Source organism: Dyella sp. 01L423 (assembly GCF_056399945.1).
In genome coordinates, this window is the sequence record NZ_JBFTSI010000001.1 from 1376354 (window position 1) to 1432508 (window position 56155).

General features: G+C 64.0%; 53 protein-coding genes and 1 tRNA gene (1 of these 54 only partly in view). 38 read left to right on the plus strand and 16 right to left on the minus strand.

Annotated elements, in window-relative coordinates; genetic code table 11:
* From AC1DMY_RS06285 to AC1DMY_RS06295, 3 genes are all read right to left on the minus strand, one after another.
* A protein-coding gene (locus tag AC1DMY_RS06285) for an acetolactate synthase large subunit (protein WP_477164098.1) crosses the window boundary here: on the minus strand, window positions 1-253 show its beginning. 1391 nt of this gene lie to the left of the window's left edge; 253 of the gene's 1644 nt are visible here — the first part of the coding sequence; its start codon is at window positions 251-253; its stop codon lies off the left edge, out of view.
* A gap of 83 nt (window positions 254-336) precedes the next feature.
* The gene (gene xseA / locus AC1DMY_RS06290; protein ID WP_477164099.1) at window positions 337-1719 is read right to left on the minus strand and encodes an exodeoxyribonuclease VII large subunit; all 1383 of its coding nucleotides are present in this window, start codon (window positions 1717-1719) and stop codon (window positions 337-339) included.
* 118 nt (window positions 1720-1837) lie between these two features.
* The gene (locus tag AC1DMY_RS06295) at window positions 1838-3292 is read right to left on the minus strand and encodes a phospholipase D-like domain-containing protein (protein ID WP_477164100.1); all 1455 of its coding nucleotides are present in this window, start codon (window positions 3290-3292) and stop codon (window positions 1838-1840) included.
* A gap of 118 nt (window positions 3293-3410) precedes the next feature.
* Between AC1DMY_RS06295 and AC1DMY_RS06300 the strand changes: the two genes are divergently transcribed.
* Window positions 3411-5354 (plus strand): acetyl-CoA hydrolase/transferase C-terminal domain-containing protein, encoded by a 1944-nt coding sequence (locus tag AC1DMY_RS06300; protein WP_477164101.1) that lies wholly within the window; start codon window positions 3411-3413, stop codon window positions 5352-5354.
* 9 nt (window positions 5355-5363) lie between these two features.
* Here AC1DMY_RS06300 and AC1DMY_RS06305 read toward each other — a convergent pair whose 3' ends face one another.
* Window positions 5364-6101 (minus strand): Crp/Fnr family transcriptional regulator, encoded by a 738-nt coding sequence (locus tag AC1DMY_RS06305; RefSeq protein ID WP_477164102.1) that lies wholly within the window; start codon window positions 6099-6101, stop codon window positions 5364-5366.
* A 177-nt stretch (window positions 6102-6278) separates the two neighbouring features.
* Here AC1DMY_RS06305 and ispG point away from each other — a divergent pair, with 177 nt between their 5' ends.
* From ispG to AC1DMY_RS06340, 7 genes are all read left to right on the plus strand, one after another.
* Window positions 6279-7535, plus strand: coding sequence for a flavodoxin-dependent (E)-4-hydroxy-3-methylbut-2-enyl-diphosphate synthase (gene ispG, locus AC1DMY_RS06310; protein WP_477164103.1), 1257 nt, complete (start codon window positions 6279-6281; stop codon window positions 7533-7535).
* 7 nt (window positions 7536-7542) lie between these two features.
* The gene (locus tag AC1DMY_RS06315) at window positions 7543-8274 is read left to right on the plus strand and encodes a class I SAM-dependent methyltransferase (RefSeq protein WP_477164104.1); all 732 of its coding nucleotides are present in this window, start codon (window positions 7543-7545) and stop codon (window positions 8272-8274) included.
* Window positions 8228-8524, plus strand: a complete 297-nt coding sequence (locus AC1DMY_RS06320; protein WP_082121039.1) for a DUF1905 domain-containing protein — start codon at window positions 8228-8230, stop codon at window positions 8522-8524. Before AC1DMY_RS06315 ends, AC1DMY_RS06320 begins: the two co-directional genes overlap by 47 nt.
* 101 nt (window positions 8525-8625) lie before the next feature.
* Complete coding sequence (locus tag AC1DMY_RS06325) at window positions 8626-9444, plus strand: HD-GYP domain-containing protein (protein ID WP_477164105.1); 819 nt, start codon at window positions 8626-8628, stop codon at window positions 9442-9444.
* A gap of 73 nt (window positions 9445-9517) precedes the next feature.
* Window positions 9518-9919 (plus strand): DUF350 domain-containing protein, encoded by a 402-nt coding sequence (locus AC1DMY_RS06330; RefSeq protein WP_477164106.1) that lies wholly within the window; start codon window positions 9518-9520, stop codon window positions 9917-9919.
* 6 nt (window positions 9920-9925) lie between these two features.
* Window positions 9926-10387 carry a hypothetical protein gene (locus tag AC1DMY_RS06335; protein ID WP_477164107.1) on the plus strand — a complete coding sequence of 154 codons (462 nt, stop codon included), beginning with the start codon at window positions 9926-9928 and terminating at the stop codon, window positions 10385-10387.
* 3 nt (window positions 10388-10390) lie between these two features.
* Window positions 10391-11494, plus strand: a complete 1104-nt coding sequence (locus tag AC1DMY_RS06340) for a glutathionylspermidine synthase family protein (protein ID WP_477164108.1) — start codon at window positions 10391-10393, stop codon at window positions 11492-11494.
* 18 nt (window positions 11495-11512) lie between these two features.
* On the opposite strand, the gene AC1DMY_RS06345 is transcribed toward AC1DMY_RS06340, so the two are convergent.
* On the minus strand, window positions 11513-12472 hold the full coding sequence (locus tag AC1DMY_RS06345) for a GlxA family transcriptional regulator (protein WP_477164109.1): 960 nt from the start codon (window positions 12470-12472) through the stop codon (window positions 11513-11515).
* Window positions 12473-12582: 110 nt separating this feature from the next.
* Between AC1DMY_RS06345 and AC1DMY_RS06350 the strand changes: the two genes are divergently transcribed.
* On the plus strand, window positions 12583-13221 hold the full coding sequence (locus tag AC1DMY_RS06350) for a cysteine hydrolase family protein (protein WP_477164110.1): 639 nt from the start codon (window positions 12583-12585) through the stop codon (window positions 13219-13221).
* On the opposite strand, the gene aat is transcribed toward AC1DMY_RS06350, so the two are convergent.
* Complete coding sequence (gene aat, locus AC1DMY_RS06355; protein WP_477164111.1) at window positions 13203-13937, minus strand: leucyl/phenylalanyl-tRNA--protein transferase; 735 nt, start codon at window positions 13935-13937, stop codon at window positions 13203-13205. The two genes, AC1DMY_RS06350 and aat, sit on opposite strands and share 19 nt — an antisense overlap.
* A gap of 96 nt (window positions 13938-14033) precedes the next feature.
* Here aat and AC1DMY_RS06360 point away from each other — a divergent pair, with 96 nt between their 5' ends.
* On the plus strand, window positions 14034-15431 hold the full coding sequence (locus tag AC1DMY_RS06360; RefSeq protein ID WP_477164112.1) for a serine hydrolase domain-containing protein: 1398 nt from the start codon (window positions 14034-14036) through the stop codon (window positions 15429-15431).
* Between the two features lie 4 nt (window positions 15432-15435).
* On the opposite strand, the gene AC1DMY_RS06365 is transcribed toward AC1DMY_RS06360, so the two are convergent.
* Both AC1DMY_RS06365 and trxB read right to left on the minus strand, forming a co-directional pair.
* Window positions 15436-16578 carry a GNAT family N-acetyltransferase gene (locus tag AC1DMY_RS06365; protein WP_477164113.1) on the minus strand — a complete coding sequence of 381 codons (1143 nt, stop codon included), beginning with the start codon at window positions 16576-16578 and terminating at the stop codon, window positions 15436-15438.
* 169 nt (window positions 16579-16747) lie between these two features.
* The gene (gene trxB / locus AC1DMY_RS06370) at window positions 16748-17713 is read right to left on the minus strand and encodes a thioredoxin-disulfide reductase (protein ID WP_121879748.1); all 966 of its coding nucleotides are present in this window, start codon (window positions 17711-17713) and stop codon (window positions 16748-16750) included.
* A gap of 442 nt (window positions 17714-18155) precedes the next feature.
* Between trxB and ald the strand changes: the two genes are divergently transcribed.
* The 4 genes from ald to AC1DMY_RS06390 all read left to right on the plus strand — a co-directional run bounded on the left by ald (window position 18156) and on the right by AC1DMY_RS06390 (window position 23184).
* Window positions 18156-19220, plus strand: a complete 1065-nt coding sequence (gene ald / locus AC1DMY_RS06375; protein WP_477164114.1) for an alanine dehydrogenase — start codon at window positions 18156-18158, stop codon at window positions 19218-19220.
* Window positions 19221-19303: 83 nt separating this feature from the next.
* Entirely contained in the window at window positions 19304-21637 is a 2334-nt protein-coding gene (locus AC1DMY_RS06380) for a DNA translocase FtsK (RefSeq protein ID WP_477164115.1), read from the plus strand.
* 217 nt (window positions 21638-21854) lie between these two features.
* A complete protein-coding gene (gene lolA, locus AC1DMY_RS06385; protein ID WP_477164116.1) occupies window positions 21855-22514 on the plus strand; it encodes an outer membrane lipoprotein periplasmic chaperone LolA in 660 nt (219 codons plus the stop codon).
* A gap of 7 nt (window positions 22515-22521) precedes the next feature.
* Window positions 22522-23184, plus strand: coding sequence for a YoaK family protein (locus AC1DMY_RS06390; protein ID WP_477164117.1), 663 nt, complete (start codon window positions 22522-22524; stop codon window positions 23182-23184).
* Between the two features lie 21 nt (window positions 23185-23205).
* On the opposite strand, the gene AC1DMY_RS06395 is transcribed toward AC1DMY_RS06390, so the two are convergent.
* Entirely contained in the window at window positions 23206-26301 is a 3096-nt protein-coding gene (locus AC1DMY_RS06395) for a diguanylate cyclase (RefSeq protein WP_477164118.1), read from the minus strand.
* A gap of 167 nt (window positions 26302-26468) precedes the next feature.
* Here AC1DMY_RS06395 and AC1DMY_RS06400 point away from each other — a divergent pair, with 167 nt between their 5' ends.
* The 12 genes from AC1DMY_RS06400 to AC1DMY_RS06455 all read left to right on the plus strand — a co-directional run bounded on the left by AC1DMY_RS06400 (window position 26469) and on the right by AC1DMY_RS06455 (window position 41376).
* Window positions 26469-26852: a hypothetical protein gene (locus AC1DMY_RS06400; RefSeq protein WP_477164119.1), complete on the plus strand. Its 384-nt coding sequence runs from the start codon at window positions 26469-26471 to the stop codon at window positions 26850-26852.
* Window positions 26853-26917: 65 nt separating this feature from the next.
* A complete protein-coding gene (locus tag AC1DMY_RS06405; RefSeq protein WP_477164120.1) occupies window positions 26918-28186 on the plus strand; it encodes a TolC family protein in 1269 nt (422 codons plus the stop codon).
* Window positions 28183-29265: an efflux RND transporter periplasmic adaptor subunit gene (locus AC1DMY_RS06410; protein WP_477164121.1), complete on the plus strand. Its 1083-nt coding sequence runs from the start codon at window positions 28183-28185 to the stop codon at window positions 29263-29265. Before AC1DMY_RS06405 ends, AC1DMY_RS06410 begins: the two co-directional genes overlap by 4 nt.
* Window positions 29265-32375 (plus strand): efflux RND transporter permease subunit, encoded by a 3111-nt coding sequence (locus AC1DMY_RS06415; protein WP_477164122.1) that lies wholly within the window; start codon window positions 29265-29267, stop codon window positions 32373-32375. The genes AC1DMY_RS06410 and AC1DMY_RS06415 overlap by 1 nt, the downstream gene beginning before the upstream one ends.
* Before the next feature lie 428 nt (window positions 32376-32803).
* Window positions 32804-35170, plus strand: a complete 2367-nt coding sequence (locus AC1DMY_RS06420; RefSeq protein WP_477164123.1) for a DUF2339 domain-containing protein — start codon at window positions 32804-32806, stop codon at window positions 35168-35170.
* Window positions 35160-36521 (plus strand): DUF3999 family protein, encoded by a 1362-nt coding sequence (locus AC1DMY_RS06425; RefSeq protein ID WP_477164124.1) that lies wholly within the window; start codon window positions 35160-35162, stop codon window positions 36519-36521. Before AC1DMY_RS06420 ends, AC1DMY_RS06425 begins: the two co-directional genes overlap by 11 nt.
* A gap of 42 nt (window positions 36522-36563) precedes the next feature.
* Window positions 36564-37910 (plus strand): replication-associated recombination protein A, encoded by a 1347-nt coding sequence (locus AC1DMY_RS06430; RefSeq protein ID WP_477164125.1) that lies wholly within the window; start codon window positions 36564-36566, stop codon window positions 37908-37910.
* 26 nt (window positions 37911-37936) lie between these two features.
* Entirely contained in the window at window positions 37937-38569 is a 633-nt protein-coding gene (locus AC1DMY_RS06435) for a DsbA family protein (protein ID WP_477164201.1), read from the plus strand.
* Between the two features lie 92 nt (window positions 38570-38661).
* Window positions 38662-39237: a hypothetical protein gene (locus AC1DMY_RS06440; protein ID WP_477164126.1), complete on the plus strand. Its 576-nt coding sequence runs from the start codon at window positions 38662-38664 to the stop codon at window positions 39235-39237.
* A gap of 284 nt (window positions 39238-39521) precedes the next feature.
* Window positions 39522-40802 carry a serine--tRNA ligase gene (gene serS, locus AC1DMY_RS06445; protein WP_477164127.1) on the plus strand — a complete coding sequence of 427 codons (1281 nt, stop codon included), beginning with the start codon at window positions 39522-39524 and terminating at the stop codon, window positions 40800-40802.
* Between the two features lie 10 nt (window positions 40803-40812).
* Window positions 40813-41175: an LrgA gene (locus AC1DMY_RS06450; RefSeq protein ID WP_477164128.1), complete on the plus strand. Its 363-nt coding sequence runs from the start codon at window positions 40813-40815 to the stop codon at window positions 41173-41175.
* A 111-nt stretch (window positions 41176-41286) separates the two neighbouring features.
* Window positions 41287-41376 (plus strand) — tRNA-Ser (locus AC1DMY_RS06455).
* Between the two features lie 1044 nt (window positions 41377-42420).
* Here AC1DMY_RS06455 and AC1DMY_RS06460 read toward each other — a convergent pair.
* Together AC1DMY_RS06460 and AC1DMY_RS06465 are read right to left on the minus strand one after the other, a co-directional pair.
* A complete protein-coding gene (locus tag AC1DMY_RS06460; RefSeq protein ID WP_477164129.1) occupies window positions 42421-42909 on the minus strand; it encodes a hypothetical protein in 489 nt (162 codons plus the stop codon).
* 317 nt (window positions 42910-43226) lie between these two features.
* A complete protein-coding gene (locus AC1DMY_RS06465; protein ID WP_477164130.1) occupies window positions 43227-43733 on the minus strand; it encodes a hypothetical protein in 507 nt (168 codons plus the stop codon).
* A gap of 440 nt (window positions 43734-44173) precedes the next feature.
* Here AC1DMY_RS06465 and AC1DMY_RS06470 point away from each other — a divergent pair, with 440 nt between their 5' ends.
* Entirely contained in the window at window positions 44174-44710 is a 537-nt protein-coding gene (locus tag AC1DMY_RS06470) for a hypothetical protein (protein WP_477164131.1), read from the plus strand.
* 72 nt (window positions 44711-44782) lie between these two features.
* On the opposite strand, the gene AC1DMY_RS06475 is transcribed toward AC1DMY_RS06470, so the two are convergent.
* The gene (locus tag AC1DMY_RS06475) at window positions 44783-45199 is read right to left on the minus strand and encodes a DUF6691 family protein (RefSeq protein WP_477164132.1); all 417 of its coding nucleotides are present in this window, start codon (window positions 45197-45199) and stop codon (window positions 44783-44785) included.
* Window positions 45196-45648 (minus strand): YeeE/YedE family protein, encoded by a 453-nt coding sequence (locus tag AC1DMY_RS06480; protein WP_477164202.1) that lies wholly within the window; start codon window positions 45646-45648, stop codon window positions 45196-45198. The genes AC1DMY_RS06475 and AC1DMY_RS06480 overlap by 4 nt, the downstream gene beginning before the upstream one ends.
* Window positions 45649-45840: 192 nt before the next feature.
* Between AC1DMY_RS06480 and AC1DMY_RS06485 the strand changes: the two genes are divergently transcribed.
* From AC1DMY_RS06485 to AC1DMY_RS06520, 8 genes are all read left to right on the plus strand, one after another.
* Window positions 45841-46200, plus strand: a complete 360-nt coding sequence (locus tag AC1DMY_RS06485) for a hypothetical protein (protein WP_477164133.1) — start codon at window positions 45841-45843, stop codon at window positions 46198-46200.
* Between the two features lie 251 nt (window positions 46201-46451).
* Window positions 46452-46910 carry a hypothetical protein gene (locus tag AC1DMY_RS06490; RefSeq protein WP_477164134.1) on the plus strand — a complete coding sequence of 153 codons (459 nt, stop codon included), beginning with the start codon at window positions 46452-46454 and terminating at the stop codon, window positions 46908-46910.
* 31 nt (window positions 46911-46941) lie between these two features.
* On the plus strand, window positions 46942-47313 hold the full coding sequence (locus AC1DMY_RS06495) for a hypothetical protein (protein ID WP_477164135.1): 372 nt from the start codon (window positions 46942-46944) through the stop codon (window positions 47311-47313).
* A gap of 353 nt (window positions 47314-47666) precedes the next feature.
* Window positions 47667-48560 (plus strand): CPBP family intramembrane glutamic endopeptidase, encoded by an 894-nt coding sequence (locus AC1DMY_RS06500; protein ID WP_477164136.1) that lies wholly within the window; start codon window positions 47667-47669, stop codon window positions 48558-48560.
* 172 nt (window positions 48561-48732) lie between these two features.
* Window positions 48733-49485, plus strand: a complete 753-nt coding sequence (locus tag AC1DMY_RS06505; RefSeq protein WP_477164137.1) for a DNA/RNA non-specific endonuclease — start codon at window positions 48733-48735, stop codon at window positions 49483-49485.
* A gap of 192 nt (window positions 49486-49677) precedes the next feature.
* Window positions 49678-50118, plus strand: a complete 441-nt coding sequence (locus AC1DMY_RS06510) for a helix-turn-helix transcriptional regulator (protein ID WP_477164138.1) — start codon at window positions 49678-49680, stop codon at window positions 50116-50118.
* Between the two features lie 34 nt (window positions 50119-50152).
* Window positions 50153-50563 carry a VOC family protein gene (locus tag AC1DMY_RS06515; RefSeq protein ID WP_477164139.1) on the plus strand — a complete coding sequence of 137 codons (411 nt, stop codon included), beginning with the start codon at window positions 50153-50155 and terminating at the stop codon, window positions 50561-50563.
* A gap of 35 nt (window positions 50564-50598) precedes the next feature.
* On the plus strand, window positions 50599-51093 hold the full coding sequence (locus tag AC1DMY_RS06520; protein ID WP_477164140.1) for a DUF1801 domain-containing protein: 495 nt from the start codon (window positions 50599-50601) through the stop codon (window positions 51091-51093).
* A gap of 3 nt (window positions 51094-51096) precedes the next feature.
* Here the strand turns inward: AC1DMY_RS06520 and AC1DMY_RS06525 are convergent, their stop codons facing one another.
* Together AC1DMY_RS06525 and AC1DMY_RS06530 are read right to left on the minus strand one after the other, a co-directional pair.
* Entirely contained in the window at window positions 51097-51423 is a 327-nt protein-coding gene (locus AC1DMY_RS06525; RefSeq protein WP_477164141.1) for a HigA family addiction module antitoxin, read from the minus strand.
* Window positions 51424-51581: 158 nt separating this feature from the next.
* The gene (locus AC1DMY_RS06530; protein WP_477164142.1) at window positions 51582-51905 is read right to left on the minus strand and encodes a hypothetical protein; all 324 of its coding nucleotides are present in this window, start codon (window positions 51903-51905) and stop codon (window positions 51582-51584) included.
* Between the two features lie 413 nt (window positions 51906-52318).
* Here AC1DMY_RS06530 and AC1DMY_RS06535 point away from each other — a divergent pair, with 413 nt between their 5' ends.
* The 3 genes from AC1DMY_RS06535 to AC1DMY_RS06545 all read left to right on the plus strand — a co-directional run bounded on the left by AC1DMY_RS06535 (window position 52319) and on the right by AC1DMY_RS06545 (window position 55851).
* Complete coding sequence (locus tag AC1DMY_RS06535; protein ID WP_477164143.1) at window positions 52319-52813, plus strand: DUF2946 family protein; 495 nt, start codon at window positions 52319-52321, stop codon at window positions 52811-52813.
* A gap of 166 nt (window positions 52814-52979) precedes the next feature.
* Window positions 52980-55274, plus strand: a complete 2295-nt coding sequence (locus AC1DMY_RS06540; protein ID WP_477164144.1) for a TonB-dependent receptor — start codon at window positions 52980-52982, stop codon at window positions 55272-55274.
* A 142-nt stretch (window positions 55275-55416) separates the two neighbouring features.
* Window positions 55417-55851 carry a universal stress protein gene (locus tag AC1DMY_RS06545; protein WP_477164145.1) on the plus strand — a complete coding sequence of 145 codons (435 nt, stop codon included), beginning with the start codon at window positions 55417-55419 and terminating at the stop codon, window positions 55849-55851.
* Between the two features lie 13 nt (window positions 55852-55864).
* Here the strand turns inward: AC1DMY_RS06545 and AC1DMY_RS06550 are convergent, their stop codons facing one another.
* Window positions 55865-56050: a hypothetical protein gene (locus tag AC1DMY_RS06550; protein ID WP_477164146.1), complete on the minus strand. Its 186-nt coding sequence runs from the start codon at window positions 56048-56050 to the stop codon at window positions 55865-55867.
* Window positions 56051-56155 lie beyond the last annotated feature (105 nt).

Below are 56155 nucleotides of genomic sequence, written 5' to 3' on the forward strand. Positions count from 1 at the left end.
CGTAGGCAGCGGCAGTCACCAGATTGGTGGCGCCGGGCCCCAGGGTGGAAAGGGCGACGCCGGCTTCTCCGGTGAGTCGTCCCCAGGTGGCGGCCATGAATCCGGCGGCCTGCTCATGGCGGGTCACGATCAGGCGAATGGAGGAGTCGCGCAGTGCTTCGACGAAGTCGAGATTCTCTTCGCCCGGCACACCGAAGATGCTGTGCACGCCCTCGGCTTCCAGTGCTTTCACGAACAGTTGCGCCGCCTTCATGCCTCGCTCCTCGTGCTGAAGGCGCTGAGCATGCGGCAGGGATCGTTCACGTCGCGTGAGGCGGCGACGCGCCCGGGACGCGGCTAGCGCTTGCTGGTGGAATCGTCCTTGCGCACGACCACGGGCAACTCGCCATCAGCCAATCGTGCGCGCAGCGGCGTGCCTTCGCCGATACCTTTGGATGATCGCACCACCACGCCGTTTGCATCGAAAATAATCGAATACCCACGCTCCAGCGTGGCGAGCGGGCTGATCGTGTGCAGGGCGCGACCGGCCTGTCGCAAGTTGAGGCGGTCGCGCTCGATCCTGCGTTCGATCGTGCTGAGCAAGCGCTGCCGCAGTTCGCCGAGCCGACGCTCGATCAGCATCAGGCGCAGCCGCGGATGTTGTGCGATCAACCGCGCATGGGTGCGCTCCAGCGCAGTGCGCTGTCGCTGCGATTGTTCACGCTGTACGCCGAGCAGGCGCCGATGCAGATGCAGCAATCGTTCGCGGTCGCGCGCAAGCCGTGCCTGCGGACGCTGGGCCTGCAGGCGGGCGAGCAGATGGTCCACGCGCTGGATGCGTGCCTGCAGGCGACGCTGTTCGAGTGTGGTCAGGCGCTGCTGCAGTTGTTGCAGATGACGACGCTGGGCGATCGCATCGGGCACCAGCAGTTCGGCTGCCGCCGAGGGCGTGGGTGCACGCAGATCGGCCACGAAATCCGCGATGCTGAAGTCGATTTCGTGACCCACCGCCGACACCACCGGCACGGCGCTGGCGTAGATCGCCCGCGCCACCTGTTCGTCGTTGAAGGCCCAGAGATCTTCCAGCGATCCGCCGCCGCGCGTCAGCAGCAGCACGTCGTAACGCCCGCTGCCCGATGCCTTGCGCAACATCTGCACGATGGCGGGCGGCGCTTCGCGACCTTGCACGGGCACGGGCAGCACGTCGACCTCGGCCAGCGGCCAGCGCCGCGACATCACGCTCAACACGTCGCGGATGGCCGCACCGGTGGCCGAGGTGATGACGCCGATGCGTCGCGAGTAACGGGGCAGGGCACGCTTGCGCGCCTGGTCGAACAGGCCCTCGGCATCCAGTCGCGCCTTGAGCTGTTCGAATTCGCGCTGCAAGGCGCCTTCACCGGCGGGCTCCATGTGTTCGGCCACCAGCTGGAATTCGCCGCGTGGCTCGTACAGGCCCACCCGCGCCCGCACCAGCACATGCATGCCGTCGGCGGGACGGAATTTCAGCCAGGTGCTCTTGGGCCGGAACATGGCGCAGCGCACCTGGGCGCCGGCGTCCTTCAGCGTGAAATAGATATGTCCGGACGCCGGTCGGGCGACGTTGGACAGCTCACCCTCAATCCAGATCAGCGGCAGCGCATCTTCCAGCAGATCCCGCACCAGCCGGTTGAGCGTGCTGGGCGTGAGGATGTGGCGCGGCGGACCGGCCTGGTCGTTGCTGGTGTCGTCTGGCGAGCGCATGAAGGGGTGAGCCTAACATGAGTTTCCGGCTGGCGAATGCAGGGATTACATCTGCTTGGGCCACTAAGTGCAGCCTGGGACTCAGGCATGCCGCCTATCTATATGGTTACGCTTAAGTTCATGCTTGATCATCGGGCTCGCCGGCTAGCTGCTTATGCCGGCGCCGCGTGCGCCAGGCCCGGATGCCGAAGTTGAGCGCGAACCACGCGGCCACGACGCCCAGCGGCCAGGCAATGACAGCGGGCCACAGGATAGCCACCACGGCGATGACCGCAAGCACCAGGGTGCCGATGATCAGCGGCCCGGACGCGGTGTCGCCCAGCACCCGCCGATCGGTCAGCGCGGCGCCCACGGTGTTGGCGATGCGCAGCGCGCCGGCCGCTGCGCGTCCTGAGCTGCCCCCGACATGGCGCGGGCGCTGCGCGGGGCGGGTATGGCTTTGCACATGCTCCGCCTGGCGCCGCCAGCGGCTGGGCGCCAGCACGATCTCGGTCGCGTTCTCCAGATCGCGCTCGTACTGCGCCGCCAGTTGTTCGGCAAAGCCGGTGTCTTCGAAGGCCACGTCGATCTCGCGGTTGCTCAACCAACTGGCCACGTTGAGGTTGGATGAGCCCACGCGCGACCACAGCCCATCGGCCACGGCGGTCTTGGCGTGCAGCATCGAGCCATTCCACTCGAACACGCGAACGCCGGCCTTCAGCAAGGGCCGGTAGCCCGAGCGCGACATGCCCGCCACCACGGGGATATCGCTGCTGCCCGGCACCAGCAGCCGCACGTCCACGCCATCGCGAGCGGCCGCGGCCAACGCCTGCACATAAGGGGCGATGCCGACGAAATAGGCGTCCGTCAGCCATAGCCGCTCGCGCGCCATCGCGGCAATCAGCTGGTCGAGGCGGTACATGCCGGCGGTTTGCGGTTGGGTGGCGATCAAGCGCAGGGCCACCGAGCCGGCCTCGCCAGCGGCTGGCGCAACCGTGAAAGGTCCCAACGGCGTGCCGATGCTGGCCCAGCTTTCGACGAAGGCGTTCTCTAGTTCGGCCACGACCGGGCCGCGCAAGGCAACGCCGGTATCGCGCCAGGGCGCCACCTGTTGCGACGGATCGCCCAGCCATTTTTCGCTGATGCATACGCCGGATAGAAAACCGTGCTGCCCATCGACCACGAGCAGCTTGCGATGATCGCGGCTCACCCAGCCGAACGGCCTGCCCAGCTGCGGCGGGTTGAATGCGCGCACTTGTCCGCCGGCCGCGCGCAAAGGCGCCCAAAAGCGATCACGCGACTGGCCCTTGCAGCCCAGCCAGTCATAGACCACGGCAACGAACACGCCGCGCTGCGCACACGCCACCAGCGCCTCGAGAAACTCGCGACCGACGGCGTCATCGCGAATGATGTAGTTCTCAAGCAGCACGCGCTGCTTGGCGCCGCGAATGGCAGCCAGCCAGGCTTCGTAGTGCGCGGCGGCATCGATCAGCAACCGGGCATGGTTGCCGCCCATCAGGGGGGCGCCAGCGGCTCGGCTCAAGGCCTGTTCGGCCAGCAGACGAGCGTGGGTGGATGCGGTGGGCCGGTTCATGGCGTCAGTAGGGCATGTCGGCGTGGCTTCTTCAAGCCGCATTCACTTGGGCCATGCGACCAATACGTTTCATCATCCGGTCATGTCGCTCCCATGAACTCTCTGTCATGTTCGCTCCATGTCGCCTGAGCAATGCCATACCGACACCGAGGCGTGTGCGCAGCAGATCGCTGAGCGGATCGGTCCGGATCTGCGTGTCGCCGCGCCGCTGGGGCTGGGCAAGCCGCATGAGCTTCTGAACGCGCTTTACCGCTTGACCAAGGCGGATACGTCGCGTTCGCTGGCCCTCTATACGGCTTTGTCGCTGACGCGTCCGCGCCCGGCGCCCGGGCTGGAGGCGCGATTTGTGGGACCGTTCGCGGAGCGCCATTTCGGCGCCGACGCCGTGGACCCCGAATACGCGGTCGACCAGGCACGCAACCAGTTGCCGTCCAACGTTGCCGTGCACGAGTTCTACATGCAGTCGGGTGCGCTGCTGCATGCAGGTGGCGCGCAGCGTAATTACATCAGTCAGAACTACACGCACGTGGCGCGCGATCTGGCCGTGCAGGACATCAATCTGCTCGTGCAGCTGGTAGCTCGGCGCGAAACGCCCGAGGGCGTGCGCTACAGCCTTTCCTGCAATCCGGATCTGACCTTCGACTTCATCGATCGCGTGGTGCAGTCGGGCAAGCCGCGACCCTTGTGCGTGGCCGTGGTGCATCCGGATCTGCCGTATATCACCGGCCATGCGGAAGTGCAGCGCGATTACTTCGATGTCGAACTGCACACTGCGACGGCGCCGCCCTTGTTTGCCGTGCCGCGTCAACCGATCGATCTGGTCGAATACGCGCTGGGCATCCACGCCAGTGCGCTCGTGCGCGACGGCGGCTGCCTGCAGATCGGCATTGGCGCCTTGTCCGATGCACTGGTCTATGGCCTGCGCTGGCGGCAGGAAGACAACACGCAGTGGCGACGGGCTTTGGTGGCGCTCGATCCGCGCGGCGGCACGCACGCCCTGGCGGCACGCATGGGTGGCCTCGCGCCCCTGCGCGCCGGCTTGTACGGCGCCAGTGAAATGGTGATGGATGGCTTCATGCACCTGCAGCGCGCCGGCATCCTCAAGCGTCGCGCCTGGGACAATATGGCGATGGAGCGTGCCGCCGCCTGCGGCCGGCTTTCACCGGAAACGCCGGGTGGCCATTATCTGCGTGGCGCCTTTTTCCTCGGCACGCGTGAGCTCTATCGCTGGCTGGCCGAACTCGATGCGACCGATCCGGATGCGCTCGACATGTGCCGCGTCTCCAACGTCAATCAACTGTACGGCGACCACCAGATGCTTGCCTCGTTGCAGCGGCGCGGCGCACGTTTCTTCAACACCTGCATGATGGCGACCTTGCTTGGCTCGGCCGTATCCGACGGCCTGGAAGACGGTGAAGTGGTCAGTGGCGTCGGTGGGCAATACAACTTCGTGGCGATGGCGCATGAACTGGCCGATGGTCGCTCCATCCTGCTGCTGCGTTCCACCCGGCAAGGGCGTGGCGGCGTCGAGACCAATATCCGCTGGAACTACGGACACACCACCATTCCGCGCCATTTGCGCGACTTGTTCGTCACCGAGTACGGCATCGCCGATCTGCGCGGCAAGACGGACAGCGAGTGCATCGAGGCCATGCTTTCCATCACCGATGCGCGCTTCATCGACGCCTTGTGTGCGGAGGCGAAATCGCACGGCAAGCTCGCGGCGGATTTCCAGGTGCCCGAGCGTTGGCGCGACAACCGGCCCGATGTCTTGAAAGATGCGCTGGCACCGTGGCAGGCGAAAAACCTGCTGCCGCTGTTTCCTTTCGGCAGCGATTTCACCGAGATCGAGCAGCGCCTGCTGCCAGCACTGCAGTGGCTGAAGCTACGCGGCAGCACCTGGCGTGGCAAGGCAGAAGTGCTTCGCGCGGCCATGGCGCCGGGAGCGCCGGTAGGTGGCGAGGACGAAGCACTGGATCGCATGGGGCTGGCTCGTCCGGGCAGTCTCGGCGATCGCTTGCAGCAGCGCTTGCTCAAGGCCGCCCTGCGCAGGACGGCCTGAGTTTTCAGCTCAATGCATCAGCAGCGACAAGCCCTGTTCGCGCAAGGCCGGCAGGTTGAGCAGGTGCAGGCCCTGGCGATCGGCACGAACGCATCCGCGCTCGCGCAAGCGGCCCAGCAGACGGCTGACCGTTTCGGTGGTCAGGCGCAGGTGGTTGCCGATATCCGCGCGCGACATCGGTAGCGGCAGATAGTCCGCCGGCAGGCCGAGCATCACGCGGCGGTCGCGCAGGTCGACCAGGAACGCGGCAAAGCGCTCCTCCGCCATGTAGTTGCCGCTGCTCAACTGCAGGCGCGAAATGCGCTGGCTCGCGGACTGCACCAGATGCCACGGCACTTCGGGCTGCAGGCTCGCCATATGGCGGACGGCGGGGTAGGGGAAGCGGCAGAACTGCGTCTTGCCCAACGCCACCACGGCGTTGTCGTGCACTTTGCGCTCCATCGCGTCGAGACCGATCATCTCACCTGGGAGGTGGAAGGCCAGTACCTGTTCGCGGCCGGCCACGTCCACTGCCACGGTTTTGGCCATGCCGGTCTGCACGGCGTAAAGCGCGCGGAACGGCGACATCGGGCGATAGAGGTATTCGCCAGTGCGCAGTGGCCCGATACGTTCAGCTATATGACGCAATCCTGACAGTTCGGGCCGGTCATAACCGCTGGCCTGGCAGACGGCGGCGTGGCCGCAGCCGGCGCAAGAAGGTGAAGGAGCCATGCGCTGGGCGCCGTCCTGACGATGAGTCTGAAGCATGGGAGGGCACTCCTTTGTCGTGCGTGGGGCAGGACTTCATGATCCTCGCTCAAGCCGTAAGAGTGGTTCCAATGTGCGGTTTTGCCGCATCGCATGCGCCTGTGTGACGCTTGCTAGGGAGCATCCGGCCGTTCGGGTATCCTTTGCGTGTTGCCGCCCCAGAACCATGACCTGCTTATGAGCGACTCGACTTCTACCCCGCGTCACGCCCAGTCCGCCTCGCGCCGCCCCAGCGTCGGCGTCAAGATCGGCAAGATCACGGTGGGCGGCGGTGCACCCATCGTGGTGCAGTCGATGACCAATACCGATACGGAAGACCCGGCCAGCACTGCCAAGCAGATCGCCGAGCTGGCGCGCGCCGGTTCGGAGCTGGTGCGCATCACGGTGAATACGCCGGCGGCTGCCGCAGCCGTGCCGCGCATCCGCGACAAGCTGGCCATGATGGGCGTGGACGTGCCGATCATCGGCGACTTCCACTACAACGGTCATCAGTTGCTTGAAGCGGAGCCGGCCTGCGCCGAGGCACTGGCCAAGTACCGCATCAATCCGGGCAACGTCGGTTTCGGCAAGAAGAAAGACAGCCAGTTCGCCTCCATCATCGAGATGGCGCTGCGCTACGAGAAGCCCGTGCGCATCGGCGCCAACTGGGGCTCGCTCGACCAGAGCATGGTGGCCATGCTGATGGACGAAAACCACCAGCGCGCCCAGCCCTGGGATGCCTCGCACGTGGCGCGCGAAGCGTTGATCCGCTCGGCGCTGGACTCGGCCAAGCGCGCCGAGGACATCGGCCTGGCGCGTGATCGCATCATCCTCTCGTGCAAAGTGTCTGGCGTACAGGAGTTGATTGCGGTCTATCGCGATATCGCCGAACGCTGCGACTACGCCTTGCACCTGGGTCTCACCGAGGCGGGCATGGGCTCCAAGGGCATCACCGCCTCGGCGGCGGCGCTGTCGGTGCTGTTGCAGGAAGGGATTGGCGACACCATCCGCATTTCGCTCACGCCCGAACCCGGCGCCTCGCGCACGGGCGAGGTCATCGTAGCCCAGGAGCTGTTGCAGACCATGGGCCTGCGCGCGTTCACGCCGCTGGTTACTGCATGCCCGGGTTGCGGCCGCACCACCAGCGAGTTCTTCCAGGTGCTTGCGCGCACGGTGCAGGATCACGTGCGCGAACAGATGCCGCTGTGGCGCGTGAAGTACGACGGCGTGGAAAACCTCACGCTGGCCGTGATGGGCTGCGTGGTGAATGGTCCGGGCGAATCCAAGCACGCCAATATCGGCATTTCGCTGCCGGGCAATGGCGAGGCGCCGTCGGCGCCGGTCTTCATCGACGGCCAGAAGGCCATGACCTTGCGCGGCGAGCATATCGCCAGCGAGTTCATCGGCATCCTCGACAACTACGTCGCCAGCAAATACGCCAGCCGCGCCGGCTGAGCCATCCATGGCGGCCGGCACGAGCGAGGCGCTGATACTCGATGCATGGCACGCCAACGCGCAGGCGTGGGAGCGTGCCGTCCGCGAGGGGCGCATTGCCAGCCGCAAGCTGGTCACCGACCAGGCCATCGTGGAAACCGTATTGTCACGTTCGCCGCGCACGGTCATCGACCTCGGCTGCGGCGAAGGCTGGCTGGCGCGGGCGCTGGCCCGCGAAGGCGTGCAGGTATTGGGCCTCGATGCGATTCCTTCGCTGGTGGCAGCGGCGCGGGAGCAGGGCGGCGGCGACTTCCGCGTGATCTCCTATGACGAGGTGGCCGCGGGTGCGCTGACCGAGCGCGCGGATGTGGTCGTCTGCAATTTTTCCCTGCTGGGCGGCGCCTCCGTCGACGCGCTGCTGGCCGCCGTGCCCGCGCTGCTGGAGCCGGGCGGCGTGCTGCTGATCCAGACCCTGCATCCGTTGATGGCCGAGGTGGGGCCTTATGCCGACGGCTGGCGCGAAGGCTCCTGGGCGGGCTGCGGCGACGGCTTCGAGCAGCCGGCGCCCTGGTATTTCCGCACCCTGGGCAGCTGGGTTTCGACCCTGGAGGCGGCCGGTTTGACCCTGCTTGGCCTCAAAGAACCGATTCACCCTCACACCGGACGGCCCGCGTCCGCTATCTTCTTGGCAGGGGCACGTCAGGGGGACGGGGATGAACAGGCATCGCGCCGTAGCGTTTCGCGCCACCGTACAGAATGATCACCAGCGGCCGTGGCTGGTGCCGCTGCCGTTTGATCCGGTCAGCCAATGGTCGACGCCAGCCAGGCCGCTATGGAAATGCGGCCACGGTCACCGCGTGCGCGGCAGCGTCAATGGACGCGATTTCCGTGGTGCCGTGGTCGAGCGCTCGGGAACCTTCTGGCTGCAGCTGGAAGAATCCTATGCGGCCCTGGTCGGCCTGGTCGCCGGCCAGTTCGTCGACGTGCTGATCGAGCCCGAGGATGCCTGAGTAGTGTGCGCCGTGCGACAACTCGGCAGACACCTGGACGGTATGCTCGGGCCGGTGGAGCGCGCGCCGGCGGTGCGGTAGCGACTCGTGCAGGAGCGGCAGTGACGGTCAAACCGCAAGTTCGCATCGTTGCCATCTATGTCTCGGTGGCCTTGTTGTGGGTGCTCTTTTCGGACCGCCTGCTGTTTTCGCTCAACTTCGACGAGCGCACCCTGAGCCTGCTGCACACCATCAAGGGGTGCCTGTATGTGCTGGTCACGGGGGCGCTGCTGTATTGGCTGATCGGACGAACTGTGCGCCGCATGGATCGCCTCAACCATCAGCTGTTCAGCGGCAACGAGCAGTCGCTGCGCGCCTTGGTGTCGGCGATGGACGTGCGTCACAAGGAGACGCGCGATCACTCCGAGCGGGTCATGCGCATGACCGTCGCGCTGGCCCGTCGCGTCGGGCTCGAAGGCGACGCGCTTCGGCATGTGCGCTTCGGCGCCTTGCTGCACGACATCGGCAAACTCGCGCTGCCCGATGCCGTGCTGATCAAGCCCGGTCCGCTGACCCCGGAAGAAATAACCTTGATGCGCACGCATACGGTGCTGGGCCGGGACCTGCTGATGCGCACCGCCTTCCTGCGGCCAGCCATCGACATCCCCTATGCGCATCACGAGCGCTGGGATGGCACCGGCTACCCGCGTGGCTTGCGCGGTGAAGACATTCCGCTGGCCGCGCGCATCTTCAGCGTGGTCGACGTGTGGGACGCCCTGAGTTTTCCGCGCGTATACAAGCCGGCGTGGCCAGAGCCGGAAGTGATCGACTACCTGCGCAACGCGGCTGGCGGGCAACTCGATCCCGGCATTGTGGGGCTATTCCTTGATCACTACGATGAGCTGAAAGCGATCGGCCTGGAGCAGTTGCAACTGGACTGAGGCAGGGCGCGACGGCCATGATGGCCACGCTACACTGACAAGGACGCCCGGGATGGGCTGGACAGGGGAAGTTATGTTGCCGGATCTTTCGACGCTGCCCGCGTTCGCAGCGTATTTTGGTTTGGGTGTGCTTTTTCTCGTGGTGTTCTGCACCGTCCATATCTGGCTGACGCCGCAGCGCGAGATCGCGCTGATCCGACACGGCAACCAGGCCGCGGCGATCAGTCTCGGCGGTGCCCTGATCGGTTTCGTGCTGCCCTTGGCCAGCGCCATGGCGCACAGCGTGAACCTGGTCGATCTCGCGCTATGGGGACTGGTGGCGCTGATCGTCCAATGGCTGGCCCATCAGGCGATCCATCTGCTTATCCGCAACCTCGCCACGCAGATCGAGGAAGACAACCGCGCCGTCGCCATCTTTGCGGCCGTCGTTGCCATCGCCGTCGGCCTGGTCAACGCCGCTGCGATGACCTGGTGACCGGCCATGAGCGACTTCGACAAGAACGATCCTTTGCGTGGACTTCGTGTGGGCGTGAAGCCGCCGCAACGTCCCGATGCGACGTTTCGTCCCCTGCCTGCGCGTAACCAGAAGCGCTCGATGGCGGTGCCGTTGATCGCGCTTGGCGGCGCGACCCTGGTCGGTTTGTCCGTGCTGGGGCATGGCCAGGATGTGCAGCGCAATCGATATGGCAGCTACGAAGACTGCGTGCACGACTATTCCACCGGACAGTGCGAGATGGATACATCGGTCAGCGGCTCGGGCGGCTTGCACTACTACGGCCCGTGGTATCGCAGCGGCGGTGCGGGTGGCTCACAGGATCCGGGACCGGGGCGGATGCGCAGTTCATCGGCCAGCGTCGCGTCCTTCAGCGCGCCCTCCAGCGTGGAGCTCGGCTCGCGCGGTGGCTTTGGCTCGTCGGGGCGCGTTTCAGCGCGGGCGAGCTGATCGATGCGACGCGAAACCGGTGCACCGCGCAGCGATTGGCAGCAGCGACTGGAGTCGCTGGGCTTCACCTTTCACACGATCGACGGGCAGCCGTACTGGCGTGAGGATGTGCATTACGCCTTCGAGGCCGACGAAGTCGACGAGATCGAGGCCGCCACCAACGAGCTGCACGCGCTATGCCTTGAGGCTGTCGACCGCGTGGTGCGAACGGGGCGCTATGCGGACCTGGGCCTGGGCGATCGCGCCGCGGCGCTGATCGAACGCAGCTGGTGGGATCGCGAGCCGGCGCTGTACGGGCGCATGGACCTGTCCTATGACGGCAGCTCGCCGCCGCGCCTGCTGGAATACAACGCCGATACCCCGACCGCACTGTTCGAGGCATCGGTGGCCCAGTGGTACTGGCTGGAGGATGTCGCCAGCGCTGCCGACCAGTTCAACTCCATCCATGAAGCGCTGGTGGCGCGTTGGGGCACGCTGCCCAAGGCTTCGCAGGTGCACTTCGCCGCGTGTTACGACAGCGCCGAAGATGCGCTGACTTGCGACTATTTGATCGATACCTGCATGCAGGCCGGTCATCGCACGACTGCCTTGGACATTGAGCAGATCGGCTGGTCTGGCAAGGATTTCATCGATCTGGACAACGCCCCGATCGAACGGCTGTTCAAGCTCTACCCATGGGAATGGATGCTGGCCGAGCCGTTCGCCGAACACTTGCCGCAGACCCGCCTGCGCTGGTTCGAGCCCGCCTGGAAGATGGTGCTGTCGAACAAGGCGATCCTGCCGTTGCTGTGGGAATACTTTCCCCGTCATCCGAATCTGCTGCCCGCCAGCCGTCGCCGTGCGGATGTCGAAGGCGCCGTGGTGCGCAAGCCGTACTGGGGCAGGGAAGGCGCCGGCGTGGTCGTGCTGGGCCGGGACGATGCCGGTGGCCCGACCAGCGAGCCCTGCATCTATCAGGCATTCGCGCCGCTGCCGGTGTTTGACGGGCGGCACGCGCTGGTGGGCTCGTGGGTGGTTGGCGATCGCGCCGTGGGCATGGGCATGCGCGAAGACGTGGACGCCATTACGCGCAACACCAGCTGCTTCGTGCCGCATCTTTTTCGGTGATCAGTTGACCAAGGCGCTTTACTCGCGCGGCGCGCTGAAGGCGCGACGATAGTTGGCCGGTGATACGCGATAGGCGCGCTGGAATTGCTGCCGCAGGGTGACGGGCGAGCCCAGGCCGATATCCGCGGCGATGCGTTCCAGCGGGCGTCGCGTGGTCTCCAGCAGGCGTTGCGCTTCCGCCAGGCGTTGCGACAACAGCCAGTCGCCGAAGCTGCCGCCGGTCATTTGGCGGAAGTGGCGGGTGAACGTGCGCCGGCTCATGGCGGCCTTGGCGGCGATGGCATCGAGATCGTGCGCCTCATGCAGATGCCGTTGAACGTGTTCCAGCAGGCGCGCCATGCGGCGGTCGGCCGGCGCCTCGGGCACCGGTTTTTCGATGAATTGCGCTTGACCGCCGCGCCGTACCGGCGGCACCACCATGCGACGCGCAATGCGATTGGCGACTTCGGCGCCCAACAACTGGCGAACCAGATGCAGGCAGCAGTCGATCCCGGCCGCCGCGCCTGCGGATGTGACGATATTGCCTTCGTCGACGTACAGGACGTCGGCGTCGACCTGGATGTCCGGAAACTGTTCCATCATCGGCTCCGCCCAGGCCCAGTGCGTGGTGGCGCGGCGGCCGGCGAGCAGACCGGCATGCGCCAGCACATAGGCGCCCATGCACAAGCCAACCACGCGATTGCCGCGCGCAACCGCCTTGCGCAGCTGTTGCAGCAGCGCGGCGGGAGGGATTTCGTCCGGATCGCGCCAGGACGGCACGATGATGATGTCCGAGCGAGCCAGCTCATCCAGGCCGTAAGGCGTGCCGATGGTGAAACCTGCAGCGCTCGAGATCTGCTCTCCTTCGGCCGAACACACGCGCAGGCGGAACGGCGACGCGCCTTCCGGCGTGGGCGACTGGAACACCGCGCATGGCACGGAAAGATGGAAGGGGAGGATCCCCTCAAAGGCGACGACGGCGACACGGATGGTGCGCATGACCTGATTAGCCTGTTGGCCCGATATCATCGATAGTTGTCCTTCGGGCCACTCGCTGGCAAGTGCCGGTCGACGCACCATCCACACATCCCAACTCTAGGAGCTGTGCCATGTCCGATCATCCGCGCCGTGCCCTCATCGTGATCGATGTGCAGAACGAATACTTCACGGGCAGCCTGCAGATCGAATATCCGCCGTCGTCCCAGTCGCTGCCGCGCATCGCACGCATCATGGATGCCGCCACCACAGCCGGTGTCCCGGTGATCGTGATCCAGCAGGATTCACCGGCCGATGCGCCGGCGTTCGCCAACGGCAGCGACGGCTGGCAATTGCATCCTGAGATCCAGCGCCGCCACCGCGATGCGCTGTTTCGCAAGCCGCTGCCGAGCGCCTTCAGCGACACCGGCCTTGGCGCATGGCTGGAGCAGCACGCCATCGACACGCTGACGGTGGTTGGTTACATGACGCACAATTGCAACGACACCACCATCAAGCATGCGTTCGACCGCGGCATGAACGTGGAATTCGTCCACGACGCGTCGGGTGCGGTGTCCTATGCCAATCGCGCCGGCCAGGCGAGCGCCGAGGAAATCCACCGCGTATTCAGCGTGGTACTGCAGTCGCGATTTGCCGCCGTGTTGAGCACGGACGAGTGGCTGCAGGTGTTGGCCACGGGCGAGCCGCCAGTGCGTGAAAACATCCTCGATTCGTACCGCGCGGCGCAGTCGCGTCAGCCCGCGGCGGCCTGATCGGTCAACTGTGCCAGGGCGGTGAATGGGGCCCAGCTGCCGGGTTGTCCCGGCAGATGCGACAACTGGGCCACGGTGCGCAGGAATTGGGCGCGGGGGTATTCCACCGCGCCCAGCTGCATCAGGTGGCTATTGGTCACCTGGGCGTCGATCCACGGGTAGTCCCAGCCCCGCAGCAGTTTTGCAAGCGCGATCAGCGCCACGCGCGAACCGCCGCTTTCGCGGCTGAACATGGATTCGCCGCAAAACAGCCGGCCCACGGCGATACCGTAGACGCCGCCCACCAGGCGGTCGTGTTCCCACACTTCCACGCTGTGTGCGTGACCCATCTCGTGCAGCCGCACATACGCGTCGATCATGGGCGTCACGATCCATGTGCCGCTCTGGCCTGGGCGCGGCGCGGCGCAGGCTTCCACCACATCGCGAAACGCGTGATCCACGGTGACCCGCCAATCCACCTGCGCCAGCCGGCGACGAAGCGTGCGGTTGGGCAATAGCGTGCTGGTATGAAACACGCAGCGTGGATCGGGCGACCACCACAGCAGCGGCTCGTCCTCGTTGAACCACGGGAAGATGCCCTGCGCGTAAGCGGCCAGCAGTCGCCGGGGCGACAGGTCGCCGCCGAAGGCCAGCAGGCCGTTCGGATCGTTCAATGCCTTGCGCGGATCAGGAAAGTGTTCAGGCCTGGTCGCGTCGAGCAGGGGCAATCGAATCATGGGGCGCGGGTCGGGGCGATGCGGGATCTGCGGTACATGCTACCGGCATGAGCTTGCGGTTAGCATGCCTCACTTTCACAACTCCAGGGATTGGGCATGCGTTGTCGATTTTTCTGGTGGATGGTCTGTCTCGCACCCGCGGCGATGGCATCGCCGGCGGTGCTCGATCACGCCGTGTCGACACAGATCGACAGCCATGTTCAGGCGGTGCTGCAACGCACGGGCACGCCAGGGGCCACCATTGCGGTCTACCGGGACGGCGTAGCCGTCTACCGCCACGCCTATGGCCTGAGTGACCGCGAGCGCAAAACGCCCGCGACCGTGTCGACCACTTACGAAATCGGCTCGATCACCAAGCAGTTCACGGCCGCGGCCATTCTCCAGCTGCAGGAAGCGGGCAAGCTCGACATCAATGCCCCGCTGGCGACCTATCTGCCGGATGCGCCGCACGCCAAGGAAGTGACGCTCAAGCAGCTGCTCTCCCATACCAGCGGCGTGCCGGAATATCTGGATGGGCCCGACGTTGAGCAGTGGGCCGTCAAGCCAGCGACGTTCGATCAGATCATGGCGCGCATCAAAGACAAGCCACTGGATTTTCCGCCGGGCAGCCGCTGGTCTTATTCCAATAGCGGTTACGCGTTGCTGGGGCGGGTGATCGAGGTCGCTTCGCAGGAATCGTACGAGCACTATGTGAAGACCCATCTGCTGGCGGCAGCTGGCATGCCCCACACGTATAACGTCGCCGACGAAGCGCAGCTGCAGGGCATGGCCAAGGGCTATCGGCACACCGGCGGAAAGCTCGAGTTGGCCCCCACCATCCATGCCACGGTCGGTTGGGCAGCAGGCAATCTGGTTTCCACGGTCGATGAGCTGGAGCGCTGGAATGTGGCGTTGCGCAGCGGAAAGGTCGTGAGTCCTGCCGATTACGCACTGATGGCGACGCCGGCGCCGGGCAGCACGGACTACGGCCTCGGCCTGTTCATAGATACGCTCGATGAGCAGCCGCGCATCGGTCATACCGGCGGTTCGTTCGGCTTCACCACGTCCAGCCAGTATTTCCCGAAGCAGGGTGTGCAGGTCATCGCCTTCACCAATAACGGCGACAATCCGGAGCCGGGCCAGATGCTGGTCACGGCTACGTTCGAGACGCTGTTTCCGGACATTGCAGCCGCAGCGCGAAAGCCTGCGCCCGGTGAAAACGCGGGAACGACAGCCGCGGTACGCACGGCGTTCAGCCAACTGCAGCAGGGCGACAAAGACACTTCGGCGTTCGGCGACAAGCTCAAGGCGAAGCTGGCCGCCGGTCTGTCAGGTCGCATGGCCAAGCAGCTGGCACCGTTCGGAGCGCCGTCGTCCTTCATCTTCAAAGGGCAGCGTCAAGACAAGGACGGTACCTGGAGCGACTACAGAATCGATTTCGGCCCCGGCAACAGGCTCCCGTTCGGTGTGAGGCTGGATGCCGACGGCAAGGTGATCGGCATCTCCATCGGCTAGTAAATCAGGCGTCCGGGAGATGTGCATAGGGGCTGTGCGTCATCAGCTCCTGCGCATAGTCGTCCATGCCTTCGGCCTCGTGTTGCAGCGCCTGGCACACCGCATCGCGAAAACTCTTGTTCACCAGATAGTGACGCGATTGCGTGCGCACCGGCAGGAAGCCGCGGGCGAGTTTGTGCTCGCCTTGCGCGCCAGGCTCGAAGCGCTGCAAGCCATGACGGATCGCGTGCTCGATGCCCTGGTAGTAGCAGAGCTCGAAATGCAGCCCCGGCACCTCGACCTCCGCGCCCCAGTAGCGGCCATACAGCGTGTCGCTGCTTTGCAGGAACAGCGCCATCGCCACGATGCGCTCGTCATGGCGCGCCAGCGCAAGTTGCACCGCATCGCCCAGCGTCTCGCGCAGGCCCAGGAACATCGATTGCGTCAGCGCGGCGTGGTTGCCCTTGGCGTCGAAGGTGGACTCGTAAAGCGCGTGGATATGCCGCCACTCCTGGACGCTTAGCGTGCCGCCGCTGCGCATCTCGATGCCCAGGCCGCTGCGGGCCACGTGCGTGCGCTCCTGTCGGATGTTCTTCCGCTTCTTGTGATTGAGCGCGGCAAGGAACTGGGCGAAGTCCGCATAGGCATGGTTGTGCCAATGGAATTGCACGTCGGAACGGACCAGCCATGGCGTGTCGAACGCAGCCAGTTCGTCATCGCGCAGAAAGTTGGCATGCACGGACGAGAGATTCATGCGTTCGGCGAATGTGCGCATGGCAGCGGTCAATGCCTGCTGGCGCTCCGCGGTACGTGCGTCGTTGCCGGCCAGCAGTCGCGGCCCGGGCACGGGCGAGTAGGGCACGGCGTTGAGCAGCTTGGGGTAGTAGTCGCCGCCCGCGCGTTCCCAGGCGCTGGCCCAGCTCCAGTCGAACACAAACTCGCCGTGTGAGTTGCCCTTCAGATACAGCGGTGCCGCGGCAACGAGGGTGCCGTCTTCGTACAAGCCGAGGTGATGCGCCTGCCAGCCCCAGTCGGGACGGATGCAGCCAGTGCGTTCCAGCAGGGCGAGAAAGGCGTGCGAGACGAACGGATTGTCGTCGGGCCGAAGCGCATCCCAGGCCTCGGCCGGGATGCGTTCGATGCTGTCGTGGAAGCGGGCTTCGATCACGGAGCTCCAAAGGCTACTGCAGAGACTGCGTCATCCTGACGTTACCTCAGTCTTCCATCTCGTCATTCCGGCGCAGGCCGGAATCCAGTTTCCGTGTGACAGGTTGTCGCGATAACCGAACACAGTCGCTACTGGATTCCGGCCTACGCCGGAATGACGGTCAAAAAAGTTAGCTCGCCGGACCCTGCTGATCCAGCCAACGCTCCGCATCAAGCGCCGCCATGCAGCCGAAGCCCGCCGACGTCACCGCCTGGCGATACACATGGTCGGCCACGTCACCCGCAGCAAACACACCCTGCACCGAGGTCATCGTGGCCATGCCGCCCAGGCCGCTGCGGATCTTGATGTAGCCATCGTGCATGTCGAGCTGGCCGTCGAAGATGCCGGTGTTGGGCTGGTGGCCGATGGCAACGAAGAAGCCGTTCACCGGGATCTCGCGAGTCTCGCCGGTGTTGATGTCCTTCACGCGCACGCCGTTGACGCCGGAGTTGTCGCCCAGCACTTCGTCGACGGTATGGTTCCAGATCAGCTCGATCTTGCCGGCCGCGGCCTTCTCGAACAGCTTGTCCTGCATGATCTTCTCGGCGCGCAGCTTGTCGCGGCGGTGCACGAGATAGACCTTGCTGCAGATGTTGGACAGGTACAGCGCCTCTTCCACGGCGGTGTTGCCGCCGCCGATCACGGCCACTTCCTGTTCGCGGAAGAAGAAGCCGTCACAGGTGGCGCAGGCGGATACGCCGCGACCCTTGTAGTGCTCTTCGCTGGCGATGCCCAGATACTTGGCGGTGGCGCCGGTGGTGATGATCAGCGCGTCGCAGGTGTACTCGCCCGAGTCGCCCTTCAGGCGGAACGGGCGCTGCTTGAGGTCCACGCTGTGGATGTGGTCGAACACCATCTGCGTCTCGAAACGCTCGGCATGCTGCGCCATGCGCTGCATCAGTTCCGGACCCTGCACGCCCTTGTCGTCGCCCGGCCAGTTGTCCACCTCGGTGGTGGTCATCAGCTGGCCGCCCTGCTGCAGGCCGGTGATCATCATCGGCTTGAGGTTGGCGCGGGCAGCGTAGACGGCGGCGGTGTAACCGGCGGGACCGCTGCCCAGGATCAGCAGGCGGCTGTGCTTGGTGGGTGCGTTCATGCGTTCCTTCTGTCCGCCTTGCTCGGCGGCGATGTTCATGGATGGTGGAGGGGAGGAACCATGCTTGAGCGCATGGTCATCCGGCGATCGGCCCTATATGGGGGCTGTTAGCTGGTTTTCAGCGGGATGGGCTGTATCTCGTTGACTTTGCTGCAACTGCGCAAAGGTGGTCTGCTTGCGCGGCGTTGCGGGAATGTGAAAACGGCCTGCCCATCTTGGTTATAATCCTTCGGGTTTGCTGGCGACTTGCATCATTCATTCGCTCCATCACCTGCGGCGGTTTCCTACCCACCGGCAAGGCACGATCGGAGGCGCGGCGTCTGAACCCGGAAGGATGGGGAAGACGCCGGGACGATTCAAGCACCGCCGGCCTTGAGGTTTGCCGGGCCGGGTGCGGCCTGGCGTCGTTGCCACCTAGCTATCCCCACAGGATCCACTCCCCATGCGTATTGGTATTCCCTCCGAAACCAAGACCCTCGAAGGTCGTGTTGCCCTCATTCCCGCCGCTGCTGCCGATCTGGTCCGCCGTGGCCACGAGGTGTTCATCCAGGCCGGCGCGGGCGAGAAGAGCGGCTTCTCCGACGAGGCCTATGCCAAGGTCGGCGTGAAGATCGCCGCCGACGCCGCTGCCCTGTACGAGGCTGGCGAGCTGATCGTGAAGGTGAAGGAGCCGGTCGCCGGCGATCTCGCCCTGCTCAAGAAGCATCACCTGCTGTTCTGCTACCTGCACCTGGCTGCCGAGCCGGCGCTGACCAAGAGCCTGCTCGACATCGGCCTGACCGGCGTGGCGTTCGAGTCGGTGGAAGAAAACGGCGGCCTGCCGCTGCTGCTGCCGATGTCGGTGATCGCCGGCCGCATCGCCACCCAGATCGGCACGACGCTGCTGCATCGTCCGCAGGGCGGCAAGGGCAAGCTGCTGGGCGGCATGGCCTCCACCCCGCGTGGCAAGGTCGTGGTGCTGGGCGCCGGCGCTGCCGGTGGCAACGCCGCTGCGCTGGCCGCCGCTGCCGGCGCCAACGTGGTGGTGTTCGACAAGCGCCAGGATCGCCTGGCCGAGATGATGGCCATGGGCCCGAACGTCACTGCGCTGTACGCCTATGAGTCGTCGGTGGCCGAAGAAGTCGCCACCGCCGACCTGGTGGTCGGCGCCGTGCTGATCCCCAGCGCCAAGGCGCCGCGCGTGGTCACCGAAGACATGGTCAAGACCATGGAGAAGGGCAGTGTGCTGGTGGACATTTCCATCGACCAGGGCGGCTGCTTCGAGACCTCGCGTCCGACCACCTGGAAGGAACCGACCTATGACGTGCACGGTGTAACCCACTTCTGCGTCACGAATATGCCGGGTGCCGTGCCGCAGACCTCGTCGGTGGCGATTTCTGCCGCTATCCTGCCGTATGTGCAGCGTCTGGCCGCCGGCAACGAATGGCGCCAGTTCGAACCGCTGCGCGGGGGCATCAACGTCGACGGCGGCGAGCTGGTTCATCCGGCGCTCAAGGGCATGATCTAAGGTCTTGCCTGCCGCTTCGGCGGATGTGACACCGTCCGGCCGCCTTGTTGGCGGCCGGACTCACAAACAGGATAAGGATCACGGTGCCGCGTACCGCGAACGTCAAGAAAGACAAGAAAGAGCGCGAAGGCCTCAGTGAAGAACTGAAGCGCCGTCTGCGCGAGGCCGGGGCGCTGCTGCTGTTGCCGCTGGCGCTGTACCTATTGGTCTGCCTGTTCAGCTACAACGACCAGGACCCCAGCTGGGGTCATGCGGGCACGGCCGAACACGCGCGCAACTTCGGTGGCGAGATCGGCGCGAATATCGCCAACGTGCTGCGCTACATCTTCGGGCTGGTCTCCTACTTCTTCCCCTTGCTGCTGCTCTTTCTGGGCGTGCAGGTGTTGCGCCATCGCGGCGAGCGCACCGTGCAGCCGTGGGAGCCGTCGCTGCGGCTGATTGGTTCGGTGTTTTTCTTCATTACCGCGCCGGCGCTGCTCTATCTCAATTTCAACGATGAGCCGATCCTGCCGCAGGGCGTGGGCGGCATCATCGGCATGTGGGTGGGTCGCGGCCTGCTGCAGGCGCTGGGCGACAAGGGTGCGCCGCTGCTGCTGCTGGCCATGTTCCTGATCGCCGTGACGCTGGCCACCGGCCTGTCGTGGTTCAAGGTGGCCGACCTCACCGGTCAGGGCGTGCTGAAGCTCGCCGGGTGGTTCGGCGGCAAGCTGCGCGAGGCGCCCGAAGTATTGGCCGCCCGCCAGGCGCGCGCCGAGCGCGAGGTGGTCAAGAAGACCGAGGCCGTGAAGCAGGCCAAGCGCGAGCCGGTGCGCATCGAAACCGCCCCCGCGCCCGTGGTGAAAAGCGAGCGCGCCAAACTGGAAACGCAGATTCCGCTGTTCACTGGCGCCTCCGCTCCGGGCGAACTGCCGCCGCTGTCGCTGCTGGACGAAGCGCCGGAGCAGGGCCCGGGTTATTCGGAAGAAACGCTTGAAGTGCTGTCGCGCCAGCTTGAGCTGAAGCTCAAGGATTTCCGCATTGAGGCCAAGGTGGTGGGCGTGTATCCCGGCCCGGTCATCACGCGCTTCGAACTGGAGCCCGCCGCCGGCGTGCGCGGTTCGCAGGTATCGAGCCTGGACAAGGACATCGCGCGCGGCCTCTCGGTGGTCAGCGTGCGCGTGGTCGACGTGATCCCGGGCAAGAACGTCATCGGCCTGGAGATTCCCAACGCGAAGAAACAGATCGTCTATCTCTCCGAGATCCTGCGTTCGGACAAATACGATGCGATGAAGTCGCCGCTGGCGCTGGCGCTGGGCAAGGACATCGGCGGCCGCCCGGTGGTGGCTGACCTGGCCAAGATGCCGCATCTGCTGGTGGCCGGTACAACGGGCTCGGGCAAGTCGGTGGCCGTGAACGCCATGGTGTTGAGCCTGCTGTACAAGGCCAGCGCCAAGGACGTGCGCATGATCATGATCGACCCGAAGATGCTGGAGCTTTCGGTCTACGAAGGCATCCCACATCTGCTGGCGCCGGTCGTGACCGACATGAAGGAAGCCGCCAACGCGCTGCGCTGGTGCGTGGCCGAGATGGAGCGCCGCTACAAGCTGATGGCAGCGGTGGGCGTGCGCAATCTCGCCGGCTTCAACAAGAAGGTGAAGGACGCCGAGAACGCCGGCCAGCCGCTGCTCGATCCGCTGTTCCGCCCGAATCCGGAGATGCCCAATCTCGCGGCCGAGCCGCTGGAGCCGCTGCCGTACATCGTGATCATCATCGACGAGTTCGCCGACATGATGATGATCGTCGGCAAGAAGGTCGAAGAGCTGATCGCGCGCCTCGCCCAGAAGGCACGTGCTGCCGGCGTGCACCTGGTGCTGGCCACGCAGCGGCCGTCGGTGGATGTGATCACCGGCCTGATCAAGGCCAATATCCCCACGCGTATCGCCTTCCAGGTGTCGAGCAAGATCGACTCGCGCACGATTCTTGATCAGTCCGGCGCTGAAGCGCTGCTCGGCCACGGCGACATGCTGCACCTGCCGCCGGGCACTGCCACGCCCGAGCGCGTGCACGGCGCCTTCGTGGACGATCATGAAGTGCATGGCGTGGTGAACTGGCTCCGTTCGCAGGGCGCGCCGCAATACATCGAAGGCGTGCTGGAAGAGGTGCAGGCCACCTCCGACGGCAAGTTCATCAACGACTCCGGCCTGCCGCAAGAGGGCGAAGAAGGCGGCGGCGATGCCGAGGCGCAGCTCTATGATCGCGCCGTGCGCATCGTCACCGAGACGCGCCGCGCGTCGATCTCCGGCGTGCAGCGTCACCTGCGCATCGGCTACAACCGCGCCGCCCGCCTGATCGAGCAGATGGAGCAGGATGGCGTGGTGAGTGCGCCCCAGCACAATGGCAACCGCGAAGTGCTGGCGCCTCCGCCGCCGAAGAACTGATCTTCAAGAGGCGGGTTTTTAAGCTCGTCATCCCTGCGAGGCGATCTTCAACAGCCGAAGGCTGGTCAAGCAGGGATCGAGTGACTTTAGGCCGTCACGCAGCAAGCAAGGCACTGGATTCCTGCTTTCGCAGGAATGACGATGAGGAGGACTTGAGCGCCTCCATTAAGCCGGTCCCGCCCACAATCCGCATTCCAGCATCACCCACAAGGCACCCATGAAACGCCTGCTTCTCGTCGCCACCGCCGCCATCGCGCTCTCCATCAGCAGCCTCGCCATGGCCGCCGGTCCCGCCCGCGCCAGGCTCGACGCCTTCGCCGGCGACCTGCACTCGCTCACCGGCAAGTTCTCGCAGACGCTGAAAGACGCCAACGGCAACAGCGGCAAGGCCAGCAATGGCACGCTCGCGCTGCAGGCGCCGCGCCAGTTCCGCTGGGAGACGCTGGCCCCGTCCAAGCAGACCATCGTCGCCGACGGCAGCCGGGTATGGCTGTACGACCCGGACCTCGAGCAGGTCACCGTGCGCGTGCAAAGCTCCGAGGAGTCGCATAGTCCGCTGACCGTGCTCACCGACGTCAAGCAGATGGACAAGGACTTCAATGCCGTCGAGCAGGGCGACCACGACGGCCTGAGCTGGCTGCGCCTCACCTCCAAAGCCAAGGATCCGCAGTTCGACTACGCCGACCTGGGTTTCGATGCGAATGGCCTGGCGCGCATGATTTTTCGCGACCAGCTGGGCGCCGTCACGGATATTCGTTTCTCGGGTTGGCAGCGCAACGTGCCGATCCCGCCGGAGACCTTCAACTTCGTGCCGCCGCCGGGCGCCGACGTGATCGGCGACCTGCCGGTGATCCAGACCCAGCCGATCAAGAACTGAGCGCGCCGTGCTGCGCCAGCTCCCGCGCTGGGCATGGGTGGGCGGCGGCCTGCTCGCGCTCGGCGCGGGTTGCATCAATGTGGTTGGCTATCTGTGTTTCCGACACCAGCCGATCACCCATCTCACCGGTACCAGCACGGAATTCGGCCTCGCACTGGCTCGCGGCGATGCGGGCGAGATAACGCATTGGGGACTGGTCATCCTGGCGTTTCTGCTGGGCGCCATGCTCAGTGGGTTCATCGTGCAACAGGGTGCACTGCGGCTTGGGCGGCGCTACGGCGTCGTGCTGATGCTGGAGTCGGCGTTGCTGTTTGCCGCCACGCCGTTGATTCATGGCGGCCACGATCTCGGGCTGTACCTGGCCTCGGCAGCGTGCGGACTGCAGAACGCCATGGTGAGCACGTATAGCGGCGCGACGGTACGTACGACGCATCTGTCGGGCATCTTCACGGACCTGGGCATCTATCTCGGCCATCGATTGCGCGGCCTCGAGGTCGACTCGCTGCGCATCAATATCTGCCTGCTGGTGGCGAGCCACTTCATCGTGGGCGCCACGCTTGGCGCGCTTGGCTTCATGGTCTGGCAGGAGCGCGTGCTGCTGGCGCCGGCCACGCTCACCGGAGTGGTGGGCCTGGGTTATGCCATCTACCGACATCGGCACTTCGACTGACGGCTGGGCGTCGAGCGCGTGCTACTGGGCGGCTACGACCCGATTGCGTCCGCTGTTCTTGGCTTCGTACAGCGCCCCATCGGCGCGGGTCAGCCACTGCGACAGCGTCTCGCCGGCATGGTAGGCGGCCACGCCGATGCTCACGGTGACTTCGATGGGCTGCCCCTCATAGGTCAACGGATGTTCCGCGACGGCGGCGCGGATGCGCTCGGCCACCAGCATGCCTTGCTCGAGAGAACTTTCCGACAGACAGGCCACCAGCTCTTCGCCACCGTAGCGGCCCACGCAATCGGAGTCGCGGCACTGCTGCTGCATGATTTGACTCACATGGCGGATCACCGCGTCGCCGGCGAGATGGCCGTGGGTGTCGTTGATGCGCTTGAAGCGGTCCAGGTCCAGCAGCGCAATGCAGGCGCTGCCATCCGTGGTTTGGCCACGCATTTCCTCGACCAGTTCCAGCAGGCGGCGACGATTGCAGACGCCGGTCAAGGCGTCCGTATTGGCCAGTTCATCGAGCCGTTTGTTGGCCACCACCAGGTCACGCGTGCGCAGCTCGATCTGGTGCTGCAGCTGCTTGGCCTGGCGTCGCAGGTACATCGTGCGCAGCTGGATCACGCCGAAGATGGCGGCCAGCGCCAGCAGTCCAGCCGCGACCATGGCCGATACCGTTTCATACCAGCGCGGCTCGGCGCTCACGTCGACGGTGGACTCGATCAGGCGCGGCTGCATGCCATGCGTCTGCGCACGCAGGCGCAGCTTGTAATCGCCATGGGGCAGGTTGGTGTAGATCGCCGTGGGCAGGCCGCCGCGCGGAATATCGATCCAGCTTTCGTCGAAGCCTTCCATGCGATAGCTGTAGCTGGTTTCGGCGGGCGCTTCGTAATCGAGCAGCGCAAAGTCCACGCGCAGGCTGCGATTGCGCGAACGGATCTTCAACGATTCGCCGGCGCGCGGCAGTCGCCCATACGACAGCGGCACGCCATTGACGGCGGCATGGGTGATGGCGAGCGGCGGGTCGGGCTGGTCGGACGGCTGCCATTGGGGGCGCACTACGGTGAGCCCACCCAGTCCGCCAAACAGCAGCTCGCCGCCCGGTGCGCGTGCCGCCGCGGCGTAGATGTAGCTGGAAATGCGCAGGCCGTCGCGTACGCCAAGGTTATGCACGGCGTGCGTGTTGCCGTCGATCATCGCCAGGCCGTTGGAAAGGCTCACCCAGGGATTGCCGAAGTCGTCCGGCTGCACCGCATTGATGTTTTCGCTGGGCAGTCCGTTGGCCGAGCCAATGGTGGTGAAGCGATAGGGTTCGCCAGCGCTGCGTGGCTGCAGCATGGCCAGGCCGCCGTAGGTGCCGATCCACAAGCCGCCTTGCGGATCCATGGCGATCGAGCTGGCCAGATTGTTGGGCAGGCTGGTGTTGTCGCCGGGGCGGTTGAGCAGGTTCTGGAAACCCTTGTTCTGCATCGTGCTGGTGGCGATGCTGATGCCGCGGCCGGTGACGTACCACAGGTCCGCGCCGATGCGCGCAATGCGTCGCACCGTGTCGCTGGCCAGGCTGGTCGGGTCGTTCGCGTCGTGACTGAAATGCGTGAGTGCGTGCGTTCGCGTGTCGTAACGATAAACGCCGTCGTAGGTGGCGATCAGCAGCCGCTGGCCGTCAGGCAGCAGGTGCAGCACGGGTTTGTCGTCCAGCTCGGGAACGGCCGAGCCGACGATCGCCAGCGTGTTGGGATCGACGCGCGCCAGGCCCTGCGTGCCGACCCAGATGGTGCCATCGGGCATTTCGGCAAACGCCTGCACATCGCGACGTGTCTGTACGCCGCTCAGTTCGAGGTGGCGAATGCTGGCGCCGGACAGATCGATCACGTCCACGCGCCCTGCGCTCATGCCCAGCCACACACGCTGCCGGCTGTCGACGAAAATGCCGCGCACATTGGTGTTCGCCAGCGAGCGGTGGTCGCTGATGGAGGGCAGCAGGGCGAAAGCCTTGCGGGCGTTGGGGTCGTAGCGCGCCACGCCCAGATCGGTCGCCACCCACACGTTGCCAGTGCTGTCCTGTAACAGACCGCGCACGGAGTCGCCAGGCAACGAGGAAGGCATCGCGGTGTCGTGGGCGACCGCGTGCAAGCTATGCGTGGCCACGTCATATGACAGCACGCCGCCGCCATCGGTGGCCATCCACATGACGTCGCCAGCCAATTCCGTGAAGGCCCGCACTGTCGGTCGGCGCGAGCGATCGTGCTGATAGCCGCTGAAGCCGGGGATCGCATGCCACTGGCTGGTTTCGTCGCGATACACCGCGCCTGATTGCGTGCTGCCGACCCATAGCCGTCCCTCGCGGTCTTCCAGCAGCGCCCAGACGCCGTCGTTCAACACCACGTCGATACCGCTGGTATCGGTCGGACGCTCGGGGCGTTTGAACGCGGTCTCTCCGGCGTGACGGACGAATAGCCCATTGGTGTTGCCGACCCACAGGTTTCCGGCGCGATCCTGCAGCACGCTGAAGCTGCGCGGGGCCATGCCGTCGCTCAGCGCGATCGGACTGATGCGGTTGCTGCGCAGGTCCAGATAATCGATGCCGCGTTCCGTCACGATCCAGATGCCACGCGTGCCATCGGGCGCCATCGCGTAGATCTTCCGGTCGCTGGTGCCGCCCTTGCCCACGGGGTAGGTATGGAAGGTGTTGTCGAGCGGGTTGAAGCGGCTCAGGCCGCCGGCATTGGTGCCCACCAGCAGGCTGCCGTCGGGCAGGGTGAGCAGGCAGCGCACATAGGCGTCCGGAATATCGGTCTTGCTGCCGCCATTGCCGGTGAACACCTGCATGCGGTAACCGTCGTAGCGCACCAGGCCGGACAGCGTGCCGATCCAGATCAGGCCGCGCTTGTCCTGTTCGATGGTGGTGGTGATCGAGTGCGGCAGGCCGTCGCTTACCCCTAAGCGATCGAACCAGGGGCTGTCGAACGGGGCCCAGGGGTCGCTGTCGCGGGCCATCACCAGCGACGGCAGGATCAGCAGGCAGAGCAGGGCAACCGCGCGCAGCAGCTTGCCGCGCCAGGCCGCGGGCGACCACGTGCTCAGCCCGACGCCCTGCTTGCTCGTCCGCCCCATCCCTTGCGCCACGTGCCGACTCCGTCCCGTCGTGTGGGGCACATCATAGCCATGGCGACAGTCGCCGTAGCGGTGGTCTCTCTGTATTTCCGACATCGTCTGCGTAAAAGCCGACATGTTTGGCGGGCGAAGGTGGGTGAAATTGTCTAACAGTCAGCCTGCCGTTTAGCATCCGTAGGATGTCCTCCCGCCCCCTGCCACTGCTCCATCGTCTGCGCCGCCATCGCGGTTTGTGGGCATTGGTGGTGGCTGTGCTGCTGATCAAGCTGGTCAGTGGCTCGGTATGCCTGGCTGATGGCGGAGAGCGCGATTTCAGCTCGGGGCGTGGTTATGCCTCCGCCGCGCTGACCATGGCGGCCGCCGTGCAAGCCCCCTCCGGCGATGGCGATTGCCTGCTGGGCGAAGGTGCTTCCTGCCATTGTGCCTGCCCACATGCCGCCAGCCTGCCGAGTTTGGCCGTGCTGGCGGTGAGCGCGCCCGAGGCGACGCCCCCCCTTTCATCCGTCGAAGCGGGTCGCATGCCTGCCGTCGCGGGCTCCCTGTTGCGACCACCTATCGCCTGACCGCGAACGCCTGTGTTGCGCCCTCCAGGGCGCATTCCTCGTGATCGTTGTCAGGAGATGGTTCCATGTCCGTTCTACGTGCGGCCCTGATCGGGGCTGCCTGTCTGTTTTATGCCGCCAATGCGGTGGCGTCGCCGAAAGAGGGTGATCCAGCGCTCTCCGCTACGGCGTCGCCCATCGGTGGCGCGGTGCAACTCGTATGGGCTGCCAACCCCGACGTCCAGGCCGCTCGCGCCGAGCTGGAGGCGGCCCAGGCGCGAGTGCGCGCGGCGGCTCAGCCCGTCTATAACCCGACGCTGTCGCTCGATGGTGAAAACGCCGACGTCAATCGGCGCACGGCGGGGATATCGCTGCCGCTGGATATGTCCGGCAAGCGCCTGGCCCGTACCTCACAGGCTGAGGCGCAGCGGCGCAGTCGCGAAGCGTCTTACGACCTGCTGCGGCGGGATATCGCCTCGCGCTGGCTGAAGGCCTGGTCTGCCGCGGCGCTGGCGGCTCGCCAGCGCGAGCTCGGCGAACATCGGGTGGCCTTGATGCGCCGCTTCGATGCGCTCGCAGCTGACCGCCTGGGCGTGGGCGACATCAGCAGTCCCGAACGCGATCTGGCCGCCCTGGCCCTGGGTGAATCGCAGATCCAGCAGGCATCGCTGGCCGGTGCGGAGGCGGCGGCATTGGCCACGCTCGAGGCGGTGGCCGGCGACGCGGTGGCGAAGCCGCCGTTGCCTGCGGGCCTGCCGCCGGCGTCAAGCAGCATCTCGGCGATTCCCATCGAGCAGCGACCGGAGCTGATCAAGTTGCGCGCCGATGAAGCGGCCGCTCAGGCGGGCATCGACGTGGCCCGGCGCGCGCGTCTGCCTGATCCCACCGTCAGCCTGACCGGTGGACGGGTGTACACGGGCGTCAGGACCGATCAGGTCATCGGCGTCAGCGTGTCCATGCCCTTGCCGGTGCTCAACAGTGGTCGAGCGGAAATCGACGCCGCGCTGGCGGAAGCGGGAGCGGCCGCCGCCTTGACCCGCTCGCAGCAACAGTCGTCCCGCGCCTCGCTGCGTGAAGCGCAATCGCGTTACGACGCCTTGCTCGCTGCTGGCCACGCCTTCCGCCAGGGGCGAGCTGCGGCTTTCGACGATCGCACCGCACTGCTCGAAAAGCTCTGGCGGGCCGGCGAGATCAGCACGTCCGATTACCTCGTCCAGCTCAAACAAAGTCTCGACACCGCGCTGTCCGCACTCGCACTCGAAAGCCAGGCCTGGCAGGCCTGGTTCGACTACCTCGCCGCCGCAGGTCGCCTGACTGACTGGCTGGATGGCCGCACACAGGATGTATCCCCATGAATCATTTCTTTCGACGCGCCTCCTGCGCGCTGCTGTTTTCGCTTGCGATCAGTGCGGTCTTCGCGCAAAAGGCGCCCAATCCACTGGCACTGGATGCCCGCGCCGTACAGGACGCCGGCATCGTCGTATCCAAACTCGCACCGCGTGAACTCACCGAAGAAATCAAGGCGCCCGGCGAAGTGAAGGTCGATGCGTACTCGACCGTGCTGGTGTCGCCCCGCATCGAATCGATGGTGCTGTCGCGACAAGTGAAGTTGGGCGATGTGGTGAAGGCCGGGCAGCCACTGGTCACGCTGTCGAGCGTGCAGGTCGCGGAAACGCAGGGTGCGCTTATCGTGGCCGAGCAGGAATGGCGTCGCGTCTCCGCGCTGGGGTCGCAGGCTGTGTCTGGTCGTCGCTACACCGAGGTGCAAGTGCAACGCGATCAGGCTCGTGCACGTTTACGGGCCTATGGTCTATCGGATGGCCAGATCCAGGGCGTACTGCGCGCCGGCTCGGCCAAGGCTGATGGGAGTTATGCCTTGCTCTCGCCCACGGATGGGCGCATCACCACCGATCAGTTCCTGGTGGGCGAGCGCGTCGATGCAGGACGTGCGCTGTTCACCGTGGTGAAAGAGGACTCGGTGTGGGTCGAAGCACAAATGCCACCGTTCGAAGCGGAGCGTGTGGCGACAGGCGCTGCGGCACGCATCCTCATTCACCAACAGAGTCTGGCCGGCAAGGTCGTGCAGCGTTCGCACCAGACGGATGAAAAGACCCGCACGGTGGCAGTGCGTATTGCCGTGGACAACAGTCGCGACCTGTTGCATCCGGGCGAGCTCGTCGATGCACGCATGGCCGTCGGTGGGCGCAGTGCATTGGCGGTGCCGAGCGAAGCGGTGGTGTTGTTGCAGAACCAGTCAACCGTCTTCGTTCTATCCAGTGGCCAGACGTTCGAGCCGGTGGCCGTGCAGACAGGCGAAAGCCGTGACGGGTGGATAGAGATACGCCAAGGCCTCAAGCCTGGTGCGTCGTACGTCAGCAAGGGCGCGTTTGCACTCAAGGCGCGGCTGTTGCGCTCGCAGCTGGGAGAAGACTGATGCTCGCGCGTCTCGTCGAACTCTCGTTGCGATACAAGCTGCTGGTGCTGATCGCCTTTGCGGTGATTGCCGCGCTGGGCTATCAGGCACTGCGCAAGCTGACCATCGATGCCTTTCCCGATGTCACGCCCGTGCAGGTCAATGTGTATACCGAGGCGCCGGGGCTTGCGGCCGAAGACGTGGAGTCATTGCTCACCACGCCCGTGGAATCCGCGCTCGCCGGCCTGCCGAAAGTGGACGAAGTGCGCTCGGTCAGCCTGTTCGGGCTGTCCTATGTCTCCGTGTATTTCAAGGACGACATGGACATCTACTTCGCCCGCCAATTGGTCAACGAGCGCTTGCAGCAGGTCGGCGACCGCTTGCCCGCGGGCTATGGCAAGCCGGAAATGGGCCCCAATACCTCCGGCCTTGGCCAGGTGTTCTGGTACACCGTGGAGCGTGCCGACGACGCCTTGAAGGGATCGCCCAGCGACAGCGACCTGCGCACGCTGCAGGACTGGAGCATTCGCCTGATGCTGCGCACCGCGCCTGGCGTTGACGACGTGACGTCGTGGGGCGGACAGCAGAAGCAATTTCAGGTGCGCATCGATCCGATGAAACTGATCGCGCACGGCCTAGGCTTCAAGCATGTGATCGAGGCCCTGCAGTCGAACAACGCGCAGGTCGGCGGCAACTTCGTCGATGTCGGTCGCGAGCAGTATCTCGTTCGCGGCCTGGGTCTGGTGCACAGCGTACGCGACATCGAACAGGTCGTACTCAAGACGGAAGACGGTACGCCGGTCTTCGTGCGCGACGTGGCCACCGTGGAAGAAGCCGGCGCACCACGCACTGGCGCCGTGACGCGCGACGGCAAGGAGGTCGTGATGGGGCAGGCGCTGTCACGCATTGGCGAGAACGCCAAGAGCGTGGTGGATGCCGTGAAGGACAAGCTCGCCACTGTGCAGCAAGCCTTGCCTGCCGGCGTGGTGGTCAAGCCGGTCTACGAGCGCACCGATCTGGTGAACAAGGCCGTGGGCACGGCGGTGCGTGCACTGGTGGAAGGATCGGTCCTCGTGGCAATCGTGCTGTTCCTCTTTCTCGGCGAATTGCGCAGCGCGCTGGTGGTGGTCGTCACCTTGCCGCTGGCCATGTTGATCGCCTTCATCTGCATGGAGCAGGCCGGTTTGTCGGCCAACCTGATGTCGCTGGCGGGGCTGGCCATCGGCATTGGCATGATGGTCGACGGTGCCGTAGTGATGGTGGAAAACGCGTTCCGCATCATGGCCGAGCGCAAGGCGCATGGATTGCCAGTGGATCGCAGCGCGGCCGTGCTTGCCGCAGCCAGGGAAGTGGCAAGTCCGATCACGTTCGCCATCGTCATCATCATCGTCGTGTTCCTGCCGCTGTTCAGTCTGCAAGGGTTGGAAGGCAAGATGTTCAAGCCGATGGCCTTCAATATCAGCTTTGCCATGGCCGGCTCGTTGGTGCTTGCTCTCACCCTGGTTCCCGTTCTCGCGGCGCTGGCACTCAAACCCAAGGACGAACGCGACACGCGCCTCGTGGCCTTCCTGAAGAAGCACTACGGCGTCGTGCTGGCATGGGCGTTGCGTCGACGTCGGTGGGTGCTGGGCATGGCCGGTGGGGCGCTATTGGGAAGCCTCGCGTTGTTTCCCTTCCTCGGCAAAGAGTTCATGCCGAACCTGAAAGAGGGAGCGATCATGTGGCGTATCACCTCCATTCCTTCCGCGTCGCTGGATGAATCCATCGACATCTCACGCCAGGTGGCCGAACGCATCAAGGCATCGTTTCCCGAGGTCGAAACGACGCTCGCGATGATCGGACGGGCTGAGAAGGGCGAGACGGCGGACGTGAACTACATGGAGGTCTATACGCCGCTCAAGCCACGCGATCAGTGGCGCACGGGCCAGACGCTGGAAAGCATCGAAGCGGATATGCAGCGCGAACTGTCGGCAGCATTGCCGACGGCCGTGGTGAGTTACACCCAGCCCATCCAGATGCGCATCGAGGAGTTGATCTCTGGCGTGCGCGCCACGCTTGCGTTGAAACTCTACGGCGAGGATCTGGGCGAACTGGATAGCCTGAGCGCACGCATCAAGGATGTGCTGGGCGCAGTGCCGGGCGTGGCGGACCTTGCCCTGGAGCCCAACATGGGCAAGCCGCAGATCCGCGTCAGCGTGGATCGCGATGCGCTCGCACGCTACGGCCTCAACGCCGACGACGTGCTTGCCGTGGTTCGCAACGGCATCGGCGGCGAGCCGGTGAGTACGTTGATCGACGGCGTGAAACGGTTCGACATCGCCGTCCGCCTGAACGACAGCGACAAACGTTCCCTGCAGGCGATCCAGCGCATTCCGATCCAGGCAACCGGCGGCGCCATCGTGCAATTGTCGCAGGTGGCCGAGGTCACCGAGGCGGAGGGCTACTCCTTTATCCGGCGCGAACAGCTGCAACGTTATGCCGTGATCCAGATGGATGTGCGCGGCCGCGATATCGACGGCTTCGTACAGGAGGCGAACGCCGCGCTCGCACAGAAGGTGAGGCTGCCGACCGGCTATTACACGGAATGGGGCGGTGCCTTCGAGAATCAGCAGCGCGCCTTGAAGCGGCTGTCGCTGATCGTGCCAGCCACGATCTTCTTCATCTTCATCCTGCTCTACACGGCCTTCAACTCGATGAAGTACGCGGCGCTTATCCTTGCCAACGTGCCGTTTGCCACCATCGGCGGCATCGTGGCGCTGGCGATCACCGGGCAATACCTGTCGGTGCCATCGGCGATCGGCTTTATCGCCGTGTTCGGCGTGGCGATGTTGAACGGCATCGTGCTGGTGAGTTTTCTCAACGAGCAGCGCGCCAAGGGCATGGGTGTGCGTGAGGCTGTGCTGCGCGGCACAGCCTTGCGTCTACGGCCCGTGCTGATGACAGCCAGCGTGGCGATCCTCGGCCTGGTGCCCATGCTGCTTTCCAGTGGCGTGGGCGCGGAAACGCAGCGGCCATTGGCGACGGTCGTAGTGGGCGGGCTGATCACCTCGACCCTGCTGACCTTGCTGCTGTTGCCCGTGCTTTACGACTGGATGGAACAACGGCCGGAGGCTCGCCGCAGCCATCACTAGGTCTGTTCCTGCCTCCATAGGTGACACGGCGGCGCCAGGGTCGTCCGTGTCACACTGGCGCCATGACAACCCGGCGCGGCTGGAGATGGATGGTCATGATCTTCCTATGGATAGTGATAGGTGCAGTGCTGGGCGGGCTGGCCTCGGAAGGCGGCCTAGCCGGCATCGCCGGTGGTGCGGCGCTGGGATTGATCTGGGGCAGGCAGCTGCAGTTGTCCCGCGAGCTGAAGAACCTGCGAGCGCAACTCGGCGAAGCCCGGCCACCGGAACCGGTCGCTACGGAACGCTCGTGGACGACCGCCGAGGAGACACGCGGGTCGATGCACGAGCCCTCGCCAGTGGCGCCCGCTGTCGTTGCGTCCCCTCCCGTGCCAAGAGAAACGGTCACTCCGCCAGAGGGTCCCGCGGCATGGCCTGCCGCAGACGCAATGCCTCGCGCCCCATCGGCGCCCTCGGCGTTGGACCGCCTGACCAGCCGCGTATGGCACTGGTTCACCGAGGGCAATGTGCCGGTGAAGATCGGCATGCTGGTGTTGTTCGCCGGCGTGGCCGCATTGCTCAAGTACGCCGCGGACGCAGGCATGCTGCGTGTGCCGATCGGTTTGCGCGTGGCGATGGTCGCGTTGGCGGCTTTGGCAGGACTCGTCCTGGGCTGGAGAAAGCGCGAGAGCCAGCGGGTATTCGCGCTATCGGTGCAAGGCGGCGCGATCGGCGTATTGGTGATGACGGTGTTTGCCGCCTTCCGTCTTTACGACCTGCTGCCTGCGGGCGCTGCGTTCGCCTTGCTGATCGTGCTGGTGGCGGGCATCGGGGTGCTTGCTGTGGTCCAGGATGCGCTGGCGCTGGCGGTGCTTGGTCTGGTTGCCGGATTCGCAGCGCCGATCCTGGTGTCCACCGGCAACGGCAGCCACGTGGCCTTGTTCAGTTACTACGCCGTGCTCAACCTCGCCATCCTTGGCATTGCGTGGAAGCGCTCGTGGCGCGTGCTGAACCTGCTGGGCTTTATCGCAACCTTCGGCGTGGGCACCGCATGGGGTGTGCTTCGCTACGAGCCCGCGTTGTTTGCCAGCACCGAGCCGTTCCTGGTCCTGAATTTCCTGTTCTATCTGATCATTCCCTGGCTGCACGTGGTGCGCGCGCCGGTGGATCGGCGCCTGGTGATCGACGGCTGCCTGATGTTCGGCAATCCGCTGATCAGCCTGCTGTTGCAGGGTGCGCTGTTGCACTGGGATGGCAAGGCGCTGGCGATTTCCACCTTGGTTGCCGCGGTGGTTTATCTAGTCGTGGCCTACGTCTCACGTCGCCAGCCAGCCATGCGCCTGCTGCGCGATACATGGGCGGTGCTGGCGGTGGCGCTGGCAACGCTTACCGTGCCGCTGGCGCTGCGCGCGGATGTGACCGGCAGCATTTTTGCGCTGGAAGGCGCCGGCTTGATCTGGCTGGGCTTGCGTCAGCAGCGCTGGTTGGCCACTTGGAGCGGCGTAGCGCTGCAACTGTTTGCCGGCTTTGCGTTGCTGATCGACAAGTCCGTTCATGGTGGCTTCGGCGCATGGCCGGTGCTCAATCGCGAATTCATCAGTGCGCTGATGATCGTGCTCGCGGGCTTCGCCAGTAGCGGCTTGCTTTCGCGATGGAGTGAAGGGCGCGTGCTATACCGCGTGTTCTCGGTGGTGCTGTTCGCCTGGGCGCTGCTTTGGTGGTTGGGCGCCAGCGCGCAGGAGATCGCGCATTTCGTGCCGGATACGAGCCTGTTTGCAGCCTGGATGGCGTGGCTCGCCTTTACCGCATGGGGTCTTGCCGAGGCAGCGCGTTATCGCTCCTCCGCGGAACTCGGCGCGGCGCTGGTGTGGACCCCGGTAGCCTTTATGGCGGCCATGCTGGTGCTGATCCTGCTTGCCGGCGGCTATCACCAGCAGCCGTGGCGCAGCTGGAACCTGCTGTCCGTGCTGTTCGCAGCCATTCTTGGCTGGCGCAGCTTGCTCAATTTGCGCGACACCTCGTGGGCAGGCGCCGCCGCGCATGGGTTGTGGTTGTGGCGATGGATTCTGCTGGCAGCGGTGGGCGTGGCGGTGTCGGTGGATCGGCTGCGTTGGTTGTCCGATAGCTGGGTTGTATTGCTCAGCTTTGCGCCATTGCTGAGCGCATTTGCAGTGGCCCATGCGCATCCCCGCCTGTTCGCCGCGCCGATGGAGCCGGTCATGTCCTTGTGGCTGGCGCCGTTGAAATATTCGCTGCTTGCGGTACTTGGATTGATCGGTTGCATTGCCTTGTTCCAAGCAGGCGATGCAGCGCCTTTGCATTACGTGCCGCTGGTCAATCCCTTGGAACTGTTGCTGTTGTTGATCGCTCTCGCTTATGCAGCGTGGCTGGCTGGGCCATCGCTGCCTGCAGCGTTGCAGCGCAGTCGCGGCCCGGTGCTGGGCGGCATCGTGCTGGCACTCGCTACCAGCTTCACCTTGCGTGCCGTACATCAGCTAGGCGGTGTGCCATGGAGTTGGGATCTGGCCGATTCCAGCCTCGCGCAGATGTCGCTGACGCTGGTGTGGAGTGTGCTGGGCCTGTTTGCCTGGGTGTGGGGATCGCGCCATGGCCATCGCCTGTTCTGGCTGGCGGGCGCGGTGCTCATGGGCGTGGTGCTGGCCAAGTTGATCCTGGTCGACCGTCGCCAGCTGGGCAATCTGTTCGGCATCGGTTCGTTTATCGCCTTCGGCCTGTTGTGCAGTGTGATTGGATACCTGGCGCCGGCTCCGCCGCGCCGCTCATCGTCGATGGAGGAGACCGGGCATGCGCCTTGATATGCGTTGGATCGCGCTCGCTTTGATGTTGCCCGTGGCGGCGGCCCGGGCAGACAGCAATGTGGATTACGCCTATGCGTTTGCATTGGATACGAATGCCCCGGGCGAGGCCTATCGTGTGGCGCTCACGCCAGAGGTGTACGCCTCGGTCAATCCGAATGCCGATCTGCACGATCTGATCGTGGTCAATGCACTCGGCAGGCCGGTGCCGTTCGCGCCGCTGCCGCCATCGCCACCCATCAGCCATCCCTTCGAGACGATGGCGCGGCTGCTCCCGTTGCCCGTGTCGGCCGCGATGGCCGATAGCGTCAAAGTCGAGCGCAATACCGATGGCGGCATCGTCATCAGTCAGACCGATCGCGCCGCGCCCGTGCAGCATCCGGATGCGTGGTTGATCGACGTGGGCCGCACGATCAGCCTTGACCAGCTCGCGCTCGATCCGGCCTCGCTGAGCCAGGATTTCCAGCTTCATCTGACGGTGGAGGGCAGCAACGATCTGCGACAGTGGAACCTGCTCGCCTCGGACCTGAGCCTGACCCGCGTGCACGGCGAGCAGGACGAGGTCGAGCAGTTGGCGGCGGAAGTGGCGAGCAGCGATGCCTATCGCTATTTCCGCGTGCGCCTTGCCGACGGCGAAGTCGATTGGAGTGCCGGTCACGCGCCCGTCGCCAAGCTGTCCGGCAGCATCGCCGACGCCGCTGCCGAGCGCGCGTCGAAACTGCAGTGGTTGGTGGCCAAGGCAAGCGGGCAGGGCGCGGCCGACTACGACTACGAGTTGCCCGCGGCACTCCCAGTGGAGTCGGTAGTCGTTGCGTTGCCCGCAGCCAATAACGCCGCTCGCGTGCATGTGCTGGTGCAGGGCGCAGGCGCATCGTCGTGGATGGAGGTGGCGGCACTCGATCTGGTTCGCACGGGTGGCAAGAGCGGCGAGGCCACGGCCACCATCGGCGAGCGCAACGTCAAGCATCTGCGCGTCCGCACCGACACGCCGCTCGCTGGCGCGCCCGCCGTGCGCGTGGGCTGGTTGCCGGCGCAATACGTATTCCTTCCCGAGGGCAGCGCTCCGTATCGATTGCTGGCCGGCAGCCATGCGGCGCGGCGTGGCGACTATCCGGTGGACGAAGCCTTGAGCCGCTTGCGCAGCCAGCACGGTGCGGAATGGCAGCCGCCCGTGGCGCAGCTGGGTCCGCGTGCGGACGAGGCAGGTCCCTCGGCACTGGAGGCACCCAAGGTGCCCTACGACTGGACCAAACCCTTGCTCTGGGTAGTGCTGACGCTGGGCGCGCTGGTCGTGGCAGGCATGGCCTTCAGCCTGCTGCGCCAGGGGCGCGAGAGCGAGCCGAAATCCTGATGAGGCCGGGGGCATGCCGCCCCCGTGGCCCGATGTCCTAGAATGCCCGGCATGTCACGCAGCGATATGTTCGATGCGCCGGGCCTGTTTGCCGAGCCCGACGATCTCAAACCCCTGGCCGAACGCATGCGGCCGCGCACCCTGGATGAAATCGTGGGCCAGCAACGCGTGCTGGCTCCCGGCAAGGCGCTGCGCCGCGCGCTGGAAGCCGGCCGCGTCCATTCCATGATCCTGTGGGGGCCGCCCGGTTGCGGCAAGACCACGCTGGCCTTGCTGGTGGCGCGCTACGCCGATGCGGATTTCCGCGCCATCTCCGCCGTGATGTCGGGCCTGCCCGATGTACGCAAGGCGCTGGCCGAGGCCGAGGTGAAGTTCGCGCAGGGTCGTCGCACGGTGTTGTTCGTGGACGAGGTGCACCGCTTCAACAAGGCCCAGCAGGATGCCTTCCTGCCGCATATCGAGCGCGGCGTGATCATCTTCGTCGGCGCCACCACCGAAAACCCCTCGTTCGAACTCAACTCCGCCTTGCTGTCGCGCTGCCGCGTGCATGTGCTGGAGTCTGTCACGGTGGACGACATCGTGATGGCGCTCAAGCGCGCACTGGAAGACAGCGAGCGCGGCCTGGGCGTCATGCAGCTGGAGGTCTCCGACGAGTCGCTCAAGCTGATCGCCCAGGCAGCCGATGGCGACGTGCGCCGCGCACTCACGCTGTTGGAAATTGCTTCTGAGCTGGCCGAAGACCACCGCATCGACGACACCACGCTCACCCAGGTGCTGGCCGATCGCACGCGCCGCTTCGACAAGGGCGGCGAGCAGTTCTACGACCAGATCTCGGCGCTGCACAAATCGGTGCGCTCATCCGATCCAGATGCCGCCGTGTACTGGCTGACGCGCATGCTCGATGGTGGCGTCGATCCGCTTTATCTCGCCCGCCGCATGACGCGCATGGCGGTGGAAGACGTCGGCCTCGCCGAGCCGCGCGCCTGGCGCATGGCGCTGGATGCGTGGGATACCTATGAGCGCCTCGGCAGTCCCGAAGGCGAACTGGGCCTCGCGCAGCTGGCGATTTGGCTGGCCATCGCGCCCAAGAGCAATGCTGCGTACAAGGCCTACAACGCCGCACGCGCCGTGGTGCAGCAGACTGGCACGCTCGATGTGCCAATGCATCTGCGCAATGCACCCACGAAACTCATGAAAGGCTTGGGTTATGGGCAGGGCTATCAGTACGACCACGACAGCGAAGGCGGCGTCGCGCTCGATCAGCAATGCCTGCCCGATGCGCTGGATGGCACCGTGTTCTACGAGCCGGTCGATCGCGGCCTGGAAGTGAAGCTGCGCGAGAAGTTGCTCGGCCTGCGCGAAGCACGACGCAAGGCGCGCGGCGAATAAACCCAACCTTCGGCACGTGGAGTTGAATCATGTCCGTCACCTGGTATTTCGACTTCATCTCGCCGTTTGCCTGGTTGCAGTGGCCCAAGGTGAAGCAGTTGGCGGCGTCGAGGCTGGTGACGCTGCGCCCCATCGTGTTCGCGGGCGTGCTTGAGCGGCACGGCCAGAAAGGTCCGGCGGAGATCCCGGGCAAACGTGAATTCACCTATCGCCACGCCCTGTGGCGCGCACGCCAGAACGGCCAGTCGCTGCGCTTCCCGCCAGCGCATCCGTTCAATCCCTTGGCAGCGCTGCGGCTGTGCATTGCGGCCGGCAACACGGTGGAGGCGACGGATGCGATCTTCGACTGGATCTGGGCCCAGGGAAATGCGGGCGACAGCATCGCCGCGCTGGCGCCGGTGGCCGCCCGCCTAGGCATTGCCGACCCGGCCACTGCCATCGCCGATCCTGCGGTGAAAGCGCAGCTGCGCACCAATTTCGACGAGGCCATGGCCCAGGGCGTATTCGGCGTGCCCACGCTTTCGCTGGATGGCCGTCTGTTCTGGGGCGACGACGCGCATGCGTTCGCCTTGGCCTGCCTGGATGATCCCTCGCTATGGGACGAGCCGGAGATGCATCGTCTTGGCGCGCTGCCCGTCGGGGTGTCACGCACCGGCTGATCCCGTCTTCGCCGCTGCTGCGACCGACCTTGCGGCGCCCCGCACCGCAGGCATAGATTCGCCGCACCGTAGGTATCGAGGGAGAGCGAGCCATGCGAGTACTGGTAGCAGCACTGATGGGCGGGATCGTGATGTTTATCTGGGGCGCCGTGGCACATATGGCGCTGGGGCTGGGCAACGTCGGCATGCGACAGCCGGTGGCTGAAGACACCGTGCTAGCCAGCCTGCGGCCCGGCCTGGGTGATCAGACCGGCGTCTACATCGTTCCCTCGGTCGACCCGGCCAAGATGCACGACAAGGCGGTGATGGAAGCCTATTCGGCCAAGACCAAGACTTCGCCGTATGCCTTTATCGTCTACATGCCCCAGGGCGAAGACCTCTCCGACATGAGCGGCCAACTGCCCCGGCAATGGGCCTCGGACACCTTGTCCGCACTCGCACTGGCCTTCGTGATGGGCTTGGCCGCCTTCAGCTTCATGACTCGCCTGAGCATCGCCCTGGCGGCCGCCGTGTTCGCCTGGCTGAGCGCCCTGGTCCCGTACTGGAACTGGTACCGCTTCCCCACCAACTTCACCCTGGCCGCCCTGATCGAACAAGTCGTCGGCTGGCTGCTTGCCGGCGCGGTGATGGCGTGGTGGCTGGGGAGGAATGGGCGACGGGTGCATTGATCGGCGCCTACAACTGGGCGTGATCGGCACACCCAGTCGCGCACAGGGTGCGCTCCCACAAGGGGGGGCGCTTCCACGGAACGTTCTGCCAGAGAGGGGCTCGCTACCCTTGTGGGAGCGCACCCTGTGCGCGACTGGGCACCCATCGCCAACGCCACGCTGGCCTACCGACACGCCCCAATCCCGCCTTCCAGGCCCCCGACACACCCCAAAACCCCAACATTGCCCCCCAGCCAGCCCCGCAGCGATAATCCAAGGTTCCAAGTCATACATCTGGATTGATCATGCTGGACCCCGCACTGCTGCGTTCGCGCCTGGCCGAAACCGCCGCGCGCCTCAAGGACACCCGTGGCTACGAACTCGACGTGGCCGCCATCGAGGCGCTGGAGAGCCAGCGCAAGCAGTTGTCCACCGAGACGCAGGAGCTGCAGAACCTGCGCAATACGCGGTCCAAGGCGATCGGCCAGGCCAAGGCCAAGGGTGAAGACGTCGCCCCGCTGATGGCCGAAGTCGCCGGCATCGGCGACAAGCTCAAGGCCAACGAGCACGCCCTGACGGACGTGCAGGCCAAGCTCGCCGACATCGCGCTCGGCATCCCCAATATCCCGCACGAGTCCGTGCCGCTGGGCAACGACGAAACCCAGAACGCCGAGCAGCTGCGCTGGGGCACGCCGCGCACGTTCGATTTCCCGGTGAAGGATCACGTCGACCTCGGCGCCCGCCACGGCTGGCTCGATGCCGACGCCGGCGCCAAGCTGTCCGGCGCGCGCTTCACCGTGCTGCGCGGCCAGCTCGCGCACCTGCATCGCGCGCTCGCCCAGTTCATGCTCGACCTGCAGACCGGCGAGCACGGCTACCTCGAATGCAACGTGCCGCTGATCGTCAACGCCGACACCATGAAAGGCACCGGCCAGCTGCCGAAGTTCGAGGAAGACCTGTTCTCCACCGAGGTCAACGAGAGCAAGCGCTACCTGATCCCGACCGCGGAAGTGGCGCTCACCAATCTCGTTGCCGACAGCATCGTCGAAGCGGACGCACTGCCGATGCGCCTCACCGCGCACTCCATGTGCTTCCGCGCCGAAGCGGGCAGCTACGGCCGCGACACGCGCGGCATGATCCGTCAGCACCAGTTCGAGAAAGTCGAAATGGTGCAGATCGCCGCTCCCGAACACTCGCACGCCCAGCTCGAAGAAATGGTCGGCCACGCGGAGAAAGTGCTGCAGCTGCTGAACCTGCCGTATCGCAAGGTGCTGCTATGCACCGGCGACATGGGCTTCTCCGCCATCAAGACCTACGACATGGAAGTGTGGCTGCCCAGCCAGAACACCTACCGCGAGATCTCCTCGTGCTCCAACTGCGGCGACTTCCAGGCCCGCCGCATGCAGGCCCGCTGGCGCAACCCGGCCACCGGCAAGCCCGAGCTGGTGCACACGCTCAACGGTTCCGGCCTCGCCGTGGGCCGCACCCTGGTCGCCGTGATGGAGAACTACCAGAACGCCGACGGCTCCATCACCGTGCCCGAGGTGCTGCGCCCGTACCTGCGCAACCTCACGCAGATCGCCTAAGGCATCGAACATGAGCATCCAGCGCTGGGACAAAGTGGAACTCGCCGCCAGCTACACCTTGCTGGTGATCCTGGCGACCGAGCTGCTCACCCGTCTCGGCCTGGTCACCATGTTCCCCATGGCCACGGTGGACCTGGTGCTCAGCGCCATCGCCACCGTGCTGGTGTTGGGCTCCTTCTGGTTCGCCCGCCACAGCCGCAACCTCCGCTTCGCCATCATCGCCTTCGCCTCTGCGACGCAGCTGGTGCCGATGGTGATCCGCCAACCGATCCTGCTGCTCCCGCTGCTGGGGGCGGCTGTTCCGGTGGCGATCATGCTGTGGGCGATGATTGCCTTGTCGAAAAAAGGGCAGGGAGCGGCACCGCATTCCTGATAGGATGACGCCCCTCAAAGCTCGTCATTCCTGCGAGGCGATTTTCAACAGCCGAAGGCTGGTCAAGCAGGAATCCAGCGCCTTAGGGCGCAACGCGAGCCCACAAAACACGGAGAGATGGCCGAGCGGTTTAAGGCAGCAGTCTTGAAAACTGCCGTAGGTGTAAGCCTACCGTGGGTTCGAATCCCACTCTCTCCGCCAGATACGCAAACGCCCCCGCATGGGGGCGTTTGCGTATCTGGCGGAGAGACGGGGTGAGAACCCACTGGTTCGACAAATTTGTCCGGAACAAATTTGGACAGCCGCAGGCTGGCCCTGGAGCGCAAAGCGCGGAAGGGTTGGGTGCATGGATGCACCAAACAATCCCACCCCGCGCGATTCCTCAGCTCCGCTTTCCAGGCTCTCAACCAGCACGCTCTGACCGTCAAACATCGATGAGAGACTTGCGCCACATCCGGCGCATTTACCCCAACTGTTGAAGCCTAGGTTCCTTTTCCCTAGTCATCGCCGAAGGAATCTCAACCCTCTTGCTGCCACCACCCGTGCGGCAATAGTAGTAATCACAAGCACCCCCATTACAAACTTGACCCATGCACCCCTGAGGATCGCATTGTGTCCCACCCGTCTCCGTCGGTGTGACGTTGTAGAGCTTCCCAGATGCGTCCTGATAAGCGCCCTGCTTGGCGCCAGGGGATGCCTGCAGCATGAGCTGCGACGGCATGGTTTGCTCATGTTGCACAGACTGCGCGAAGACAGCGGCAGTCAGTGGGGAAACAGCGAGGAAAAGCAGGATATTTCGCAGAGCTCTACGCATAACACGACATCCATGGCTTCCATGTGCTGAGTGCGGAATGCCTGGCCCAGAAAGAGCCGGCACGATCAGCATAAGTGCGTGGTCCGCGCGTAAGAGATCGGGTGGCGCTGCGCCACATTCTTTCAGCGCCGCGCGGGGACTGCGCAGAATCAACGACTTGGAGCTTGCTGTTAGGAAGTCTGGGGGAAAAGTGATCGTGAGAAGGGCTTCACTGATCTGCTTTAACCTTCTCAGTTCGATGCTTACCGCCGCCCACGATCAAGTTGCGCCAACAGCTGCAGCAGCGTCGGGCTCCGCGCACATCATGCGTTATGCCGATTGGACGCTATCTGTGAAGGCAACAAAGCGAGGGTGGAGCGCTTTTTCTCCGAAGAATGGTGCCAGGGACAAATTTCGCTAGCCCAAATTGTCCCAGGCACCTTTATTGCAGGTTAGATCGTCGGGTAATACCCGTAATAAACCAAAACGGTGCCACCGTTGGCTGCGAACGTCGCAACGTAGTCCGAAACGCTGGGTCCCGTGGGCGGAGGGAATTGATTGCCACCGTCGCTATCGGTTTCCACGCCTTGGTCTATCAGGTCGTTGAACGAAGCCACGGGAAGATGGGCAACCACAAAGTAGTGATCCGTAATGGACCAAGCGCCATTGGGCTTAGTGGTGCGTCGCTCAATCTGGATCTCGTCGCCGACACTGACCTGGTGGCCGTTGCTTGCGGCAAGCGTTGAGCCGTTATAAAGCGCAATAGCTGACTGCACGTAACTGAGCTGCTCAGGCGTCTCTCCGGACACCACGCAGGTGGAGCATTGCAGGAAGACACCGGTCGTTTGATTCGACGCAGGAGGATGGCTCGCATAGGCCTGACCAAATAGGCAAGCCGCCAAAACCACCGAGAGTGCCAAAATTCCACGCTTAGCTTTCATGCCTTTTCCTTTGGCTGTGTGTGCGCGACGGGTCCGCCGCGACTAGCTAAGTAGCTCAAGAATGGGTGAAGCTTTCGTCAACCTGGATCGATGATGGGAACATCACCATCCACACTGTGATTGGCAGCACATTTTATGGGCAGAAGCGAAAGCGGGACGGAGTAGTTAACTCGACTCTCCATCCTTTCTTGCAGCGCTGAATAACTAACCGCTGGCGAGACGGAGGCAGTCAAACCGTCCCGCCGTTCTCTTTCGCTCAGAAGCTTAACTACCTCGTCCCGTTTCCTGGTGAGCTTTTGGCGCCCAGGCACCCAACCTCAGTGCGGTAGCGGAGGTTGATCCACAAGGTCTCTCGTTGCGTGGTATTCAGTCGTCAGCCACATCAAACCCATGCTGGTGTTTTGCAGCGACAAGGACCACGTCTGGGTCCAGCCTCCGTTCGTGATGCTGACGGTGGCCGAGTCACCAGCCCTGTAGCCACTCGTCTCCGGTGTCCAGGGAGGGGATGGCGTGATCGGGGCCCCCATGGCGGCGACGCTGCCTTTGGTGGTGACCTGGTGCACGACCTGGACGTGGATGCTGGCGCCGAGGCTGTCGCTCGAGAGATTTGCCGGAGAGCCAACGCGATCGCCGGTGCGAGTTATTGCCTCAGTAAGCCATGCGCGAATCTGGTCGTATTCGGGCGATCCACGCGGAATATCGAACGTGTTGACGACCTTTCCATATGAGACGGTGTTGGAGCTTGCAGGCGTGACCCAGGCGTTCGTTGCAGTGATCGTTCCAAGGCAGGCTAAACCTATAAGTATTACCTTCCTGATCTTCATCAAACGTTCTCCTTGTCCAATGGTTGAGAGCAGGCCCGAGGTATTGCCGTGATATCGCCAGCTGTGTTCGAACAACCAGAAACGAAACGGTATGGGGCCCGCGAATTCATCGCGATGCTCGGGGGACTTGATGGCGAACTTTGAAAGGAGAGGACGGGGCGCCTCGAGCTATCGGAAAATCACTCGCTGTTGGACTCGTGGTCAATTGCAACCTTCGATTTTCTGCGTAGGCGGTGCGATCGATCTGTGTAGGTAATGAAATTGTTTCCTGCGCCTTTTGCACGCGAACTCGAAGACCCGCTTGGTAGTTGACCTCACCTCGTTTTGGGCTGCTGAAGCCGATGTCTGGCGCTGACCAGAAGTGGCCAGGCCCCTGCGTGTTGACGCTGCACGGAAACACCGGAACACTGGCACGGCTTGCCAACTGGATTGGGGGATCCATGCCAAAGCGACTGAGCTTGCTACTGCTGGCCTTGCTGTCCATGCCCGCGTTTTGCCAGGAGGGGTGGAGGGACGAACACGGGCAAGCGGCGCCGGACACCGACTCACGGCGGTCCGTCAATGGATTTGGTGGTTCGCTGCTGGTCACTCCGGACGCGGATTGGCAGGCCAAATGGCAAACGCCATCCGATACGATTCCCTATTTTTCGGTGGCAGAGGTAGTTCCTAGAGGGCAACAGATCTTTTTTCTGATCTTCTTTGCCAACCCTCTGCTCAAGGAGGGTGGAACCGCAGACATCACGTGCGACGTTGATGTGCTTCGCCCCGATGGAAAAGCATCATTCCATCAACTCGACATCCTTTGTTTCAAGGGTGTCATCAACGAACCCGTTACCCACACTTTCCTATCGCCGATGGTTATCGGGTGGACCGGTGATTCCGGCGATTCCTCAGGTAAATGGGTATTGCGCGTGTTGCTCAAAGACAACGTTCGAAAGGTCAGTGTGCCGCTTCGCACTTCGTTTGAACTCAAGTGAAGGGCTTGATCGCGTACGTTGTGCGATCCGGGAGTAGGGGGCAGGAAGAATGATGCCAGGGACAATTTGTAATCAGCTCTTAGGTGCAGGCACTCGCGCCCCAAGCCACCAGCCCAGCGCCATGCAACCCACAAGCACAATCACCGACGCATAGCCGCCACTCAACGACGCCAACGCCGGCCCCGGGCAATAACCAGCGATGCCCCAGCCCATGCCAAACAGCAGCGCACCAATCACCAGGCGTTTGTCGAAGCGTGTTGCATCAGGCACGTGGAATGCGTCGTCGAACCAGGGCCTCGGACCGCTCCATACCCAGCGGTAACCAATGGCCGTTGTCAGCACGGCGCCTAGCATCACAAACAGAAGGCGAGGATTCCAGGCGCCGGCGATATCCAGGAATCCAAGCACAACGGCAGGCGAGGTCATGCCTGACAGGCTGAGCCCCAATCCGAACAGCAGGCCGGCCAGCAACGCAGTGCCCAGCTTCATGCGCCCAGGCCTCCCAGCAGATGTCGAATGACGAAGACGGTTGCCATGCCGGCGGCCACGAACAGGGCCGTGGCCAGCAAGGAACGTCGTGACAGACGGGCGACGCCGCACACGCCATGACCGCTGGTGCAGCCGCCACCGAGTCGCGTGCCAAAGCCAACCAGCAAGCCCGCTGCGGCCATCCACGGCCACGAGACCACGGGGGCGCCGATGGCGCTCTCGCCAAGCAAGAGAAATAGCAGCCATGGCCCCGCAATGAGGCCAATCAGAAAAACGATGCGCCAGGCTCGATCCCGCGCACCGGTCAGCAGGCTGCTGGCGATGCCGCTGATGCCGGCAATGCGGCCCATCGACGCCATCAGCAGGACCGCGGCAAGCCCGATCATGACGCCGCCAATCAGCGAAGAGATCCAGGGGTGCATATAGGCACCGATCTTGGTGATTGCGATGAATCCAATATTGGCCTCGATGGATTGGGAATACCAGTTGTCGATATTTTGTTGGGTATGGCGCTTGGCAAGGTTGATTAGACCTGCTCGCTCCGCAGAGCGCGCAGTCTGGCCCAAGTTTTGTTGACGGGTAGGTTAGATGGCTCGAATATCCAGCCGCACTGCATGGGCGGGGGCGATCGGGGGCGCACCATGACATTGACCAGCGGAAAGGTGCTCGCTGCCCTGATTGGGCTGTCCGCCGTGGTTGGCGGCTACGAAGCGCTGTTGTTTGGTTTTGGGCGGGCGGCAGGAGCGCCTTTTCAGGCAATCTGGTCGCTCGTTTTTCTGCTGCTGCTAATCATCTGGGTAGATCTGGATTGCCGGCACCGCAAGGACATCTATCGGTCGTTTGAGTACGGATTCCTGGTATTCGTGTTCTGGCTTCCCTATCTGCCGTATTACTTGCTGCGTACCAGGCGGGCGTTCGGGCTGCTTTGGCTGATTGGTTTCTTGATGTTGTTTTACGCGGGTTATTTTCTTCAGTGGCTCGTCTATCTTGCGCATCCATAGGGTGTCCCGTGGGCGGCATAAAGAGACCGCCGCTCGGAGCTCTGCTTGCGACCAGAAGCAATCATGTCTGCTCATTCCTGCCGGGCTTTGGCCGGGCGCAATAATTTGCGAAGGCACGCCCGTGTGCGGCCTATTTGCGCAGCATCGAACTTCGATAATATGCGGAAGAGCAGGCGCCTCAGGGACGACCTGCTGAAGGGGAAAACACCAGCTACGCATTCCGCCGCACACGCGTGTGGCGGTTCGTTTGCGTGCGCTACTGGTGGAATGCCAGGAATCGTTTCGTCAACTCAACAGGGGAGTCGATCGTGATGAAGAGGGTAATGGGGACGTTTGTGACCGCAGCTTGCATGCTTGGTCTCGTTGGTTGTTCGGCTACGCCGACCAAGCCTGCAGATACCGCACCGAGCATCGTCTACAACAAGCCGGAAACGGCGGTCCAGAAGGCCGCTGTTGATGCTTTGGTGGCCAACGGTTTCGTGGTCAGCCGTTCCGATGCGGAGTACATCGAAGGCGCGCGGCCGCACAAGGTGGGCCTCGTGGTCGGATCTGGCGGTGAGTCCGCGGGCGTCTGGCTGTCGTCGCTAGGCAGCGATAAAACCGCGGTGAAGGTCAGCACGGCCAAATCGTTTGCAGGCATGGCGGGCCAGAAGAGCTGGGACAAGGAAATCATTGCCGAGATGGACAAGAGCATCGGCTCGCATCAGTAGTCGCCATTGACCAAGCGGTGCGGGGAAGATCATGAAGAGAACTGTGTGGGTGGTCTTCCTCGCATCCGGTCTATGCGGCTGCATGGCGACGACGGGAAACTATCGATCGTTGAACCAAAGCAGTCCCGCGCGGCCGCCTGATTGCGACATCGCAGTGTTCAAGGACCGGCATCCAGCCAGGCCGTACGTGGCAATCTCGCAACTGAATGTGCATCTCGAGAAGACCTTCTTCGCACCTTCCGACTTTGCATCGGCAAAAGGCGAACTCCGTAAGCAGGCCTGCCTGTCCGGCGCCGATGGTGTGATCGACATTGAAGAGAAGAACTCCAGCTACCTGGAGACGCGCATCTACAACCTGTCCGCCACGGGGATCAAGTTCCATGATGGCGGGTTTGCGAAATAGGGTTTTTCTTGGCGAGATCTTCCGCGGGAATTGGGTCAGTCGATTTTTTTTGACAAATCAAAACGCCGCCATGTCCGCTCCCGACGCAAGGATCCGCAATCCGAGCGGACCGTTCACGCCCATAAGCAGTTCCACGTCTCGGCCTGACAGATAAGGGAGAGTGCGATGGTTGACCAGTCACACGATGATGATTGGCAGGGCTATCCAACTGGGCGCACGCTCCTGTTCGGCGCGATTGCTATCGCGGCTCTCTATCTGAGTCGCCATGGCGCGGGAGTGTATTCCCGAGAGTGGGGATATTTGCTGATCGGGAGTGCCGTGTTGGGTTTTACGGCCATGGACGTCAAGACCGGATGGGCACTGAGCTTCTATCGCCCGGTGAGGCGCTCGAAGGAACCGCGAACGTATTGGACTTCCGTGGTTGCATCAACCGCCGTCGGTCTGGCTGCGGTCGTTTACTCCATTGGCGCATTGTTCGGTTGTCGGGGCGTTTGAGCATCAACTCCGTGCCGCCCTTTGTTCTCCCATCGCTAGTGGTTGCCATCGCCGGTTTTCTGATCCTCGCCGTGTTGCGGCGCCTCGTTGGCGGTGTGATGCCGAGCTACGGTTCGCTCGCACTCGTCTTTCTAGGCATGGCCGCGCAAACCGGAAGTCTGTTTCTGGGGATATTTATCGGAGGACATTTTCAGAGTCCGATGGGCCTTTGGGCCGGGAAGCTGGCATCCCTGGTTGGAACTTTATTGTTCATTTGGCTATGCCAAGGCTACGCGCCGTGGCGTGATATGGGCTTCAGGTCTTCGCAACCGAACAGCATCGGCCTGACGGTGGGCCTTTTTTTCGCGATGGCGGGTATCACCTGGTTCCTGGCGCATTGTTACGCGCCGAGACAAGATTTCTCTCTAGGCGCGTTTGCATTCATGTTGCTGCTGTCAGGTACCGATGAAGAGCTTCTTTTTCGTGGTGCCATGCCAGCGCTGCTGCGCCGGGCAGACGCGACCGAAAAGTGGCAGAAAGCCCTCAACACCGCCTTGGTATTCTCCATTCCAACGATGAGCTTCATGTTGATGCACGGACTGCGTTACGTGGACCAGCAGTTTGCTTTTAGTTGGCAAGCGTTCGGTCTTGCGGGAATGGGTGGATGCATTTTGATGTGCATTCGTTTATCGACTCGGAGCCTTTGGCCTGCACTAATAGTGCACAACATGGTGAATGCAGGATCGGTGGTGGCGATGGCGCTATGGCGATAGCGACCAAGAACGGAGTCAGCTTCGGCGCCGGCATCAGCAGCGGAGCAGCTGCTTCGTTGAACATGACCCGGTTCACAAGAATCAGCTAAGACCTGCTTCACGAGCGGTAAGGTCACGCGCCTGACATAAGCCATGTCTAGGTTCCCCGGGTCACTCATCTACGGGGAACAACATGACACGCGTTGGCTCTTGGCTGTTTGCAGCCTGCTTCTTCGTTTCCGGCGCTTCGCTCGCCGGTACGGCTTGTCCGAATTTCTTTGTCGCCGGCAAGGCGCCTGCGCTGGATGCGTCGCTGTTGAGCCGTACGACGGAGGTCTGTCATACGGAGTACGTGTTGTTTGCGTCGGGCGTGACCAAGGGTCCGTTGTATTCGGCGGAACATTTGACGGCAGCACAGATCGCCGGTGCCGACTCGATCAGCCGTGATGGTTCCTGGCATCAGGAAACGGGCATTCCCGTGGCGGATCGCTCGCAGTCGTCGGACTATACGAACAGCGGTTACGACCGCGGGCATATGTCGCCGGCGGGTGATCCGTCGACGATCCCGTCGGAAGACGAAACGTTCTCGATGGCAAACGTGGTCCCGCAGCTGCACGTGTTGAATGCAGGTGAGTGGGAGAAGATCGAGGACTCCGTGCGCAATCTCGCCACCCAGTTGGGTGAGGTGTACGTGGTGACGGGTCCGGCGTTCGACACGGATTCGATCCCGACCATCGGCAAAGACGCGGTGGCGGTGCCGGCCTATACGTGGAAGGCGGTGTACGAGCCGGGTGTGGGTGCGGCTGCATTTCTGTGCACCAACGTCACCAACTACACCTGCGCCGTGGTTTCGTTGGACGACGTGAAGACCATGTCAGGCGTCGATCCGTTTCCCTCGCTGTCCGCATCGATGAAGGCGAATCCGATTCACTTGACGCTGCCCTGATAGCTTAGGACAAGCACTGGTCAGACCTGCGCGGGGTTGAGCCTATGGGCTCGCCCCGCGTTTTTTTGGGCGCTGATGTTGCCCTGTGAACGCGGTGCCCGCGCGGCGTCCCGTCGTAGCGGGGTCTTCGTCCATGTTCTCGGAAAAATGGCCCGGCTTGAGCCTCCCATCCCGCCGTGCCACGATTCCAGAGTGACCACCGCTCCCACCAACCTCAATGACCTGGCCCGCCTGCGCCGCGTCCGCGATCGCATCGATCGGGAATACGCGGAGCCGTTGGACGTCGAGGCGTTGGCTCGTGGCGTGCAGATGTCTGCCGGCCATCTGAGCCGCCAGTTTCGCGCGGCCTATGGCGAGTCGCCTTATGCGTATCTGATGACGCGGCGCATCGAGCGCGCGATGGCCTTGTTACGGCGTGGGGATCTGAGCGTTACTGACATTTGCTTCACAGTGGGTTGCGCGTCGCTGGGTACGTTCACCACGCGATTCACCGAATTGGTGGGCATGTCGCCCGGTGTCTATAAGAGGCAGCAATCACAGGCCACCGCAGGTATGCCGTCGTGCGTGGCCAGGCAGGTGACGCGGCCGATCAGGAATCGAGAAGTATCGGCGGGTGAGCCCGATCTAGACTGAGGCCATGGACTTCACCACCACTGAGAGGAACGCCATGGATATCTCCATACACTCGAGCTTTCTGCCGCAGAACGATCCGGATGCCGCCCTGGCTTTTTATCGCGACACGCTGGGTTTTGAGGTGCGCAACGACGTGGGCTACGGCGGCAAGCGCTGGATCACGGTCGGGCCGGCAGGGCAACCGGGCATCAACGTGGTGCTGTACCCGCCGGAGGCCAGTCCCGGCATCACGGACGACGAGCGCCGTACCATTGCCGAGATGATGGCCAAGGGCACCTTCGGCATCATCCTGCTGGCCACCAAGGATCTGGCCAGCACGTTCGAGAAACTGCAGGCAAGCGATGCGGATATCGTGCAGGAACCAACCGATCAGCCGTATGGCGTGCGCGACTGCGCGGTGCGCGATCCTGCCGGCAATATGATTCGTATCCAGCAGCTTGTCTGAAGCGCAGCCCATCCAAGCATGAGCGGGAGGCCCCCATGAATCCATCGGAACGCATCGACGCATTGATCGAAGGCATCACGGATTGGCGTGGCAAAACACTGGCCGACGTGCGCAAGGCCTTTCTCGATGCCGACAAGGAGATCGTGGAGGAGTGGAAGTGGATGGGCAGCCCCACCTGGTATCGCGACGGCGTCATCGCGGTGGCCAATGCGCACAAGGAGAAGGTGAAAGTCACCTTCTCGCACGGCGCGAAACTTGACGACCCCGATCAACTGTTCAACAACGGCCTGGGCGGAAGCACCTGGCGGGCCATCGATCTGCTCGAGGGCGACAAGGTCAACAAGACGGCCCTGAAGAAGCTGGTGAAAGCGGCCATTGCCTATAACCAGGCCAAGGCGAAAAAGCCTGCGCCGGCACCGCGCAAGGCGGCTGCAAAATCGGCCGCCAAAGCTGGCAAGACCACGAGCAAGAAGGTAGCCAGGACAGCGGCCAAGAAGGCCGTGAAGAAAGCCGCCAAAACCAAGGCGTGAAGCTTAATCGCTAGTGTGCCTGGGGCTGGCACGCCGCGAGGTCAGCAGTTGCTGGGTTTTTTCCAGATCGAAACGCCACTGCAAGGCCATCCAGTAGAACGCAGTGGGTTCGAGGGCGCAGGCCAGTCGCAGGGCGATTTCTGGCGTGATGCGTCGCGTGCCGAGGGTGATGCCCTTGAGATGGCTGGCCCGCACGCCGGTGCGGCGGCCGAGTTGGGCGGCACTGAGGTCGCGTGGCAGCATGTAGTCGTGCAGCAGTACGTCGCCGGGACGGCGTAGCGGCGTGTCGGGATCTACATCCAGGCGTGGGTCTAGTTGGGTAAGGCACATAAGAGTTTTCCTGTCGGACACGACGGCAGGTTGGCTAGGCGACTACAGCCATGCGTGTCGGTGAATATCGGGGGTTACTGTCAGCGACAATCCGGTGGCGATCGGTTGACCGATGCGTCCGGTGCGCCGCGGGGAAGCTCAGTGGACGTGTGATGCGTTCACTTCGGCAAGCGCTCGAGCAACTCGGTGCATGGGCGCAGATCGTGGACCGCCGCACCGATGCCATCGGCGTAGACCGCGGTAAAAGGCCATCGGCTGGGCTCCGTAGGCCATCCCAGGTGTTGCGCGTGCAGGCAGGCATCACTATCGGCAAGGAAGTTGGCGAGGGTGTCCGCCACCTTCGCGACGCCGTCTCGCGAGGTAAGCGGGCGCTCGGTGAACTCCCACAGGCCCGCGCTGCGCGGGCTTGAGGAAGGGGCGGTAAGGGTGCCATCCATGGCAAAGAACCGGCGGATGAGTGCCGTATGATCCGGCGCAGCCATGATCAACTTCCTGCGTTAGTTGTTGATGGTGAGCGGGTCGTCATGGGTGGCAGCCCATGCGGCCCGCGTTACTCGCGGCAGGTCTGCCGTGGCCGCTCGCGCCTACCCATCAGGCACCACGCGTAGCGGCGTATAGCAACATAACAAAGCGGTTTACGGCAGGCTGTCGGCCTTCATCGCACACGCGTGCTTGATATGGGTGATACATGGCGAAGTTCGCTGCCGAGGCGCGCGCCGGGGGAAATGACGCGGCGCGGGATTGCGACGGCAGGGCGCGAGGTCGGGGGAGTCTGTTGGCATGTAGGCCCCACGCGGCCGGGAATAAAACGCACCCGGGTACGGGTATGGATCGAAAGCGCGGCGTGGCGTGACGCCACGCCGCAGCATGTTTCGCGTGCCATGGGCGTCGCGAAATGCGATCATCTCTGGAGCCTACTCAAGGGTTGGGAAGCAGTTTGATTCGGCGCAGGACATCACGGCGGTTAGTGGCATGGTTGGCAGTCGCCGCCATGTGGCTGCTGGCGGCTGCGCCCACGGTATCCCGTGTGCTTCCCGCACTGGTGTCGCAGGATATGGCTGCCCATGCGGGGCACGTCGCCGGCATGGACCACGCGTCGATGCCGGGCATGGACGATATGTCCGGCATGGCAGACATGCCTGGCATGGTTCATATGGCCAGCATGCCTGGCATGCCGGAGATGCCGGGCGACCCGGCCCAGCATCTGGACCACTGCGCCTACTGCACGATGCTGGCCCATACGCCGCTGCTATCGGGCGCGGTGGTTGCACTCCTGCTTGCCGCACCGCTGCCGGCGGTTGCGCCTGTCGCGCGTTCCAGCGTCACCTGGCATGCGCAGCCCGTGCTCAGCGCACATCCGCGGGGACCGCCGTCCATCCAGCTGGGATGACGGCTTGATGGTGGGCGCCGGTCTGGCGCGCCCACCGCTATCGACGGCAAACACAGGGGATGGTGCGTAGGCGCGCGGGATCGCGTGCACGTGCCTGCGTCCTCGTGCTTGCCCGCGCCCCAGCCATGCGTCGCCTCGCGGCGCTGGCCATAACGGATGTCTTGTCATGCGCTTTTCTTTCCTGCGCGAAGCGGCTCTTGGATTGCCGCTCACGCTGCTTGCTTCATCCATCGCCTGGGCGCAAAGCGGCCCCAGCAATCAGCCGGATGCGCCGATTCCGGAATCTGACGTCACCAGCCTTGGGCCGGTGAAGGTCACCGCCGCTACGCAGAAGCTCGCCGCGCCGGGCTTTCCCGCCACGCTGGCCTCGGTGCCGGCCGAGCGCGTGGAAGCCACCATCAATGCGGTGGATGTGGAGGATGCCGCGAAATATCTGCCGAGCATTTTTATCCGCAAGCGCAATTACGGCGATACCCAGCCGGTGTTGGCCACGCGTACCTGGGGCCTCAATTCCAGTGCACGCACCCTGGTCTATATCGACGATATTCCGATCTCGGCGCTGATCGCCAACAACAATACGATTGGCGCGCCGCGCTGGGGCATGACCTCGCCGGAGGCGATCGATCACATCGACATGATGTACGGGCCGTACTCGGCGGCGTACGCGGGCAATTCGATGGGCGGCGTGATGCATATCGTCACGCGCATGCCGGAGAAGACCGAAGTCACCATCAAGCAGACCGAGGCGGTGCAGTCGTTCGACCTGTATGGCACGCACGACAACTTCAGCACCAGCCAGACCAGCCTCACGGCGGGCGGGCATAGCGGCAAGCTCGGCTGGTTCTTTGGCGCGAGCGCGACCAACAGCTTCAGCCAGCCGCTGTCTATCATCACCGGCGGCAATACCCCGGCCGGCACCAGCGGCACCATTCCCGCCCTGAACAAGATGGGGCAGGTGGCGAACGTCTACGGTGCGGGTGGCCTGCTGCATACGCGCATGCTCGATCTCAACGGCGAGCTGACCTACGACCTCACGCCGCAGTGGAAGCTGAGCTATCTGGTGGGCTACTGGAGCAATCACGGCCAGTCGAACACGGACACCTATTTGACGGACGGCGCGGGCGATCCGACCTATGGCAAGGTCGCGGGATTTGCCAGCAATATCTATCAGCTCAGCGCGCATCATCTGATGCAGGGCCTGTCGCTGAAGTCCGATACCAAGGGCGACTACGACGCCTCGTTCGTTGCCACGCATTACGCCTTCCTCAAGGACAACCAGTGGCAGCCGGCAGGCGTCACCAGCGGCACCGGCGTGACCACCAACGGGCGGCTGGCGAGTTATGGTGGCACGCAGTGGTCGACGGCCGATGCCACAGGCATCTGGCGTCCGCAGGGCTATGGCGGCGCGCACGAAGTGTCGATCGGCGCGCATGCCGATCAGTACGAATTGAACAATCCCACCACCAACCTGAGCAACTGGCAGGACCCGGGCAGCCTGACCACGCTGTACTCGACGGGCCGCGGCAAGACGCAGGCGCAGGCGCTGTGGCTACAGGATCAATGGTGCTTTGCGTCGGACTGGATGCTCACGCTGGGCGGTCGCTACGAATGGTGGAAAGCGAGCGACGGCTACAACTTCAGCGGCAAGACGGCGGTGCAGCAGCCGGTGGAAAAAGCGGACGGTTTCTCGCCCAAGGCCACACTGCAATGGAATGTGGCAGACAACTGGCGTATCACCGGTTCGCTGGCCAAGGCGATCCGCTTCCCTACGGTGGGCGAGCTGTATCAGCTGGTGTCCACCGGTTCCACCTTCAGCGTGCCCAACCCCGATTTGAAGCCGGAAACCGCGCGCAGCGGCGAGCTGGCTGTGGAGCACTCGATCGAGCAGGGCATGTTGCGCGTGTCGCTGTTCCAGGAGAACACGAAGAACGCGTTGATCTCGCAAACCTCTACATTGCCCAACGTGCCCGTGCCGGTGAGCTACGTGATGAATGTTGGCGAGTTGCGCAATCGCGGCATCGAGTTCGTGGCGCAAAAGGACAACGTGCTGGTGCGCGGGCTGGAGCTCTCCGGCAGCGTGACCTTTGTCGATTCCACCGTCCTCTCCAACGACAGTTTTGCCAGCACGGCGGGCACTACGTCCGAGGGCAAGCACGCGCCATATGTGCCGCGCTGGCGTGCCACGGCGGTGGCGACGTACCGACCCGATGCGCAGTGGGCGTTCACGCTGGCCGGGCGTTACAGCGGCAAGCAGTACTCCACGCTGGACAACACCGACAACACGCCGCATGTGTTTGGCGCGTTCGACAAGTTCACGGTATTTGATGTGCGCGCCCACTATCAGATCAACGAGCATCTGGCGGCGTCGTTTGGCATCGATAATTTCACCAACGAGAAGTACTTCCTGTATCACCCGTTTCCGCAGAGGACGTTTGTGGCGGATGTGAAGATGAGTCTTTGAGGGGTGAGGCGGGTCCTGGTCGCGCACAAGTGCGCTCCTACAAGGGTGGGTTCCGGGCCAGCCGGGTGACCCGCCTGGGCCTGCACATCTCGCCAACGCAACAGGATTAAACTGGCACCCGGAATCCAAGGGAGGCCAGGTGATGTTCAAGAACATTCTTCTGCCGGTGGACGGTTCCGAGCGTGCGTTGAAGGCGGTGGAAACGGGTATCGAGCTGGCGGCCAAGCTGGAGGCGAAGGTATTTGCCGTGCATGTGATGCCGCCGTTGTCGACGGTGTCCTTCATGTCCGAGCTGCTGCAGCACAGCGGCTGCTATAGCGAAGTCGCCAAGACGCGCGCGCAGACCTATCTCGATGAAGTGGCCAAGCGCGCCAGCGCGCTGAACGTGCCCTGCGAAACGGAGTACATGTTCGACCTGCGCCCCGACGTGGCCATCGTGTCGGCCGCGGCCAGACACCATTGCGACCTGATCGTGATGAGGTCGCGCGGGTCCGAAGGCCTGGAGCGCGTGCTGCTGGGCAGCGTGCCGCACAAAGTGATGCTTTGCTGTAACACTCCAGTGCTGATCTGCCAGTGAGTCGCGCGACCGGCTAAATCTGATCGGCAGGCGGAACCAGGTGGTGCTTGACCTGGATGGCGTCAAGCCGGTCGCACACCCAGGCGCGGTCGGCAGGCTGGGCACGGTCCTGGATGGCCTGGGCCAGGCTGGTGAAGCTGTTCCAGAAGTCGCCTGGCGCGGGCGTGGTCCGTACCAGACGCGGGACGGACTCGTCCAATGCGTCTAACATTTGCTCAAGTTGAGCGTGCGTGTGGGTCATGCGGCGAGCCTACGCCCAAGGCCCGTCAAAGCCACGCAAAGGACTTAGCCAAAGTCTCACGGC

Excerpts from the sequence above, each read along its gene's own strand:
- AC1DMY_RS06430 (WP_477164125.1), top strand. The coding sequence starts at position 36,564 with ATGCCCGGCATGTCACGCAGCGATATGTTCGATGCGCCGGGCCTGTTT.
- AC1DMY_RS06505 (WP_477164137.1), top strand. The coding sequence starts at position 48,733 with ATGACACGCGTTGGCTCTTGGCTGTTTGCAGCCTGCTTCTTCGTTTCC.
- AC1DMY_RS06530 (WP_477164142.1), bottom strand. The coding sequence starts at position 51,905 with ATGGCTGCGCCGGATCATACGGCACTCATCCGCCGGTTCTTTGCCATG.
- AC1DMY_RS06465 (WP_477164130.1), bottom strand. The coding sequence starts at position 43,733 with ATGAAGATCAGGAAGGTAATACTTATAGGTTTAGCCTGCCTTGGAACG.
- AC1DMY_RS06545 (WP_477164145.1), top strand. The coding sequence starts at position 55,417 with ATGTTCAAGAACATTCTTCTGCCGGTGGACGGTTCCGAGCGTGCGTTG.
- AC1DMY_RS06500 (WP_477164136.1), top strand. The coding sequence starts at position 47,667 with ATGGGCACTGAGCTTCTATCGCCCGGTGAGGCGCTCGAAGGAACCGCG.
- xseA (WP_477164099.1), bottom strand. The coding sequence starts at position 1,719 with ATGCGCTCGCCAGACGACACCAGCAACGACCAGGCCGGTCCGCCGCGC.
- AC1DMY_RS06340 (WP_477164108.1), top strand. The coding sequence starts at position 10,391 with ATGCGACGCGAAACCGGTGCACCGCGCAGCGATTGGCAGCAGCGACTG.
- AC1DMY_RS06330 (WP_477164106.1), top strand. The coding sequence starts at position 9,518 with ATGTTGCCGGATCTTTCGACGCTGCCCGCGTTCGCAGCGTATTTTGGT.
- AC1DMY_RS06495 (WP_477164135.1), top strand. The coding sequence starts at position 46,942 with ATGAAGAGAACTGTGTGGGTGGTCTTCCTCGCATCCGGTCTATGCGGC.
- AC1DMY_RS06295 (WP_477164100.1), bottom strand. The coding sequence starts at position 3,292 with ATGAACCGGCCCACCGCATCCACCCACGCTCGTCTGCTGGCCGAACAG.
- AC1DMY_RS06485 (WP_477164133.1), top strand. The coding sequence starts at position 45,841 with ATGACATTGACCAGCGGAAAGGTGCTCGCTGCCCTGATTGGGCTGTCC.
- AC1DMY_RS06525 (WP_477164141.1), bottom strand. The coding sequence starts at position 51,423 with ATGTGCCTTACCCAACTAGACCCACGCCTGGATGTAGATCCCGACACG.
- AC1DMY_RS06450 (WP_477164128.1), top strand. The coding sequence starts at position 40,813 with ATGAGCATCCAGCGCTGGGACAAAGTGGAACTCGCCGCCAGCTACACC.
- AC1DMY_RS06360 (WP_477164112.1), top strand. The coding sequence starts at position 14,034 with ATGCGTTGTCGATTTTTCTGGTGGATGGTCTGTCTCGCACCCGCGGCG.
- AC1DMY_RS06400 (WP_477164119.1), top strand. The coding sequence starts at position 26,469 with ATGTCCTCCCGCCCCCTGCCACTGCTCCATCGTCTGCGCCGCCATCGC.
- lolA (WP_477164116.1), top strand. The coding sequence starts at position 21,855 with ATGAAACGCCTGCTTCTCGTCGCCACCGCCGCCATCGCGCTCTCCATC.
- AC1DMY_RS06335 (WP_477164107.1), top strand. The coding sequence starts at position 9,926 with ATGAGCGACTTCGACAAGAACGATCCTTTGCGTGGACTTCGTGTGGGC.
- AC1DMY_RS06305 (WP_477164102.1), bottom strand. The coding sequence starts at position 6,101 with ATGCTTCAGACTCATCGTCAGGACGGCGCCCAGCGCATGGCTCCTTCA.
- AC1DMY_RS06470 (WP_477164131.1), top strand. The coding sequence starts at position 44,174 with ATGCCAAAGCGACTGAGCTTGCTACTGCTGGCCTTGCTGTCCATGCCC.
- AC1DMY_RS06535 (WP_477164143.1), top strand. The coding sequence starts at position 52,319 with ATGCGATCATCTCTGGAGCCTACTCAAGGGTTGGGAAGCAGTTTGATT.
- aat (WP_477164111.1), bottom strand. The coding sequence starts at position 13,937 with ATGATTCGATTGCCCCTGCTCGACGCGACCAGGCCTGAACACTTTCCT.
- ispG (WP_477164103.1), top strand. The coding sequence starts at position 6,279 with ATGAGCGACTCGACTTCTACCCCGCGTCACGCCCAGTCCGCCTCGCGC.
- AC1DMY_RS06460 (WP_477164129.1), bottom strand. The coding sequence starts at position 42,909 with ATGAAAGCTAAGCGTGGAATTTTGGCACTCTCGGTGGTTTTGGCGGCT.
- trxB (WP_121879748.1), bottom strand. The coding sequence starts at position 17,713 with ATGAACGCACCCACCAAGCACAGCCGCCTGCTGATCCTGGGCAGCGGT.
- AC1DMY_RS06425 (WP_477164124.1), top strand. The coding sequence starts at position 35,160 with ATGCGCCTTGATATGCGTTGGATCGCGCTCGCTTTGATGTTGCCCGTG.
- AC1DMY_RS06440 (WP_477164126.1), top strand. The coding sequence starts at position 38,662 with ATGCGAGTACTGGTAGCAGCACTGATGGGCGGGATCGTGATGTTTATC.
- AC1DMY_RS06350 (WP_477164110.1), top strand. The coding sequence starts at position 12,583 with ATGTCCGATCATCCGCGCCGTGCCCTCATCGTGATCGATGTGCAGAAC.
- AC1DMY_RS06520 (WP_477164140.1), top strand. The coding sequence starts at position 50,599 with ATGAATCCATCGGAACGCATCGACGCATTGATCGAAGGCATCACGGAT.
- AC1DMY_RS06540 (WP_477164144.1), top strand. The coding sequence starts at position 52,980 with ATGCGCTTTTCTTTCCTGCGCGAAGCGGCTCTTGGATTGCCGCTCACG.
- AC1DMY_RS06405 (WP_477164120.1), top strand. The coding sequence starts at position 26,918 with ATGTCCGTTCTACGTGCGGCCCTGATCGGGGCTGCCTGTCTGTTTTAT.
- AC1DMY_RS06300 (WP_477164101.1), top strand. The coding sequence starts at position 3,411 with ATGTCGCCTGAGCAATGCCATACCGACACCGAGGCGTGTGCGCAGCAG.
- AC1DMY_RS06320 (WP_082121039.1), top strand. The coding sequence starts at position 8,228 with ATGAACAGGCATCGCGCCGTAGCGTTTCGCGCCACCGTACAGAATGAT.
- AC1DMY_RS06410 (WP_477164121.1), top strand. The coding sequence starts at position 28,183 with ATGAATCATTTCTTTCGACGCGCCTCCTGCGCGCTGCTGTTTTCGCTT.
- serS (WP_477164127.1), top strand. The coding sequence starts at position 39,522 with ATGCTGGACCCCGCACTGCTGCGTTCGCGCCTGGCCGAAACCGCCGCG.
- AC1DMY_RS06475 (WP_477164132.1), bottom strand. The coding sequence starts at position 45,199 with ATGAAGCTGGGCACTGCGTTGCTGGCCGGCCTGCTGTTCGGATTGGGG.
- AC1DMY_RS06345 (WP_477164109.1), bottom strand. The coding sequence starts at position 12,472 with ATGCGCACCATCCGTGTCGCCGTCGTCGCCTTTGAGGGGATCCTCCCC.
- AC1DMY_RS06515 (WP_477164139.1), top strand. The coding sequence starts at position 50,153 with ATGGATATCTCCATACACTCGAGCTTTCTGCCGCAGAACGATCCGGAT.
- AC1DMY_RS06415 (WP_477164122.1), top strand. The coding sequence starts at position 29,265 with ATGCTCGCGCGTCTCGTCGAACTCTCGTTGCGATACAAGCTGCTGGTG.
- AC1DMY_RS06315 (WP_477164104.1), top strand. The coding sequence starts at position 7,543 with ATGGCGGCCGGCACGAGCGAGGCGCTGATACTCGATGCATGGCACGCC.
- AC1DMY_RS06420 (WP_477164123.1), top strand. The coding sequence starts at position 32,804 with ATGCCTCGCGCCCCATCGGCGCCCTCGGCGTTGGACCGCCTGACCAGC.
- ald (WP_477164114.1), top strand. The coding sequence starts at position 18,156 with ATGCGTATTGGTATTCCCTCCGAAACCAAGACCCTCGAAGGTCGTGTT.